Source organism: Faecalimonas hominis (assembly GCF_054660755.1).
The window spans coordinates 1-57,671 of record NZ_BAAHSH010000007.1 but is presented as its reverse complement, the minus strand read 5'-3'; the positions used below and the strand labels follow the sequence as shown (position 1 = coordinate 57,671).

General features: G+C 39.0%; 45 protein-coding genes, 2 tRNA genes and 1 pseudogene (1 of these 48 running past the window's edge). 13 read left to right on the top strand and 35 right to left on the bottom strand.

Annotation, left to right across the window (positions count from 1 at the left end; genetic code table 11):
- The 5 genes from pflB to ACYQ35_RS01130 all read left to right on the top strand — a co-directional run.
- Positions 1–1,020 carry the 3' portion of a formate C-acetyltransferase gene (pflB, locus tag ACYQ35_RS01150; protein WP_009462178.1) on the top strand. 1,092 nt of this gene lie to the left of the window's left edge, so only the last 1,020 of its 2,112 coding nucleotides appear in the window; its start codon lies beyond the left edge, outside the window; its stop codon occupies positions 1,018–1,020.
- A 29-nt stretch (positions 1,021–1,049) separates the two neighbouring features.
- A complete protein-coding gene (gene grcA3 / locus ACYQ35_RS01145; RefSeq protein ID WP_009462180.1) occupies positions 1,050–1,292 on the top strand; it encodes an autonomous glycyl radical cofactor GrcA3 in 243 nt (80 codons plus the stop codon).
- Between the two features lie 265 nt (positions 1,293–1,557).
- Positions 1,558–2,316 (top strand): pyruvate formate-lyase-activating protein, encoded by a 759-nt coding sequence (gene pflA / locus ACYQ35_RS01140; protein WP_009462182.1) that lies wholly within the window; start codon positions 1,558–1,560, stop codon positions 2,314–2,316.
- 100 nt (positions 2,317–2,416) lie between these two features.
- Positions 2,417–2,587: a DUF362 domain-containing protein gene (locus ACYQ35_RS01135; protein ID WP_009462184.1), complete on the top strand. Its 171-nt coding sequence runs from the start codon at positions 2,417–2,419 to the stop codon at positions 2,585–2,587.
- A 187-nt stretch (positions 2,588–2,774) separates the two neighbouring features.
- Entirely contained in the window at positions 2,775–3,350 is a 576-nt protein-coding gene (locus ACYQ35_RS01130) for a MerR family transcriptional regulator (protein ID WP_009462186.1), read from the top strand.
- A 50-nt stretch (positions 3,351–3,400) separates the two neighbouring features.
- Here the strand turns inward: ACYQ35_RS01130 and ACYQ35_RS01125 are convergent, their stop codons facing one another.
- From ACYQ35_RS01125 to ACYQ35_RS01070, 12 genes are all read right to left on the bottom strand, one after another.
- Positions 3,401–8,593, bottom strand: a complete 5,193-nt coding sequence (locus ACYQ35_RS01125; RefSeq protein ID WP_459829314.1) for a glycosyl hydrolase family 95 catalytic domain-containing protein — start codon at positions 8,591–8,593, stop codon at positions 3,401–3,403.
- Between the two features lie 292 nt (positions 8,594–8,885).
- Positions 8,886–10,226 (bottom strand): replicative DNA helicase, encoded by a 1,341-nt coding sequence (gene dnaB, locus ACYQ35_RS01120; protein WP_009462190.1) that lies wholly within the window; start codon positions 10,224–10,226, stop codon positions 8,886–8,888.
- 12 nt (positions 10,227–10,238) lie between these two features.
- Positions 10,239–10,685 (bottom strand): 50S ribosomal protein L9, encoded by a 447-nt coding sequence (gene rplI, locus ACYQ35_RS01115; RefSeq protein WP_009462192.1) that lies wholly within the window; start codon positions 10,683–10,685, stop codon positions 10,239–10,241.
- A gap of 1 nt (position 10,686) precedes the next feature.
- A complete protein-coding gene (locus ACYQ35_RS01110) occupies positions 10,687–12,729 on the bottom strand; it encodes a DHH family phosphoesterase (RefSeq protein ID WP_459829310.1) in 2,043 nt (680 codons plus the stop codon).
- 117 nt (positions 12,730–12,846) lie between these two features.
- On the bottom strand, positions 12,847–13,863 hold the full coding sequence (gene galE / locus ACYQ35_RS01105; RefSeq protein WP_009462196.1) for a UDP-glucose 4-epimerase GalE: 1,017 nt from the start codon (positions 13,861–13,863) through the stop codon (positions 12,847–12,849).
- 39 nt (positions 13,864–13,902) lie between these two features.
- Entirely contained in the window at positions 13,903–15,015 is a 1,113-nt protein-coding gene (locus ACYQ35_RS01100) for a phosphotransferase enzyme family protein (RefSeq protein ID WP_009462198.1), read from the bottom strand.
- Complete coding sequence (locus tag ACYQ35_RS01095; RefSeq protein WP_009462200.1) at positions 15,015–15,941, bottom strand: nucleotidyltransferase family protein; 927 nt, start codon at positions 15,939–15,941, stop codon at positions 15,015–15,017. The genes ACYQ35_RS01100 and ACYQ35_RS01095 overlap by 1 nt, the downstream gene beginning before the upstream one ends.
- Before the next feature lie 179 nt (positions 15,942–16,120).
- Positions 16,121–16,288: a DUF6903 family protein gene (locus ACYQ35_RS01090; RefSeq protein ID WP_009462204.1), complete on the bottom strand. Its 168-nt coding sequence runs from the start codon at positions 16,286–16,288 to the stop codon at positions 16,121–16,123.
- 13 nt (positions 16,289–16,301) lie between these two features.
- On the bottom strand, positions 16,302–17,177 hold the full coding sequence (locus tag ACYQ35_RS01085) for a carbohydrate ABC transporter permease (protein WP_459829304.1): 876 nt from the start codon (positions 17,175–17,177) through the stop codon (positions 16,302–16,304).
- Between the two features lie 15 nt (positions 17,178–17,192).
- Complete coding sequence (locus ACYQ35_RS01080; RefSeq protein ID WP_009462206.1) at positions 17,193–18,083, bottom strand: carbohydrate ABC transporter permease; 891 nt, start codon at positions 18,081–18,083, stop codon at positions 17,193–17,195.
- Between the two features lie 82 nt (positions 18,084–18,165).
- Entirely contained in the window at positions 18,166–19,533 is a 1,368-nt protein-coding gene (locus tag ACYQ35_RS01075; RefSeq protein WP_459829301.1) for a carbohydrate ABC transporter substrate-binding protein, read from the bottom strand.
- Between the two features lie 198 nt (positions 19,534–19,731).
- On the bottom strand, positions 19,732–25,416 hold the full coding sequence (locus tag ACYQ35_RS01070) for an NPCBM/NEW2 domain-containing protein (protein ID WP_459829298.1): 5,685 nt from the start codon (positions 25,414–25,416) through the stop codon (positions 19,732–19,734).
- A 186-nt stretch (positions 25,417–25,602) separates the two neighbouring features.
- On the opposite strand from ACYQ35_RS01070, the gene ACYQ35_RS01065 reads away from it, so the two are divergent.
- The 4 genes from ACYQ35_RS01065 to ACYQ35_RS01050 are packed head-to-tail and all read left to right on the top strand — an operon-like array spanning position 25,603 to position 28,524.
- The gene (locus ACYQ35_RS01065) at positions 25,603–26,178 is read left to right on the top strand and encodes a chromate transporter (protein WP_459829295.1); all 576 of its coding nucleotides are present in this window, start codon (positions 25,603–25,605) and stop codon (positions 26,176–26,178) included.
- Positions 26,178–26,723: a chromate transporter gene (locus ACYQ35_RS01060; protein ID WP_459829292.1), complete on the top strand. Its 546-nt coding sequence runs from the start codon at positions 26,178–26,180 to the stop codon at positions 26,721–26,723. The genes ACYQ35_RS01065 and ACYQ35_RS01060 overlap by 1 nt, the downstream gene beginning before the upstream one ends.
- Positions 26,724–26,772: 49 nt before the next feature.
- Positions 26,773–27,600 (top strand): helix-turn-helix domain-containing protein, encoded by an 828-nt coding sequence (locus tag ACYQ35_RS01055; protein WP_459829289.1) that lies wholly within the window; start codon positions 26,773–26,775, stop codon positions 27,598–27,600.
- A gap of 36 nt (positions 27,601–27,636) precedes the next feature.
- The gene (locus ACYQ35_RS01050; RefSeq protein ID WP_459829286.1) at positions 27,637–28,524 is read left to right on the top strand and encodes a helix-turn-helix domain-containing protein; all 888 of its coding nucleotides are present in this window, start codon (positions 27,637–27,639) and stop codon (positions 28,522–28,524) included.
- Positions 28,525–28,576: 52 nt separating this feature from the next.
- Here ACYQ35_RS01050 and ACYQ35_RS01045 read toward each other — a convergent pair whose 3' ends face one another.
- From ACYQ35_RS01045 to ACYQ35_RS01015, 7 genes and pseudogenes are all read right to left on the bottom strand, one after another.
- On the bottom strand, positions 28,577–29,125 hold the full coding sequence (locus tag ACYQ35_RS01045; RefSeq protein WP_459829283.1) for a helix-turn-helix domain-containing protein: 549 nt from the start codon (positions 29,123–29,125) through the stop codon (positions 28,577–28,579).
- 108 nt (positions 29,126–29,233) lie between these two features.
- The gene (gene gnpA / locus ACYQ35_RS01040) at positions 29,234–31,399 is read right to left on the bottom strand and encodes a 1,3-beta-galactosyl-N-acetylhexosamine phosphorylase (protein WP_009462214.1); all 2,166 of its coding nucleotides are present in this window, start codon (positions 31,397–31,399) and stop codon (positions 29,234–29,236) included.
- A 108-nt stretch (positions 31,400–31,507) separates the two neighbouring features.
- Positions 31,508–32,539: a M42 family metallopeptidase gene (locus ACYQ35_RS01035; RefSeq protein WP_459829279.1), complete on the bottom strand. Its 1,032-nt coding sequence runs from the start codon at positions 32,537–32,539 to the stop codon at positions 31,508–31,510.
- 135 nt (positions 32,540–32,674) lie between these two features.
- Positions 32,675–33,910 (bottom strand): threonine/serine exporter family protein, encoded by a 1,236-nt coding sequence (locus ACYQ35_RS01030; protein WP_009462218.1) that lies wholly within the window; start codon positions 33,908–33,910, stop codon positions 32,675–32,677.
- Between the two features lie 127 nt (positions 33,911–34,037).
- Complete coding sequence (locus tag ACYQ35_RS01025) at positions 34,038–36,353, bottom strand: Ig-like domain-containing protein (protein ID WP_459829276.1); 2,316 nt, start codon at positions 36,351–36,353, stop codon at positions 34,038–34,040.
- Positions 36,354–36,549: 196 nt separating this feature from the next.
- Positions 36,550–36,620 (bottom strand) — tRNA-Cys (locus ACYQ35_RS01020).
- 52 nt (positions 36,621–36,672) lie between these two features.
- Positions 36,673–36,899 (bottom strand): annotated as a pseudogene (locus tag ACYQ35_RS01015) (hypothetical protein); the annotation flags it as partial.
- 75 nt (positions 36,900–36,974) lie between these two features.
- On the opposite strand from ACYQ35_RS01015, the gene ACYQ35_RS01010 reads away from it, so the two are divergent.
- The 3 genes from ACYQ35_RS01010 to ACYQ35_RS01000 all read left to right on the top strand — a co-directional run bounded on the left by ACYQ35_RS01010 (position 36,975) and on the right by ACYQ35_RS01000 (position 38,630).
- A complete protein-coding gene (locus ACYQ35_RS01010) occupies positions 36,975–37,184 on the top strand; it encodes a transposase (protein ID WP_117466807.1) in 210 nt (69 codons plus the stop codon).
- A complete protein-coding gene (locus tag ACYQ35_RS01005) occupies positions 37,184–38,038 on the top strand; it encodes an IS3 family transposase (RefSeq protein WP_009462221.1) in 855 nt (284 codons plus the stop codon). Before ACYQ35_RS01010 ends, ACYQ35_RS01005 begins: the two co-directional genes overlap by 1 nt.
- Positions 38,039–38,456: 418 nt before the next feature.
- Positions 38,457–38,630, top strand: a complete 174-nt coding sequence (locus tag ACYQ35_RS01000) for a hypothetical protein (RefSeq protein ID WP_009462500.1) — start codon at positions 38,457–38,459, stop codon at positions 38,628–38,630.
- Between the two features lie 57 nt (positions 38,631–38,687).
- Here the strand turns inward: ACYQ35_RS01000 and ACYQ35_RS00995 are convergent, their stop codons facing one another.
- Positions 38,688–39,206, bottom strand: a complete 519-nt coding sequence (locus ACYQ35_RS00995) for a spore maturation protein (RefSeq protein ID WP_459829271.1) — start codon at positions 39,204–39,206, stop codon at positions 38,688–38,690.
- Positions 39,207–39,530: 324 nt separating this feature from the next.
- Between ACYQ35_RS00995 and ACYQ35_RS00990 the strand changes: the two genes are divergently transcribed.
- Positions 39,531–39,968, top strand: coding sequence for a GNAT family N-acetyltransferase (locus tag ACYQ35_RS00990; RefSeq protein ID WP_459829268.1), 438 nt, complete (start codon positions 39,531–39,533; stop codon positions 39,966–39,968).
- 236 nt (positions 39,969–40,204) lie between these two features.
- Here ACYQ35_RS00990 and ACYQ35_RS00985 read toward each other — a convergent pair whose 3' ends face one another.
- The 15 genes from ACYQ35_RS00985 to ACYQ35_RS00915 all read right to left on the bottom strand — a co-directional run.
- On the bottom strand, positions 40,205–41,542 hold the full coding sequence (locus tag ACYQ35_RS00985) for an MATE family efflux transporter (protein ID WP_459829265.1): 1,338 nt from the start codon (positions 41,540–41,542) through the stop codon (positions 40,205–40,207).
- A gap of 79 nt (positions 41,543–41,621) precedes the next feature.
- A complete protein-coding gene (locus ACYQ35_RS00980) occupies positions 41,622–42,212 on the bottom strand; it encodes a nucleoside recognition protein (protein WP_009462504.1) in 591 nt (196 codons plus the stop codon).
- Between the two features lie 98 nt (positions 42,213–42,310).
- Complete coding sequence (locus ACYQ35_RS00975) at positions 42,311–43,462, bottom strand: AI-2E family transporter (RefSeq protein ID WP_009462505.1); 1,152 nt, start codon at positions 43,460–43,462, stop codon at positions 42,311–42,313.
- 17 nt (positions 43,463–43,479) lie between these two features.
- The gene (locus tag ACYQ35_RS00970; protein WP_459829262.1) at positions 43,480–46,080 is read right to left on the bottom strand and encodes a cation-translocating P-type ATPase; all 2,601 of its coding nucleotides are present in this window, start codon (positions 46,078–46,080) and stop codon (positions 43,480–43,482) included.
- A gap of 225 nt (positions 46,081–46,305) precedes the next feature.
- Positions 46,306–47,418: an ABC transporter ATP-binding protein gene (locus ACYQ35_RS00965; RefSeq protein WP_009462507.1), complete on the bottom strand. Its 1,113-nt coding sequence runs from the start codon at positions 47,416–47,418 to the stop codon at positions 46,306–46,308.
- A gap of 117 nt (positions 47,419–47,535) precedes the next feature.
- Complete coding sequence (locus ACYQ35_RS00960) at positions 47,536–47,910, bottom strand: DUF5684 domain-containing protein (protein ID WP_009462508.1); 375 nt, start codon at positions 47,908–47,910, stop codon at positions 47,536–47,538.
- 60 nt (positions 47,911–47,970) lie between these two features.
- Complete coding sequence (rsmI, locus tag ACYQ35_RS00955; RefSeq protein ID WP_009462509.1) at positions 47,971–48,810, bottom strand: 16S rRNA (cytidine(1402)-2'-O)-methyltransferase; 840 nt, start codon at positions 48,808–48,810, stop codon at positions 47,971–47,973.
- Between the two features lie 11 nt (positions 48,811–48,821).
- Positions 48,822–49,562: a tRNA1(Val) (adenine(37)-N6)-methyltransferase gene (locus tag ACYQ35_RS00950; protein WP_009462510.1), complete on the bottom strand. Its 741-nt coding sequence runs from the start codon at positions 49,560–49,562 to the stop codon at positions 48,822–48,824.
- Positions 49,552–50,463 carry a PSP1 domain-containing protein gene (locus ACYQ35_RS00945; RefSeq protein WP_009462511.1) on the bottom strand — a complete coding sequence of 304 codons (912 nt, stop codon included), beginning with the start codon at positions 50,461–50,463 and terminating at the stop codon, positions 49,552–49,554. Before ACYQ35_RS00945 ends, ACYQ35_RS00950 begins: the two co-directional genes overlap by 11 nt.
- A gap of 2 nt (positions 50,464–50,465) precedes the next feature.
- On the bottom strand, positions 50,466–51,455 hold the full coding sequence (gene holB / locus ACYQ35_RS00940) for a DNA polymerase III subunit delta' (RefSeq protein WP_009462512.1): 990 nt from the start codon (positions 51,453–51,455) through the stop codon (positions 50,466–50,468).
- Positions 51,456–51,497: 42 nt separating this feature from the next.
- Positions 51,498–52,082, bottom strand: a complete 585-nt coding sequence (locus tag ACYQ35_RS00935; protein WP_009462513.1) for a nucleoside/nucleotide kinase family protein — start codon at positions 52,080–52,082, stop codon at positions 51,498–51,500.
- Positions 52,075–53,472, bottom strand: coding sequence for an aminotransferase class I/II-fold pyridoxal phosphate-dependent enzyme (locus ACYQ35_RS00930; RefSeq protein WP_459829254.1), 1,398 nt, complete (start codon positions 53,470–53,472; stop codon positions 52,075–52,077). Before ACYQ35_RS00930 ends, ACYQ35_RS00935 begins: the two co-directional genes overlap by 8 nt.
- A gap of 72 nt (positions 53,473–53,544) precedes the next feature.
- A tRNA-Leu gene (locus tag ACYQ35_RS00925) sits at positions 53,545–53,627 on the bottom strand.
- Between the two features lie 118 nt (positions 53,628–53,745).
- Positions 53,746–56,970: a carbamoyl-phosphate synthase large subunit gene (carB, locus tag ACYQ35_RS00920; protein ID WP_459829251.1), complete on the bottom strand. Its 3,225-nt coding sequence runs from the start codon at positions 56,968–56,970 to the stop codon at positions 53,746–53,748.
- Between the two features lie 122 nt (positions 56,971–57,092).
- The coding region (locus ACYQ35_RS00915) for a discoidin domain-containing protein (RefSeq protein WP_459829248.1) at positions 57,093–57,671 on the bottom strand (579 nt) is incomplete at its 5' end.

Below are 57,671 nucleotides of genomic sequence, written 5' to 3'. Positions count from 1 at the left end.
TTAACAGTTCTTTGGTCAACACGTTTACCACACGCATTCAAAGAATACTGTGCTAAGATGTCAATCAAGTCATCTTCTATCCAGTATGAAAATGATGATTTAATGCGTCAGACTCACGGAGATGACTACGCAATCGCTTGCTGTGTATCTTCAATGAGAGTTGGTAAAGAAATGCAGTTCTTCGGAGCACGTGCAAACCTTGCAAAATGTTTATTATACGCTATCAACGGTGGTATTGATGAAAAACTTAAAATTCAGGTTGGACCAAAATACCGCGCAGTAGAAGGCGATGTTCTTGATTACGATGATGTAATGCAGAAATTCGACGACATGATGGAATGGTTAGCAGGACTTTATGTAAATACATTAAATATCATTCATTATATGCATGATAAATATTCTTACGAAAAACTTCAGATGGCTCTTCATGACAGAGATGTAAAACGTTACTTTGCTACAGGTATCGCAGGACTTTCTGTAGTTGCCGACTCATTAAGCGCTATTAAATACGCTAAAGTAACACCTGTAAGAGATGAAGACGGATTAGTTGTAGATTACAAAGTAGAAGGAGATTTCCCTAAATACGGAAACAACGATGACCGTGTTGACGAAATCGCAGTTGACATCGTTCGTTCATTTATGGACAAAGTAAGAAAACACCACACATATCGTCACGGTGTTCCAACAACTTCTATCTTAACAATTACTTCTAACGTAGTATATGGTAAGAAAACAGGTAACACACCTGACGGAAGAAAAATGGGAGAACCATTAGCACCGGGAGCAAACCCAATGCACGGACGTGACTCTCACGGAGCATTAGCATCTCTTGCATCAGTTGCTAAGATCCCATTCAGACATGCTCAGGACGGTATTTCAAATACATTCTCAATCATTCCTGGAGCATTAGGAAAAGAAGACCAGATTTTTGCAGGAGATCTTGACTTAGACAGAATCGAAGAATGCGGAAATCAGGCTTGTAACATTCCAAACATTATGGAAAGCATTGACAACGAATAGTAGATAAAACAATATAGGAGGTAATTACTATGGCAGTAAATCAGCAGCAGATTGATAATTTAGTAAATATGTTAGACGGTTATGTAGAACAGGGCGGACACCACTTAAACGTAAATGTTTTCACAAGAGAAACATTATTAGACGCTCAGAAACACCCTGAAAACTACCCACAGTTAACAGTTCGTGTTTCAGGATACGCAGTAAACTTTATTAAATTAACAAAAGAACAGCAGGACGACGTTATTTCACGTACATTCCACGAAGGCATGTAAGCGATAAAATTCAGACGTTAATCAAACCGGGCAAATTCATGCTTGCATGAGGATTTGTCCGGTTTTGCATTAACGGAGTGGACGCACGTATACGAGCAAAATAGTCGTGTAGCGACGGAATAGCCCGACAGGGCGTTTTGCGAGTAAGCGCGGACACTTTTTATCGCGCATGAATATATACGAGCAAAATAGTCGTGTAGCGACGGAATAGCCCGACAGGGCGTTTTGCGAGTTATTAGCATACAAAATACGAGGAGGTTTTATCATGACAAAAGGTTATATCCACTCTATTGAGAGTTGTGGGACGGTTGACGGACCGGGAATCCGCTACGTTGTTTTCCTGCAGGGTTGCCCGATGAGATGTCAGTATTGTCACAACCCTGACACTTGGAAAGTAAATACAGGCGAACAGCACACTGTTGCGGAAGTATTGGAAGGCTTTTATACAAACCGTCCGTTTTACCGCAATGGCGGCGTGACCGTTACAGGCGGCGAACCGATGATGCAGATGGATTTCCTTATCGAATTATTCACTCAGTTAAAAAAAGACGGAATTCACACCTGTATAGATTCCTCAGGAGTTATGTTCCAGCCTGAAAATGAAGTCTTTATGAATAAATTAAATATTCTGCTTGGACTTACTGATTTAGTCATGCTCGACATCAAACACATTGATGACGAAAAACATAAAGAATTGACAGGACACTCAAATAAAAATATTCTTGCTTTCGCAAAATATCTTGACGGGAAGAACGTCCCTGTATGGATTCGTCACGTTGTCGTTCCGGGCATTACACTGTACCAGGAATATTTGGAACGCTTGGGTAAATTTATAAGTACCTTAAACAACGTAAAAGCGCTCGACGTTCTCCCATACCACTCCATGGGAAAAGTAAAGTACGATAATCTGGGTATGGACTACCCACTGAAAGACACCCGCGAGGCAACGAAAGAAGAGGCGGCTGCGGCCAAAAACATTATTCTTTCCGCCTATAAAAAAGGCAAAAAGGAAAACTTGTATTAAATTCAGAGCATAAATTCTCTTGTATCTTTCTTTGTTTTGTATTAAAATAGGAACTATAAACGGTGAAACTATTTACCAAACGAAAAGGAGGATACATACTATGGCACACGTAATTAGTGATGAATGTGTAAGTTGTGGTGCTTGCGAAGCTGAATGTCCAGTAGGAGCAATCTCACAGGGTGCTGACCACTACGAAATTTCTGCTGACGCTTGTGTAGACTGTGGTGCTTGTGCAGCGCAGTGTCCAACAGGAGCAATTTCTGCTGAATAATATAAAATCGTATAGTGAGCAACAGTCTAAAGAGGGTATTGCAAAGGCAATGCTCTCTTTTTTATGTTCTCTCAAATCTTCACGAATATTGTCAAAACTTGCGGTCAAAACTTCCCTATTTTCCCTATATTCTGTGGTATGATAAATATGTCTTAAAACGATATAGAACAACTTAGGAGGCGATTATATGGGCGAAGTCCATTATATGATTTCCGAGGCGTCAAAACGTGTCAACGTAGAGACTCACGTTCTGCGCTATTGGGAAGAAGAACTGGAACTCCCTATCGGGCGTACGGAAATGGGGCATCGGTACTATACAGAAGAGAACATACAATTATTCCGTTGTATCAAGGAACTGAAAGAACAGGGAATGTTTTTGAAGGACTTAAAAGCAATGATTCCCGACATTATTCGCCTGAAAGAACAGAAAATGTCACAGGCAAAAAACATGCACGAGGTAACGGTTTCCAAAGCCGAAGTTGTACAGGATCATAAACGTGAACAGGTACAGGCACTTCTTGGACAGGCTTTTCAAAATATTCTTGCGCAAAACAATAAAATATTAGAAGAATCTGTTACAAGAGCAGTGAGTGACAAGGTGACAAAAGAAGTCGGTTTTCTCCTGCAGGCAAAAGAACGGCAGGAAGAAGAGCGTTTCAAAAAACTGGATTCCCTTATTCGCCAACAGCAGACATTGCGAAAAGAAGCAGGAAAATCTCCCGCAAGAAAATTAAGACGACTGTTAGGCGCCGGAGAAGTCTAAAAAATGGGTACATAACACCATTTGTTATGTACCCGTTTTTGTATTAATTTTTATTTCACTCTTCTTTTTCTAACTACAAATCCAATGCCTGCAATAGCACATAATCCGATAAGTCCCCACAATGCAATAGGTGCTGTATCTCCTGTTTTTACAGGACTATTAGGGTTGTTGTTGCCTCCATTTGTATTTCCGCCATTATTTCCACTGTTACTTCCATTATTGTTATTGCCATTATTGTTATCTCCGCTTCCGTCCGGATTCGGCGGAGTAATTGTTTCTGATTTAACAGTTACTTTAATTGTTGCAGAAATATTATTTGGATTTGTAATATTGTCTTTTAATTCTAGTTTTCCTTTCAGTGTGTAAACACCGTCTTCTTTTTCGTTGTAATCGCCTTTCTGCCATTTAACTGAAAGTTCTTTGTTTAAACCTGATTCTAACTGTACCATAACTGTTTTTGGTAAATTTAACTTATCAAAAGCAGTTCCTTTTTCTACCGTTAATCCTGCAGGTTCTGATACACTTACGATTACCTGTTCTTCTTTTTCTTCGCTGAATACAAATGCAAACTGTGCCGGAAGTGACTGATGTCCCTCATTGTCGAATGCAATGATTTTTACTACATATGTCTTGTCTTTTTCAAGACCTGCCAAAGTGAACTCTTCTTTATCTGTTGTTCCTTTTTTCACACCGTCCACATATACTGTGTATCCTGCTGCTTCTGTGCCTGCCGGCGCTTTCCATGTTAATTTTACACTGTCTTTTCCGATAACCGTTTTTACAATATCTGTTACGGAAGGAAGTGTGTTGTCTGCATTTGGATCTGTTGTTGTCACATGATTTACTTCAATTGCTTTCGCTGATTTTCCGCCTTCATTTACTGCGTAAATCTTGAAGTTATATGTTGTTCCCGGTTTCAATCCGGTTACTTTTACAAATGTATCTGTTGCTTCTGCCTTCACGTTATGCTCTTCATCTACGATTTCGTAAGATGTTGCTCCGCGAACTGTATCCCACTCTAATGCAACCAACTTAGATTCAACAAGAATTGCTTTTCCTGTTTCATCTGTTACGACAGGAGCCTGCGCTTTTCCAAGCGCTTTAATTGCATCTGCCAAATCTTTCTGCGCCTTATCAACTTCTTCCTGTGTCGCAGCGTCTTTATTCATTACTTCAACGGCTTTATCGTAAACTTCTTTAAATGTTGCCCATTTATCTTTTGCGTATGCATCTTCAGAAAGTTTTGACGCCTCTGTAATTGTATCCTGTAATTTAGATTTGTCTACTTTAACACTCTCCACAGGTGAGAAGATTTTTAAATAATCAAGGTTTGCCTGATTTTTTCCGTCTCTCGCTTTTACAACGCACTTAATTGTATGCTCTGCATTTGTAAGATTTTTATTAGAGTATACCAATGACTGCGCCACATCATTTCCATCAAGGGAAACATTATCCTGTACTAAATTACCGTCAATATATACTGCAAAACTTGCCTGTGTTGTATTTTTATGGCTGTAAACTTCAATTCCCGTTCCTGTGAATTTGTATTCAAAGTAAGTGCCTACGGCATCTGCTCCGCTTCCGGTTTCTGTTTTCGTTCCGCCGTGATGCTTTGTTTCACCAGCCCATGTAGTCCACGTTCCATTCCATGTGATTTTATCGTTTCTGGTACCTGTGCTGCCATTTTTTGTTCCATCTTCCACAACTGTTTCCTGAACTTCATTATTTTTCTTAATGGCAACTTTTAATGTCATCTCTCCTTTTTTCGATGCATCTGCTTTTGATGTTGCTGTAATTTTCACATCACCGTTTTGCTCTTTTACAGTTACAACACCTTTTTCATCTACCGTTGCAATCGAATTGTCTGAAGATGACCATGTTACACTCTTATCTTTAGCGTCTTTTGGCAACACTTCTGCTTTCATCTGTACAGTGCTGTTTGCTTTTCCTACTGTTGTGATACCTGATACTGTAGCCACTTTTACAGAAGAAGGTTTTACAGTTGTACTGTCTAATACGTTGAAAGCATCTAATTCTACTTTTGTAGATTTTCCTTCACCCTGGCTGCTCTTATTTAATACTTTTAAAGTAATTGTATGTTTCTCAGGTTTTTCAGACAAATCTTTCTTTGTGAATATAGTCTGCTGACGTTTTGTCTGTGCACTGTATGTATCCACTTCTCCATAGGACTTGCCATCGATCAATACTTCTATTTTCCCTCTGTCATGGTTTGTACAGGTAATAACTTCAATGCCTGTTCCCACAAATGTAAGTGAAGCCGTTTCGCCTCCCTGTGGTGTGTTCAAATATTTGATTGTACCATTGTAGTTTACGTCTTCTTTCCAGTCTCCCCATGCTCCCTGATATACCACACGGCTGTCGGTATCATCAATCATGCCTGCCATATCACTCATATCGTTTACGGAAACGAACTCTGATTTCTTTGATTCCTGACCGGCAACTACCGCTGTAATCTGGTATTTCATTGCTCCCAGTCTTTTATCTGCAGTAATGTCTTTGTAAGAGTTTGTTTTTACATCACTTGCGATTAACTGTACGTCACCATTTTCTACTTTGCGGTATACGTTAAATGTTCTTCCTTCAGTTTTTGCTTCGTCCCAAGTTAAATCTACGCTGTTATCGTCCACTCTCTCTGCTGCAAGACCTGTCGGTGTTTCTACACCCTCAGGAATATTTTTAATTGTGTATGTCTGACCTTTTGTTGTCTCAAATGAAATTCTGTCTGCTGAAACCGGTTTTACATCTACTACTTTTCCGTTTTCATCTAAAACAGTAGCCAAAGAAGCATTTTTTACCTGTACAGTTGCCGTTCCGCCATTGTTAGATAAAATAGTTGCCTCTGTTACATTTTTGTCAGCCCATTTCATGCTTACTTCAAAGTTACCGCGTGCAACAAGACCTTTTACGCTTCCGTTTGCCCACACGTCAGGTAACGAAGGAAGCATGTTGATATATCCCATGTTGCTCTGCAATAACATTTCTGACACGCCTGATGTCATACCAAAGTTTCCGTCAATCTGGAATGGTGTGTGTGTATCCCAAAGGTTTGGATAGATACCGTCATTAAATAAATTCTGAATTAATTTGTGTGCCTGATTTCCGTCTCCGGTTCTTGCCCACGCATTAATTCTCTGTCCCATTCCCCAGCCTGTACTCTTTTCTCCTCTTTCTTTCAGAGAAACGATGGCTGCGTCCATAAATTCCGGATTGTCTACAGAAATCAAGTCTCCAGGGAAAAGTCCGAGTAAATGTGACATGTGTCTGTGTCCTTTTTGTCCCATACTTCCTAATGTTGTTTCTGTATACCATTCTTTAATCTGACCGCTGTCACCAATCTCGATTGGTTTTAATTTAGCCTGTCTTTCACGCCACTGTGCTGCCTTATCCTTGTCTACATTTAAAATTTCTGCAGCTGTAGCCGCATCTTCGTATAATTGCCAGATCAATGACTGCTCATATGTATTTCCCGCTGTAACCGGTCCGTGTTCAGGAGAATATGCCGGTGCGGAAACAAGTCTTCCTGTTTTCGTATCCTCAATCAAAATCTGATCATATAACAATGCCGCCTCTTTTAACATCGGATAAATATGTTCTTCCATATATTTTACATCGCCTGTATATTCATAGTATTCCCAACAGTTCTGTAAAATCCACGGAAGTGCAGCCGGTGACCAGCCCCAACTGAAATCCCAACCCGGACAAGTCCAGCCAAACGGTGTATTCTGTGTATGTGCGGTAAATCCGCCGTTTTCCACACCGAAATATGTTTTTGCGGTTACTTTTCCCGGTTCAACAAGGGAATTAATATAATCTACAAGCGGAGTCGCACACTCTGCCATATTTGTAGAATAAGTCGGCCAGTAATTCATCTGTAAGTTTACATTCATATGGTAGTCTGATGCCCACGGAACTCTGGTATGGTCACCTACACGGTTCTGCCATACTCCCTGTAAGTTGGAAGGTAAATCGCCTGCTCTTGAAGAAGCGATTGTCAAATATCTTCCGTACTGGAACAGCATAACTTCCAATGCACGGTCTTCTGCCGCCGTGTTTTTCTTTGCCTTGTAATCATTTAACAAAACATCTGTCGTTTTTGTTGGAACACTCTGGCCCAAATCCAAATCTACACGGTCAAAAATTTCCGTATAGTCAGCGATATGATCTTCTTTTACTTTCTCGTATCCCTTTTTGCTTGCTTTATCAATTGTCTTCTGTACACTGTCGTTTAACTGTTCTTTTGTCTCGCCTGTGCGGTATTTTGGATAATCGTTTTTGTAATCCGTATCCGCTGAAACATAGACAGTTACTTCTGAAGCGTTGGCAACATGAAGTTTATCTCCGTCTTTCGCCTCTACAGTACCATTCTCCGTCTCCACTTTCAGTTTTCCGTTCAGTTTTAACTGGTTATCCTGCATTTCTCCAGCAACTGTAATCGTATTATCCTTAACCGTTGTCTGTACATCTTTTCCCAGTTTTTTACCTGTAACACCTTCTGCGTTATCAATCGGGAATGAAATGTCTAAGTTTAATTTTTCATTGCCGTCTGCAGTAAATTTCATCGCCAATACGTTATCAGGATAACTGACAAAGTATTCTCTGTGCATCTTTGTATTTTTGTAATCAAAGTCAACTGATGCCACTGCATTTTCCATGTTTAAATCACGGACATAATTTTTCGCCTGACTTTCATCAAACTTAAAATCAACATAAATATCTCCCCATGACTGGTAAGCGCCGTAACCTGCAACTTCTCCCGTTAATTTCTTTGCAAGTTCATTTGCTTTGGCATCTTCGCCCTTCTTATACAACTCGATAATTTCCTTATATACGTCAGACATTTTCTTTCCATTGTCCGCTGTATCTTTATTACCGCCTTTGTAATTCGGTCTGCTTGTACTTGGACCACCGTTCCAAAGTGTCTTCTGGTTAAATGTCAGTCTTTCCTTACCGATTTCACCATAAACATTTGCTCCCATAAAACTGTTTCCAATCGGAAGTGTATGCTGCTGCCATGTGTTGTCTTCTGCCGTCGTGCCAAAACTTCCGCCATTTAAAATATTCTTCCCTTTTGACGCAGGCTCGTCGTACCGGAGACGCAGTCCGCTTTCTTTTTTCGGCGTCTCTTTTGTTGCCTCTGCCTGTGTCGAAAATGGAATAGAAGTCGCAGTTAATGTGAGCGCACATAACCCTGCCAAAACTTTTTTCAAATTCTTCCTTTTCATATTATTTCCTTCCTTTTTATATTGTTTGAGAATACTATTTTAAGTATATCTCTGCACAAAAATTTATGATTTGCATTTTTTACTTGTTTTTTTTCATTATTTTCTCTTATTTGTGATATTTTACCAGTTAATCACGATTATAATTATACAGATTTACTAATTTATAGTTTTATAGTTCTTATTTTTTATGAAAATATGCTTGTCATATTTCTTTTTAAAAACAGGCTGTATAAAAATCTTTAAGAATTTTAGACAAAAAGAAACTCCCGATGAATATCATCAGGAGTTCTTCCTATTCTTTCTTTAAATAATTTGCAAACTTCGTATAGTTTGGCAGCCATGTCAGATTGACTGTACCGATCGGACCGTTTCTCTGCTTTGCGATAATGATTTCCGCCACGTTTTTCATTTCCGTATCTTTATTATAATAGTCATCACGGTAAATAAACATAACAACGTCCGCGTCCTGCTCAATCGCACCGGATTCACGCAAATCCGACATCATCGGTCTGTGGTCGGGACGCTGTTCCACGGCACGGCTCAACTGTGATAAGGCAATAACCGGCACGTTCAATTCTCTTGCCAGCCCTTTCAGAGAACGTGAAATATCTGAGATTTCCTGTTGTCTCGACTCACTTCTCCCGCCGACACGTCCAGTCATCAACTGCAGGTAGTCGATGATGATAATGTCCAAGCCTTTTTCCAATTTATATTTTCTACATTTAGATCTCAATTCAGAAATGGAAATTCCGGGAGTATCATCAATAATCAGATTGGATTTCCCGATAATTCCAGCCCCCTCAATCAATTTTTCCCAGTCGGAATCTTTCAGATTACCTGTCCTAAGCAACTGGGCGTCCACTTGTGACTCAAGAGAGAACAGACGATTGACCAACTGTTCTTTTGACATCTCCAGACTGAAAATGGCAACGGACTTATTCTCCTTAAACGCAACATGCTGTGCAATGTTCAATACGAATGCGGTTTTTCCCATAGATGGTCTGGCGGCAACCAGAATTAAGTCTGAAGGCTGAAGCCCCGATGTCTTATAGTCCAAATCCAAAAATCCTGTAGGAATCCCCGTTACCGTTCCCTTGTTTTTGGAGGCTTTCTCAATTCTCTCCAACGCATTTAATACAACTTGTTTAATCGGAACAAAATCGCCTGAGTTTCGCTTCTGCACAAGTTCAAAAACCTTCTTCTCCGTCATCTCAAGGACTGCTTCCAGCGGCTCTTTCGCCAAATAACATGTATTCGCAATCTCTTCATTTAATTTAATCAGACGGCGCAGCATTGCTTTCTCAGACACAATCTCCGCATAATATTTTATATTTGCGGAAGTCGGAACGGCCGTCACCAAATCTCTTACAAATTCAAGGCTGCTAATCTCCGCAGGAACATCTTTTTCCTTCAATCTCTCCTGAAGAGTAATCAAATCCACCGGTTTCCCCTCATTAAACAATTCTACGATAGCATCAAAAATAACTCCGTAGGACGTCTGATAAAAGTCTTCCCCGCTGATAATCTCTGCCGCTGTCATGATTGCGTCTTTGTCCATCAGCATCGCGCCGACAACCGACTGCTCCGCCTCTATACTATGTGGCAAAACTCTTTTGATGAGTGCCTCGTCCATGCGGTTTTCCTCCTAGCCTTCCGTTACATTTACTTTCAGTTCTGCAACTACTTTCTGATGTAATTTAATTGGAACGTTATGTGTTCCCAAAGTTTTGATGGCATCTTTTAACTGAATTTTCTTTTTATCAATATCATAACCCATCTGATTTTTTACTTCTATCGCAATTTCCTTTGTGGAAATAGAGCCGAATGTTCTTCCCCCTTCTCCCACTTTAATTGGAACAACAATTTTACCTGCCTCAATCTTTTTCGCAAGTTCCTGCGCTGCCTCCAGCGCTTCCTGTGCAAGTTTTTCCTTATTTGCATTCTGTAATTTTAAATCATTTAAGTTTTTGCCTGTCGCTTCCAACCCTAATTTCTTCGGCAAAATAAAGTTTCTTGCATATCCGTCATTTACATTTACAATCTGTCCTTTTTTTCCAAGTGATTTTACGTCTTCCAATAATATTACTTTCATCTTAAATATCTCCTTCTTCAATCATCACGTCAATCGTCTGTTTCAATACGTCAATAGCCTTATCCATATCCGTGTGGGCAAACTGTGCTCCGGCAGTAGTCATATGCCCGCCTCCGCCGATTCTTTCCATAATAATTTGTACATTTACCTCGTCAATAGACCTTGCGCTGACATAAATTTTCCCATTATACTGAGTCAAAACAAAAGACGCCTTTACATTTCCAATATCAAGCAGTTCATTCGCCGCCTGAGCCCCCACGATCGTAGGGCTGTCAATCTTCAGGTTTTCACTGCGGGCAATCGCATAAATATCGCGATACACTTCCGCACTGCTTATAATTTGTGCTTTCGCACGGTACGTCTCCATATCTTCACGGAACATTTTTCTCACAAATGTAATGTCTGCCCCACACCGTCTCAAGAATGCCGCCGCTTCAAATGTACGAACTCCCGCACGGTTCATAAAGTTATTTGTATCAATCATAATTCCCGCATACATACTGCTCGCTTCCATAGACGGAAGTTTTACGTCGTCTACAATATACTGTAAAATCTCTGCAACCATCTCACATGTGGAAGAAGCATACGGTTCAATATAGGAAAGAACTGCTCCCTCTATCACGTCACTTCCCTGTCTGTGATGGTCTAAAACGACAATCATTTTCGCCCAGTCAAGCAAGTCCTCGCACTCTGTCAGTTCTCTCTTATTTGTATCCACGACAACTACCATTGTATTGTTATCTACATAATCTTCCACATTTTTAGATGTGAGGAACATATCGTCAGGGTACGCCGGATTTTTCGTAAACGATTCGTAAAGCGGGCGCACAGAACTTGTAATGTCATTGATGACAATATGTGCCTCTTTCTCCATCTCCGTCACCGCGCGGTAAATACCGATACCCGCACCGAATGAATCCACATCTCCGATTTTATGTCCCATAATGATAACACGGTCTTTCGCTGCGATAAACTCACGCAGCGCCTCCGCCTTAACACGAGCTTTTACTCTGGTGTTCTTAGAAGTCTGTTCTCTCTTTCCTCCGAAATACTCGATTCCCTCCGGAGATTTTACAACCGCCTGATCGCCGCCTCTTGCAAGAGCAAGGTCGATAGATACACGGGCATAGTTGTAACTCTGTGCATAGGTGTCGCTGCTCAGTCCAAAACCTATGCTGAGTGTAGCCGGAACATCATTTCCGATACTGACATTCTTCACGTCCTCCAAAACAGAAAAACGGTCTTCCTTCATCTGCTCAAAGAAATGCTTCTTGATGACAATAAAATATTTGTCCTTCTCCAGTTTCTTCGCAATTCCGTCTGCATTGGCAATATACTGGTTGATTTTACGGTCTATCAGTGCCACAAGAAGACTCTGTCTTACTTCCTCTACGCTGTCCATAATCTCGTCATAGTTATCAATGTAAATCAATCCCGAAACGAGACGCTGCTCATCGTTCTCTCTGATATATCTTTTCAATTCCGTAATATCACGAAAATATGCGGTGATAAAATAATCTTTTCCTTTTGGAATCTCCACAAGCGGTTCTGCCTCGTTGAAATCCTGAACGGATATTTTAGAAAATTCCACCTCATATTCCCTATCCCCGTAAGATATCTCCGTCTTTGTCTTCACACCCTCTTTTGACGGGAACAGTCCTCTGTTCAGTTCCGGAATATACTTGCTTAAATATTTCTCTTTTCTTCCTTCCATCATTTCAGAAAATTGCTCATTGCCCCAAATGACATTTCCGTCCTCCAAAAGGATAACATACGGTATTGACAATTCCTTTAATAATACATTCTGAACCGCTCCGTACTGTCCCGCAAATTCCACGAGTTCCGACAACAACAGTGATTTATTATAGAAATAAAGTATTCCTACAATCACTCCGTAAATCAAAACAAAGGCTGTCATTACAAATCCCGCTTTTTTGTCAATCTGGTAAATCCATATATTCATCGCTACAAGCAGAATCATCATGATTGCCGGCCACTGCATATACAGTCGGAGTTGTCCTTTAAACTGAATCTCTTTCTTCATATACCTACCCTCTATAAAACCTTAATATAATATTCTATTATACCACCCTTTCCTCCATTTTGAAAGGAATAAAAAATAGACTGTGTATTAAAACACAATCTATTTTTTATCTGCTTCCTATTCTGCGTATCCGTTTGGATTATTTGACTGCCATCTCCATGAGTCTTCGCACATTTCGTCGAGTCCTCTTTCTGCTTCCCAGCCTAATTCTGCCTTTGCTTTTGCAGGGTCTGCGTAGCATGCCGCAATGTCTCCCGCTCTGCGTGGTTTAATTTCGTATTTGATTTCTTTTCCGCATGCTTTGCTGAATGCTTTTACCATATCTAAAACAGAATATCCGTTTCCTGTTCCCAAGTTGTAAACACATACGCCCGCTTTTTCTTCAATTTTCTTCAGAGCTTTTACATGTCCTACCGCAAGGTCTACTACATGGATATAATCTCTTACGCCTGTTCCGTCATGTGTATCGTAATCATCGCCGAATACACCTAAACATTCCAATTTACCAACTGCCACCTGTGTAATGTACGGCATTAAGTTGTTTGGAATTCCCTTTGGATTTTCTCCGATTGTTCCGCTCTTATGCGCTCCAACCGGATTGAAGTAACGAAGTAATACAACGTTCCATTCAGGGTCTGCTGTGTGGAAATCCGTTAAAATCTGCTCTAACATTGATTTTGTCCAGCCGTATGGATTTGTACACTGTCCTTTTGGGCATTCCTCCGTAATCGGAACAAATGCAGGATCTCCGTATACAGTTGCAGATGAACTGAAGATAATGTTTTTCACTCCCGCTTTTCTCATTGCGTCACAAAGTACCAATGTACCTGCGATGTTATTGTCATAGTATTCCAATGGTTTCTGAACAGATTCCCCTACTGCTTTTAATCCTGCAAAGTGGATAACTGCATCGATATCTTCTTTAGCAAAGATATCTTCCATTGCTTTCGCATCGCGAATGTCTGCCTCATAAAATTTGATTGGTTTTCCTACAATCTTTTCCACACGGTTTAATGCCTCGGCACATGAGTTGCACAAATTATCCACTACAACTACATCGTATCCCGCCTGAATTAATTCGATACATGTGTGGCTTCCAATATATCCTGCTCCACCTGTTACTAAAATTCTCATATCCTTACCTCCTGTATAAAACTTTTAAATGTTACCTGATTATTTGCTGTACTTTTTTACGATTTCCTGCATCGTATCCCATTTTGCTTCCATGTCTTCCACAAGTTTAAACTGTGTGCGGCAACGGTCTAAGTTATGTCCCTCACGGTGAATTTTAAAGTAGTGGTCACCTTCCAAATAATCTGTCAAGAAACGCATTCCACATTCAAATGTCATTACTTTTGCACCCATTGGAAGCATTTCGATTTCTTTCTCTGTCAGGCGTCCGCCGCAGCCTTCGATATAACCTTTTGTATAAATTTCAAACAATCCCATATCACATGAAACTTTGCTTAAGTCCTGTTCATCTTCCGCTGCTGTGCTTGCACCAAAACGAATGGAATCACCGAAGTCATTCATCGCAAGTCCCGGCATAACTGTATCTAAGTCGATTACACAGATACCTTTTCTTGTCTCATCATCAATCATAATGTTGTTTAATTTTGTATCATTGTGTGTTACACGAAGAGGAAGTTCTCCTTTTGCGAGCATGTCGCCAAATACGTTTGCCACATCTTCATGAGCAAGAACAAAATCGATTTCTTTCTGCACAGACGCCGCGCGACCGCAGGCATCTTCTTCCACTGCTTTTTTGAAAACAGCAAAACGTGCTTTTGTATCGTGGAAACCTTCGATTGTTTCGTGAAGTGTCTCAGCAGGATATTCTGCTAAAAGACGCTGGAAATTTCCAAAAGATACTGCGCTCTGATAAAAGTCCTCCGGTGTCTCCACCGCATCATAACTTGTCGCGCCCGTAATAAATTTGTACGCTCTCCAGTATTCCCCTTCAGAATCCACAAAATATGGTTTTCCTTCCGATGTCGGAATCACATTCAATGTTTCTCTGTCCGGATTTCCACCGTTTTCAATAATACGCTCTCTCAAATAAGAAGTAACGCCCAAAACGTTTTCCATCAACTCAACCGGTTTTGTGAAAATGTTTTTGTTCATTCTCTGAAGGATAACTTTCTTCTCACTTCCGTCTTCTTTCAATGTCACTAAATATGTATCGTTAATATGACCGCTTCCGTATGGTCTTACATCAACTAATTCTCCCGCAAACTGATAACTCTCAATCGCTTCTCTTTGCCCTTTATTCATTTCTGCTGTCATTATTCTTCTCCCCACAATTTTTCCGGATATAATCCGTCTTCTTTCATTTTTCTGATTGCTTCCACTACAACCGGTTTGTCCTCTTTGTAAGTTACGCCAAACCATTTGTCTTTTGAAGACAGTACGCTTACTTCCGCACGTCCCGCTTTCTCCAAATTGTCTACAACTGTAGGAAGGAAATATTCACATTTCATTGGGTTTTCAGCAAGTCCTTTTTCCAAAAATGCAGGAAAGCCTTTTTGGATTTCTTCCAGAATACTTCTTGTAAATCCCCACATATTCATGGATACAAGTGTTTCACCCGGCACATATGTCCATGTCTCTCCGTCATCTTCCGTAAATGCAATTTTGCCTTCACGTTTCTCAATGCGTGTTCTCTCCTGGATTCCTTCCAGTTTGCCGTCAGCGCTTACCTGACAGATTCCACGTGCAACATGTCCGTTGTCCGTAACTGTATTCTGTAATTCATATCCTACCATAGTATAACGGTATTTGTCATCATCTTCATGTGTAGATAAATAATCATAAATTGTCTGGAAAGCATGTCTTCCATAATAGTCATCAGCATTAATAACTGCGAATGGCCCGTCAATCTCATCAATCGCACTCAACACTGCGTGCGCTGTTCCCCACGGTTTTACCCTGCCTTCCGGAACAGAAAATCCTTCTGGAAGATTGTGAAGATCTTGGAATACATATGCAACTTCCATGTGTTTCGCCATGCGTTTCCCGATTACTTCTCTGAAGTCTTTTTCATTTTCTTTCTTAATGATAAATACAACTTTCTCAAATCCTGCCCTCTTTGCATCAAAAATTGAGAAATCCATAATAATATGTCCCTGTTCATCTACCGGATCAATTTGTTTTAACCCGCCGTAACGGCTTCCCATACCTGCCGCCATAATTACTAATACTGGTTTTTTCATTTCTCTGCCTCCATCACATTTTTTCTAACTACATTTTATACTATCTATTATATTATATCAACTTTATTTGCAAATCTTTAGGGGATTTCTTTCTATCTTTGTACAATCGTCCTCACTTTACCGAATTTCTTTTCAAATACAAATCAGGGGTATCGCTCAATTGCGATACCCCCTTTTTCTTACTTAAATCTGTGATTGTAAACAAACAAAAGTGTTAAAAGTCCTATCAGACCTACTATTTCCATCATCAATCCTGAAACCGAAATATTTCTCTGTCCGATGATAATCAAGGCTAAGGAAATAACGAAAACAATGCACATAATAATATTTCTCACTGAATTTTTCATTACTGTCTACCTCCTAACCTTTCAATCCGCCGAGAGTCATACCCTCTGTTAAACGTTTCTGAACTGCGATATATAAAATCAATGTTGGCAGCATAACGATAACCAAACCAGCGTACATAATACCGTAGTTTGTCGCTGTTTTTTCAACTGCCATTAAGTTTTTCAATCCCATTGCTAATGTATCATTTCCGTCCATTAATGTGTAGGCAATGATGTATTCATTCCAGAATGACAGGAAGTTAAACAGAATAACTGTAATAATACTTGGTTTTGCCATTGGAATCATAATTTTAACCATTGTTTTAAAATATCCGCAACCGTCTATGTAAGCCGCTTCCTCGAATCCTTTTGGAAGTGTCTGGAAATATCCGCTTAACAGATATACTGTAAACGGCAACGCACTGGACGCATAAACTAACGCCAATACAAAACGGTTATTTAAAAGGAACTCCATTCCTAACGCCTTGTCCACTTCACTTAACATTAAGAAAATCGGAATTACAATATAACTGATATTTACAAATAAACCAGCCATAAATCCCAAGTTTAAGATTTTCTTTCCTCTGAAATTAAATCTTGAAAGAGCGTAAGATGCAGGCAATGCTAATACAAGAAGTAAAATCAATGCCAACGCCGTAACAATTACAGAGTTAAGGAAGAATGTTCCCATATTCGCATCTCTAAATGCAATTACAAAGTTTTGGAAGAAAAATTCCTTTGGCAATGCCCAAGGACTGACATTTGCTCCAATAAATTCCGAGTTCTGTTTCAAACTCGCCATAAACACCCATGCAACCGGTATAATAATCGAAATTGCTAACGTAAAGAGAGCCACATAGATGAATAATTTATAGATGAAACTGGTTGGTTTTCTATTCTTTTTTCCCATTTTTGCTCTCCTTTCCTAAAATTCGTATACTTCACGGTCAGTAATCTTATTTACAATTCCTGCTAAGATGAAGGAGAATAAGAAAATAACTACACCGATCGCCATACCATAACCGTATGCACCGTTACCGTATGCCTGTTTATACATATAGTTTAATCCAACTTCTGTCTTTCCATTTGGTCCACCGTTTGTCATGATCTGAACAAAAAGGAAACTTAAGTTAATTGTACTGATGATATAGAATGTTAATGTTGTACGGATATTGCTCCAGATTAATGGGAATGTAATCTTGAAGAACATCTGTAATTCCGTAGCACCGTCAAGTGATGCAGCCTCATAATAATCAGGTGGAATTGCAGCCATACTTGCCATATACATAACCATGTAATATCCGATTGCCTGCCATACAAGTGCAAAGATTACAGAGTAGATTACAATATTCGGCTCTGCCATCCATTTATGCGTCAATCCGTCTAAATGAATTGCCTCTAAAAATGTATTTAATAAACCTGTGCTTGGATTATAAATCGCTCCAAAAATACCTGCAATAACAACGATTGACAAAATATTTGGAATATAGAAGATAACACGGAAGAAATTCTTTCCTTTAAATGTTCCTCTGTTTAACAATGCTGCGAATAAAACAGCAAGTACGATTGTGCAAAGCATTACAAGTACGATAACTAAAATCGTATTCTGCATAGCCTGCAAGAAACTCTTATCTCCCATTAATGTTTTAAAGTTCTCAAATCCGATAAATGTTTTCTGATTAGTAATACCACCCATGCGGTATAAAGACATACGGAATACATCAATTGTCGGAATAAAGATAAAGAGAACTAATAAAATCGTAGCCGGAGCCAAACAAGCAAAGATAAATCGTCTTTCTGAGCGTTTTCTGTTCATAGGTCTTATCCTTCTCCTTTAAAAAACGGTGAGTCATAACAACTCACCGTTTGTAATAACTAACTTAAACTACTTTGATTAATTATTCTACGTTTTCTGCTAATTTTTTCCATGTATCAACTAATAACTTGTTGTAGTCTGCTGCTTTCATTTCACCTGAATTCAAAGCGTCAATTGAACCGTATACAGTTGCTTTCATATCAAAACCTTCAATTGGTTTTGTTGTAGCCCATGCACCGGATACTGTTTCGTATCCTTCTGAGTTTGCTAATGTATAAGTATCTTTGATTGTTCCTGCAGGTAATTTGTCAGATGCTCCAGCAACTGGTGCTACGATTGGCGCTGCTGATTTTTCACCTGTCTCTTTGTTTGTTGTTTCGTTTGCTAACATTAAGTCAACAACTTTATCAGAGTACATAAATTTAACAAATTTCTTTGCTAAATCCATTTCTTTTGCTTCTGCAGGTACCCACATTTGTTCTGTAAATGTGTAGATGAAGTGTTTTTCATCGTTTGCGCTGAATTTAGGTGGTGCCATCATACCCCAGTTAAATCCTTCAGGAGTAGAGTTAGCCATTTCACCGATTACCCAGTTACCGTTTGGCATGAATAATGCTTTTCCGTCGATTACGTTCTGCTGGTTAAGTTTGAATCCACCTTCTGCGTTTGCGTTAGCAACTGTGTCAGGGTGAACATATTTTGGCTGAGCAATTTTTGAAATTGTATCAGATACTTTCTTACCTGCTTCTGATGTCCATGTATCTTTATCGTAGTTTACTGCTTTGTTGTAGAAATCAATTCCGCCAGCCTGTGCTAACATCTGGTACATTGTTGTATCAAAGTAACTTGGAATTGGGTATGTGAGTAATGAAACTCCGTCTGCTTTTGCTTTGTCACCAAGTGCAAAGAACTCGTCCCAAGTTGTTGGAAGGTCATATTTTTTGTTTGGTCCTTCAAATAAGTCTTTGTTGTACCATAAACCTGTTGGTGTGTATGTGATTGGTGCTAAGTAGATTTTACCATCACCGTATGGCTGTGCTGCTGCATTGTCTGTAATACCAGGAACTAATTTTTCTTTTAATTCATCATCAAATACATCAGAAATGTCAGCGATTGCTTTTTCTTTTAACATTGTTTCTGTGAAACCGCTTGGCTGTCCTAAGTTGTAGTATACAACGTCAGGTACATTTCCGTTCTTGATGTCTTTTGTCAAGTCTTTGTCTAATTCAGATGAAAGATGTAATTCGATATCAACATCTTTGTTTTCTTCCTCAAAAGCCTTTTCAATATTTTTCCAAATCTGTGCTCCGTTACCACCTTCAAATGCTGCTACTTTAAGAACTGTTTTTCCGTCCTTTTTAGCATCTTTGTCTTTGCTACCGCAACCTGCTGCTAATGTAGCAATCATGGCAACTGAAAGTAAAAGTGCTGTCACTTTTCTCATTTTCATAATTAACTTCCTCCTTTTGTTAATTCTGTTCATTTTCTAATCATTATATTACACCACTTCCGTCACTTTTTCTATAGCAATCTTGTCTTTCTTTTTATATATCTTGCTATCGGATATTAAAAACACTAAATTTATAAAAAGTATGGATTATTGTAAAAATCGCCGCAGGTTCAAAACCTACGGCGATTTTTTACTGGTCTATCTTCTGTTTTTTCTTCTCAAGAAATATACAACGATAACACCGGCAGATGTAAGAATAGCCAAAAGGCTGATCCACATCATCATTCCAAAACTATCCCCTGTCTCTACTGCTCCCTGATGATTTTCTCCTTTATCCGCACTGCTTCCGTTACTATTACTATTGCTGTTGTTGTTACTATGGCTGCCATTATTCCCTGAGTTGTCTGGGTTTGTTGTATCATTCGGTTTTTCTTTAACCGTTACTTCTGTTTCCGCCATAAGTCCGTCCGGATTTTCTATTCCTTCCGGTACTGTGAGTGTTCCTGTAAATACATATTTTCCTGCTACTTCTGCATTATATTTTTCACATGACCATTCTACAGGAAGTTCTACCGTCGTACCGTTATCCAATTCAACTTTCACTTCTTTCGGAAGTGGAATGTCCTTCAACTTTGTTCCGTATGCTACTTCCACATCTTTTACTTTATCAACAGAAGTAATTTTATTTACCTTTGGTTTCTCAGGTTTTTCAGGAAGTGATTTTACGAATTTGGCATCTGCCCAGTCCGCATGGTCATTGTAATTGTTTTCTCCCATATCGGCAAATAACTGAATCGTAGATGCACCCGTAAGATCAATTTTGATTTTTTTCATCGGATCTTTTACTGTCATTTCTCCTGAATTATATTTTTCTTCACCGTCTACTAAGACACGGAATGTTACCGAACTCGGAACATTTCCCTGACTCACCTGATAATAATCAATTCCAATATAGGATTCAAATGCTGTATATCCCTGTCCTTCTATATTATACGCAACTTCAGATGATGCGTGTGCTCCCAATCCTTTTTTGAATTCCACACGCTGTCCCTTTTCATCGGCAAGGGCAATTGCTCCTCCGCTGCTCGAAATATCCAGACCGAGTTCTCCATAACCCACTTCGTCTTTTGTTGAAATATCCATTCTGTCAGACGCATAGTCAAATCCTTCTGCATCAATATCAAGTGTATAAACCCTTTTCACCTTTCCGTCCGGTGATGTCACTTCAATACCAATTGCATTTTTTCCTTCATAAATATTCATGTCAGTCACAATGCTGCCTGCACCACTCTTTTCCTCTGTATCTGAGAATACTCTTATCTTCGCATTATCCATAAGCGACTGTGCTTCAATATGAATACTGTCATTGTTCATTGTAACTGCATACTCTGTTACATCAGGTTTCAACGGATCAAATCCCGGAAGTAATGTCTCGTCTGTTTTAAGACTTAATAAATCTGCGTTGCTTCCACTTCTCACAACAACATTGACTGTATAATATGTAGTAGTCCACATATTTTCTGATGTATTTGCAACAACAATCTGATTTAATCCATCTTCCAGTTTGTAAGACGCAGACACACCGTCAGTTCTAACTGAATTTTTTGTAATGTTTGTTTGCTGTTCCTGTGCTCCCTGAACTGCTTCCACTTTTACTGACTGCGGATTGTCAACGTACATTGTATATTCCGTTTTATCCGGAGCAAAATCCGGAAGACTCTTGCCATTCACTTTCAAATCTTTTAGTGCAGAGTTATTGAAACCGTCCCGGAACAGATACAGGCATACTGTACGCTCTGTAATTCCATCAGCACCTTTTACCGTCAGATAAAAAGCATTAATTCCTGCTGTCAAATCTACATCAACTTCAAAAACACCTTTGTCTTTCGATGCATTTTCTACCGGAATATTGAAAAATGAACGTTTTACACTAAATGCTGTTCCTTTGTCTTCTGTTTCCATACGAATGGAAACATCATCTTTATCTGTATTGATAAAGTAACTGTTCGTACCGGATTTAATTTCATCTTCCGATAAATTCACATCTTTTCCGTCCACACTCAATTTCTGAATATTGACATTTCCTTCTTTCTGCGTGTGCAGTGCTACTTTATATACCTTGCTTCCTCTCTCTATTGTCAGACCGTCCTGCATATCTACAACTGCTGCACACTCATCTGTCAATGTGGCAAGCGTTACCTTTCCGTCTTTATCTTTAATTACCGTCTTCACGCCTGCATTTTCAGGATCATAAGAAACTCTGATTTTTGATGATGCTCCGTCCGGAAGAACGAATTTTGCATCTTTTTTATCAAAATCAGCCACTGCATTTCCGTTGATATAGAGGTTTCGTAAAGTTTCAGCGTCACTTTTATCCACTGTCACGGAAACTTCTTCTGATTTTGCAACTGCTGACGGTTTTCCGAGATTGTCAATGGCAAGAAGACGAACGCTCAGTTTTCCTGCTTCTTTTGGAATATATTTTCCTTCAGAAGTATATGTAACATCTTTCACTCCGCTTTCATTTTCCAAAGTCCACTCGTAAATTATTTTTTCAACAGTTCCATCGCTATCTGATGCTTTTGCCGTTACTTTCGCTTCAGTATTTACTTTATCCGCCTTCAGGTCTACCGATGAAACTGTTGGGCGTTCATTGGAAACTGCCGAGAAAATCTGTTTCGGAACAACCGTATTCATATTTTCTGTTGTTGTTTCACTCGCTTTTGCAATTTTCACATTACTAAATGTTGAACTGAACTCTTTTCCACTATTTTCCCATGCCGTAAATGCCAAATACAGTTTTCCGTCTGTAATTTTACTAATCGCATTCTGCGTATTTGCTGTTTTCCATTTACCGGAGGCATCTTTAAATCGTACTGTCACCGTGTCGTTTTGAATTTCAATTTCAAATGTCGTAGATGTCAGTTTATTATCTGCGGAATTACCACCTCTTTCAGACGGTGACGCCTTTTCCTCATAAACCGCTGTCACTCCTGACATATGCCCTTTCTTTCCAACAGAGTAATAGTTATCTCCATCTTTGTAGAGAACAATTCCTGCATTATTGTATCCGTCCCCATTAACTACAAGTCCGTCCACATCTACCTGAATTCGCAAATCATTTTTATATTCTTCCAGAATTGGAAGTTTTACAAGATTGGTCACATATGTATTTGCGCCATATAAATCACTCTTCGGATCCGATTCTGCTTCAATCGTAATTTCATTTTTCGCTCCGGAAAGCATCTTTTCATGCATGTTATCAACTGACACTTCTGAAGAATTCAGTTTTGATACATCTCCGTAACTCTTAGGGAAACGGTTAATCATAAGTACGGAAGCACTTTTTCCGTTTTTATCCGCTTTCAGAAGAACTGCCCCTTCTTTCAACGCCGTGTACACATTTCCTTTAACAGTTGCCGCATTACTTGCTTTCCCTGTCAGAGGATCAAGTACCTCAATCTCCGCACCATCAGTTATCGTAAGATGCGCTGTACCGCCTTCTTCCGTTATCTCTGTCTTATCCGCTTCAATTGAAACCGTTGTTCCTTTTCCTTCGCCAACCGGAATTTCAACCGAATTACTCTTAATCATTGTTCCATTCCACTCTACATAAGCAGTCAGTGTAACTGTTCCGTCTGCCACACCTACCAATTGTCCCTGTTCATTTACATATGCCACAGTCGGATCAGATGTGATGTAATGTACTTTTGATTCACTTGTAATCAGATTATTTCCCTCTTTATTTAAAGTCAGCACATCGTCTTTAATTTCCACGTCATCTTCCGTCATCTTATCGCCAGATGTAGTAACATTTAAGTTCAAGCCATCATCATATGTATTTCCATTAATTTCAACATTTTTACAGTTGGTAAACTTGAAAATGTCTTTTGGAAGTGTCTTTTCTTTCACTTCCTTTTTAATATCCTGTGTCTCTCCGATGCCAAGGCCTTCCATGTCATTTAGTGTAATTTCAATTCCCGGATTGTCACGAATGATTTTGTTGTTTTTAATCGTCATACCGTCAACGCCTTCCGCCGTCACAACATTATCATTCGCCATATGAAATTCATTTCCCTCTACAGAAATATTTCGATGTACAGGAATATTTCCCTTTGATGCTGGCGCATCTTGTACTGATGTCAGAACAACCGGATCTACAAAAATACCTGATACGTCTCCCCATTCTACCTGTCCTGTAGGACGGATATAGAATTTGTTATTACGAATCTTCATATTTCTGATAGGACCTGACTCATACCAGTAATTCGCATCGTTTGAAAGATATATGTTTGCCATTGTCATATTGTCAAATATATTATCTTCAATGACAACCGGTTTTCTTGTCGTACATAGAATTCCTCTTGTAGGAATGCTCTTCATATGGTTTCCGCTAATCGTTACTGCAGCAGTATAAGAAACGTTCTCTGCTACATACAGTCCTTCTTCTTCCTCTGAGTTATTTCTCCTTACTTTAATTTTCAAATCATTCAGTGTTTCCTCACTGAACGCTTCCTTAAATGTTACGACTTCCGTACGCATATCCAGTTTTTCTCCATTGTACTCCTCACCCGGTGCAACGGAAGATTCTACAATATACGGGTTTTCTTCCGTCGATCCGTCCGGCAGTTCAAGATATGTTCTGGAATAGAAAAGTACCTCGTCGCCCTTGTGGAACTGTCTGAAACCACCCTGCTGTGAATGAATATATTTTAATTTAAGTGTACGGTTATCAATTATCTCCTCCACTCTCATATAACTTCCATGCACATTGATTGGGTCATCATGGGACATGGAGAAGTTGCAGTCTGTTACTTTAAAATATCCTCCACAACCCGCAACATGAAGTTGATCCGCATTACTTGTTGTATATTTTCCCGTAGCATATCTTGGCAGAAAATCCACGCCCTTAAATTCTACGTTTTTACACATCTGTGTAAGCCAGCCGAAGCCGCTCAGATAGTGAACATCAATATTTTCGACAAGTACATCTTCGCTCTCCCAGAAAAATGCACCTGTAGTTTTTCTTGTCGCTGAGTCGCTTAAAAGAAAAATATTGCCGACTTCCTGATCTTTCGGACGCTCTCCATTGTAAGTAAATCGAAGAACATTTTCTCCTGCTTTCTCGATGGAAGCCACATTTGCAAACGGATTCGATGCCGCTTTATTGCTTGCTCTTGCTACAGTTTGGTCATACCCTTTATAAATAACCAGATAAGCACAGAAATCCGCATTGCTTTTCTCCCAATAAGGTCTTTTTGTTACCGGACTCATCTCTCCCTGCCATGTAATTCCGGTTTTATCTGCATTGATTTCATAGTTATAGTTTGCCGGAACATAAAAATCCGCATACTGTTTTCCCGATTCATCTACTCCATTTCCAACAACACTCAAGTCCACTGTATCCGGATCTTTATAGTCTAAAACAAAATCATGAAGTTTTATATTGTGACTGTCCACAGCCGCAATTGCCATCATATCTCCATGCATAATAAGAGAAGATCCGTTCCCCTCAAGCGTCAAATTATCTACGCCCTCCAACAGTATTGCTATAGATTTCTCCGGATAAGAGAGACTGCTCGTATTTGACGTGTGGTAATTTCTCTTTGTAGCGTAATCTTTCCAAAAATGATATTCCCCCTTTGGAAAGTTTAACGTCACTTTACCTTTTGTCTCTTTTACTTTCTCCAATGCTTTCTGAACAGCCTTTGTACTGTCCATTTTCCCTCCCGGATCCGCACCAAAATCCGTCACATCAATTACTGTTCCGGTCTTTTCTTTTGCCAACACGGATTTCCCCGTCGAAAAGAAACCAACCGGAAAACCTGCCACAAGCAGGCATACCGTGACCACTCCTGCGAGCAGCCGCTTTTTCATTCTCATAACTCATTTCTCCTTTCTCATGTCTTAAAACAGACTATATATTCAATAATAATCCTATATATATTTTGTGTCTTTACAATTTTCAATTCAATAGATTGAATTTTCTATCTTTTATTGCCATAAATATAAAAACATTGTGTCTCACTGTATTTACGATTATACTATACGGGTAAGGAGGCTAAACAGATGGATAAAAATCTAAGTAAAAAACAAATTTTAAAGAAACTATTTTTTTCTACATTATATTTAAGCACATTTACATTCGGAGGCGGATACGTTATTGTCTCCCTGATGAAAAATAAATTCGTGGACGAACTTCACTGGATTGACGAGACGGAAATGATGGACTTAATCTCCATTGCCCAGTCTTCGCCCGGCGCTGTAGCCGTCAACGGTGCAATCGTAGTCGGTTATAAACTTTGCGGCCTTGCAGGAGCAGGTCTAGCCATACTCGGCGCAATTATTCCCCCTTTTGTCATCATCTCAGTCATCTCAGGATTTTATACACTCTTCCAAAGTAATCCTGTTATCCAGTCACTTCTGACCGGCATGCGTGCCGGAGTCGGCGCGGTTATCGTCTCTGTTGTGTGGGATATGGGGTTCGGCGTTGTAAAGGGAAAACAATTTCTTCCTATTGTTATCATAATCAGCGCCTTTATCGCCAACTATTATTTTAAAATCAATATTATTTTCATTATTTTTATCTGTATTGTGTTTTCTGTATGCAAAACAGTTTTGGATTGCGGAAAGGAGAAACGATAATGATTTACATACAACTTTTTCTCAGTTATCTCCAAATCGGTGCGTTCAGTTTTGGCGGGGGATATGCCACCATGTCACTTATACAGGCGCAGGTTGTTGAAAAATATCATTGGCTTACTATGGGACAGTTTACCGACCTTGTAACCATTGCGGAAATGACGCCGGGGCCGATTGCCATTAACTCCGCAACCTTTGTCGGAACACAGGTAGGAGGAATCTTTGGTGCGTTCTGCGCCACGATAGGCTGCATTTTGCCTTCCTGCATCATTGTCACTCTGCTGGCAAAAGTATATGTAAAATATCGGAATGTAACCGTAATGCAAAATATTTTAAGTACACTCCGGCCTGTCGTTGTCTCCATGATTGCCATAGCAGGTATCTCCATTTTACTTTCCGTATTTTTTCCAAACGGAGCGGATTTCAGCATACGCGGGACAATTATTTTCCTTGTGGCGCTCGTCCTTCTGCGAAAAACAAAACTGCAGCCCGTTTCCGTTATGGTAGGTTGTGGAATCTTTGAACTTATATGGCAATTCATTTGTTGAACTTTTAACGCAAACCTTATATAATGGTTTTAACGAAGGAGGGTACTACATGAGCAATCAAAACTATCGTCTTGAAGAAAAAGCCTTAGAAAAAATTGACGCCCGTCTGTTATATATTACGGAGGCACGTTACGGAAATGACTGGCATAGCATCGTGCACACCCACCACTTTACAGAATTGTTTTTTGTTACACACGGCTCAGGAAATTTCATTATCGAGAATGAAAGTTTTCCGGTAAAAGAAAATGATTTAGTTATTGTGAACCCCAATGTTTCACATACTGAATCGGGCAAAGACGGCACGCCTTTAGAGTATATCGTACTTGGCATCAACGGTTTGCAGTTCAAAACAGAGGACAGGCAGATTGACTATAACATTCATAATTTTTTACACAACAGAGAAGAAGTTTATTTTTATTTAAAAGCTCTTCTGCACGAGGTACAGACAAAGGAAGAAAATTTTGAATCTATCTGTCAAAACCTCTTGGAGATTCTGATTTGGAATATTATGCGCAAAACAAAGACAACGCTTTCCGTTGCGCCGACAAAGAAAATCACAAAAGAGTGCCGGTTTATCGAACAATATTTAGATGAGCATTTTATGGAGGACATCACTCTGCAGACGCTGAGCGATTTGACTTATCTCAATAAATACTATCTTGTACACGCTTTCAAACACTATAAGGGTGTATCTCCTATCAATTATCTGATTGAAAAGAGAATTTCTGAAGCAAAACATTTATTGGATACGACAAATTACCCTATCTCAAAAGTTGCCTCCGTAGTCGGATTTTCATCACAATCCTATTTTTCTCAGGTATTCCGGAAGGAAACAGGATTCTCTCCGAACGAATACAGAAAATCTATGGAGAATTAATGTTCTATTTTGCCAAATAAATGGGAGGGCATACAAATGAGTTATAAGAGTGTTAATCTTGAAGATACCATTTCTATTGAAAATTTATTTACCATACACTATTTTGAGTATATGAGTGATTTCTCCTTTGCGGGAGAATCCCACGATTTCTGGGAATTTGTGTTTGTAGACAAAGGGGAGATTGATATTTATATGGATAATATCCACACCCGCCTGAAGAAAAGAGAAGTTGCTTTTCACAAACCAAATGAGTTTCACCGCCTGCAGGCAACCGGAAGTTCCGCACCAAACCTTGTCGTCATTTCTTTTTCATGCAACAGCCCTGCTATGAGTTTTTTCAGAGAAAAAATTCTGACAGTGGACGATTTGGGCAAGACTCTGTTAGGTAACATTATTAAGGAGGCAAAGAAATTATTCGACTGCCGTTTAGATGATCCTTATTTAACAGAAATGATAAAGAAAGAAGAGAAACCGCTTGGAGCAGAACAGTTAATCAAAATCCAACTGGAGCATTTTCTCTTACATTTACTCAGATGTTCGCAGAACAGAAATGCGTCCGCACTTCCCAAACCGGCAGCGTCAAAGGGAAGTTCTGAGATTTTCAACCGTGTCTTGGAATATATGGAAAATCATCTGGATTCCCGCCTGACAATCGACCTGTTATGCAAAGAAAATATGGTGGGGCGTTCCCAGTTACAGAAAATTTTTCAGCAGAAAACCGGTCTCGGCGTAATCGAATATTTTTCTCATATGAAAATTGATGCCGCCAAACAGATGATGCGAACGGATTTTATGAATTTCACACAGATTTCCGAATCTCTGGGATATTCTTCCATTCATTATTTTTCAAGACAGTTCAAGAAGATTACGGGAATGACCCCGTCAGAATACGTTTCTTCCGTCAAGGCGTTGGCGGAAAATTAAACAGTTTAAAATAAGGAGGACTCTGCACAGCAGTTCCTCCTTATTTTTCCCTCTATTCACTTTCCCTGCATCTCGCCCAAAAAGAAACTGATTCCTCTGTTCCTTTATTAAAATAACAATGACTTGTATGCGCTTTTACAAGAATCGTGTCCCCTTCTTTCAGATGAAACATCTGGTTCCCTAATCCTAATGTAAGTTCACCTTTTATCACTGTTCCCACCTCATCAAAATCATGCTCCCAGCGAAGCCCTTCGCCTGCTCCGCCCGGTTCAATGGACATATATGTAAATGTCGTTTTATCCAAGCCATAATCAATATTTTCTAACCTGATACTGTTTTGCTCATCAATGACAACTTCTCTCTCATCTTTTCTCACAATAATCGACTCTTCTCTATTGCGCTCCACCATATCTCCTAAAGAAATGTCCAACGCTTCACATATTTTCTGTATATTCACAAGGGTAGGGCTGTTCACATTTCTCTCCAGATTGCTCAAATATCCGGTAGATAATCCTGTCGCCTCCGCCAACTGCTGCAACGTTATTCCTCTTTCTTTCCGCAGACTTCTAACATTGTATCCTATTTTGCTAATATCACTCAACGTACTTTCCCTTTCCCTTCTTATCGCTTGTCTCATTGGGCCGTATGTATGAAAAAAGCATTATCGTGCATCTGTACTCTTGCCCGATAATGCTTTTTCTTATCTTATTTAGATTTCATACCAAATGATTTCATTTGCATCTAAGTCTAAATCGAAACTTGTTCCATCACCTTTATAAACAGTTGTACTCTGTGGCTCGTATGTATTATTTACTACACAATATTTACCATTTTTCACATATGCGTGAACTTCTACGTTGAAGTTTGAACTGAACCATTTATGTAAGTTATCTTCATCATGTGAAGACCAGATAATTGAACGGTATAAAAGTCTGCTGTTTTCAAAACTGTATGGAAGACCGCTGATGTATACACAACGTCCTTTACCAAATTCATTTACGGCTAACTGTACTTCTTTATCAACCTGTCTTAAAATAGTTGTTCCGTCTAATGCGAAAATGTTCTTTTCACCTTCACCGAAATCAATGTCTTTTGTACAGTCTTCTTTGATAAAGTGGTCATGTTCGTCCCAGTTATATTTATCTGTATTTAAGTTAAATCCGTTTTCTTTTTCTACACCAAGTGCATTTGCAAGCTGGAAGAAACGTCCTTCCCACTGATATGCCGTAGGCTCACCTACACCGATGAATCCACCGCCATTGTAAATGAATTTCTTAACGGCTGTTACGACTGTCTCATCAATCCAGTTTGCCCCACCGCTGTGTGCTGTATAAGCATCACCTACGTTAAGAACAACATCAATGTTATCCAAAATTGCAGGATTCTCTTTAATGTCATCAAAACTGATGAATTTTACATCGAATGGCGCACCTGAAAGCGCTTCGATGATTCCTGCATAAGAGTAGTTTTGCTTCTGATATAAAGCGTGGTGAACCATGTGATTTCCCCATGCTCTCATTTTACCCCAACTGTTTAATACGGCAACTGTTTTTACACAGTAAGGTGTTGTTCCTTTAATGTTTTCGTACAATGTGCGGAATTCATCACATACGCTCTCCACATAGTCGATAAACTCTGGGAACTGAAGCGCAAGTTTTAAGTATCCGCCGTATCCGATTCTGTCGATTGGTTTTCTTAAAATAGCACGACGTGCCGTTACCCAGTTTACTTTTGCTTCTTTTACCGGATCTCCGCCTTCGTGGAATGTATCCGGGAAGAAATATGGAAGGAAACGTCCTTCTGTATATTTTACATTTGGAATATCACTAATCAGACGTAATGTAGAACCGTTTCCTACACTTCCTACTACTGCGTCCAGTCCGATTGACTTAAATTCGTCCATAAACGGTTCCATACCAATCCAGTGGTCACCTAAGAACATCATTGCTTCTTTTCCAAGCTCATGTGTAAGGTCTACCATTTCTTTTGCCAATTTAGCAACTTCTCTTCTCTGGAATGCCTGGAAATCACGGAATTCTTTAGAAGGAATACGATACTGGTTGTTCATATATCCCTGGTCAATAATAAACTCAGGTCTGAATTTATATCCGACTTCTTTTTCAAACTGTTCTAAAATATATGGACTTACAGATGCTGAATATCCGTACCAGTCTACATATTTTTCTCTCGCCATCTCATCGAAAATCAATGTGAACTGGTGGAAGAATGTTGTGTAACGGATAACATCAATGTGTGGGTTGTCTTCAATATATTTGCGAAGACGTCTCATTGTAAATTCTTTTGTTTTTGGCTGACGAACGTCAAATGTAATCTGTTTTTCCACATCTTTCCAGTCATTTACAACCGCATTGTACATATGTACAGGATCCCACATAATATATGCAAGGAAACTTACTGTATAATCATGGAATGGTTTTGCTCCGTGGATTGTTACATCTCCTGTTTCTTCACTGTAATCCCATTCTGTCACAGGAACAACTTCTCCTGTTGTACGATCAATCACTTCCCACCATCTTGTAATGTCATCGTGAGAGTTTACTTTTAACATGTCAGGATATAAGTGATCCATTAAATGAATAGATAACTCTGAATCTACTGCTGTGTGGAAAGATGTCATAATATACATTTGCTGAATCTCGTCCGGATTTGCTTTCGCCCAAGCATTATCCTTTCTTGTTGTATAATATGTTGAATATACTTTCGCATCTACATCTCTTAATTCTTCCGGGTAATCTGTACCGTCACAGTCACGAATGGCGTCTGCTCCCCATCTCTTCACTAATTCCAGTGTTTCCGGTACTACGTCAACGTCTGTAGGTATAGTTACTCTTCCGGTTAATTTCTCTTTGCTCATAACGTTCTCCTCTCTAGTCTTTCTGTATTCAGTATATAAAAAGAAACTGTTTGCGTCTATGCGATTTTTGTTCACAATTTTATATATATTGCTTTTTTACAAAATTTTTTATATTACATAATGCAACGCTAATTCAAATGTATTTCGCACACCCTCTCTATGTGTTCTCTCGTATCCGTGAGAAGCATATACTCCTGAACCAATCAGCGCATGGCGCACATCTCTTCCCGCAATTAGGGCTGCTGCCGTATCCGAACCATAGAACGGATAAATGTCTACCGCATAATCCAGTTCATTCTTTTTAGCCGTATCAATCAGTTCATTTACCATTTCAAAATGATATGCGCCTCTTCCGTCCTTTGCGCAAATGGAAACCTGTCTCTCCGTACATGTGAGATTTTCTCCTACACAGCCCATATCAATCGCCAAAATATCTTTGATGTCATCTGTAACTCCGCTTGCTGCCCCGTGTCCCACTTCTTCATGTACGGTAAAGAAAATCTGTACATTTCTCTTCAGGCAGCCTTTATGTTCACTTACATATTTTGCCAAAGCAAGCAAAATTCCTGAAGACGCCTTATCGTCTAAGAAGCGGCTCTTAATGTATCCGCTTTCCGTAATACGGAATCTGGGTTCCACCATAATGAAATCTCCCGCACTGATTCCAAGTTTTTCTACATCTTCCTTGCTGCTTACATTTTCATCTAACACAACTTCCAGATTTGTAAACTTTCTTTCTTCATTTATGTCCGGATTTACATGGATAGAAGCATTTGCCAACTGAATTGTCCCCTCATACACTTTTCTGTCTCTTGTTAAAATGCGGACATTCTCTGTTTCAATATTATTCTGATTCAATGTTCCGTTGGAAATGGCAAGTCTTCCATCTCCTTTAATATAATGTACAAATGCCCCTAATGTATCTACATGTGCCATCATCATCAAAGGATTGCCCTCGCCTCCAAGGTTTGCAATCACTCCGCCTTTTCTGAGTGTGCGCACTTCAAATCCCATACGTTCCAGTTCTTCCTGCAAATATGCCGTCACATTGTAGTGATAGCCTGTCGGGCTGTCAATGGAAATCAATTTTTCAATCTGTTCTACTGCATAATCATGATACACTGCGTTATTCTCTGTCATTATAAATACCTCCTAATTCTTTCCACAGAATATTTCTACCAATCATTGTACCACATTGGAATATTTTTTTGTTAATTTTTAACTATTTTCATAAAAAAGGCTCCCCACGAACATTTCATGGAAAGCCTTTTCTCTCTAAGATTTCTTGCCGACATGATATTCTTTTTTCAGCGCTCTCATCGTTCCTCTCGCAATTACGTCCACGATATTAAACCCAAATGCAATCGCAAGACAGGTAGCCAGCAGAATAATCGCCTCACTGAAAGCCATACCAATATCACGACTTACACAGCCATACATCATATAATATAAGTTAGGTCCCGGAATAAGCGGGAATACTGACGCCGTCAAAAAGATAGTTGACGGAGCCTTATTCTTTCTTGACATAACAAAAGCGTATCCTGCCACAAATATCGCAGCTACCAATGTTGCAAAAAAGTTGCTCGGCTTCCATTCATAAACAATCAGATAAATACCCCATGTAATAAACGCACCTACACCTGAATAAAGGACTTGTTTTCCCCTGATTTTAAACCAAAACGCAAATCCCACACAGGCAACCGTACAGGCCATCAACTGTATTGGTATATTATAATTTAAAATAAACCCTTCTGCCGAAACACCGTCCAGCAATAACATTGCAAATGCGGTTCCAAAGGCGATTCCCGCTGCCCCAAGCATCGAGTTCATAATGTTAATCGCACCTGAAATATAGTCTTTCTGAAGCAACTCCCGAATTCCGTTCGTCGTACTCAATCCGCTGATCAGAAGCATGACAATCCCAATCATAATACGCTCCGGGTGACTTCCCAGCCCTGCACGGACACAGAGAAGAATAATCACTTCCGAAAGGAACGATAAAATGGCATTATAAATCAAAAGATTTTCCTCTCTTCTGCTCAGCCAACCGCCTACAACTACAATCATAAGCGAAACAATCACTGCCACAATGGCGTCCTGAAAATCACTTCCAAAGAATACCGCAAATCCTGTTCCTCCCATCACTGCCGCAAAATATTTAATAGCTGGGTGTTGCGCCGGCCTGTTTACCACTTCCAAATATTTTTCCCGCAGTTCTTTTGCATCGGGCGTATGCTGACAGACGTAGCGGGATAAATTGTTCAAATAATCTAACTGGTCGAAATCAATATCCGCATTCTCTATATGACGAATCTGCGTAATAATTTCTCCTTCCGGTGTTTCCACCGTTATCTGAATGTTACTTGGAATAACAAACACATCGTATCTTACAAATCCATAACTTTTGCACATGCGGTAAAGGCTGTCTTCCAATCGAAAGTTCTCCGCTCCATTGACGAGCATAGCCTCTCCAATATCCAAAATGCCCTGCACTATTTTCTTGTAATCCATAATCTCCCTACCTCTAAACAAAATATACTGTATGTAATCATATCTGTAGTGTCGAAAAAAGTCAACTATAAATACAAAAACAGATGCCTGTGAATTTTTACTTCACAGGCATCTGTCCTTTTATAAATTATTTAATCCAATTGCGTCTTCTTTTAGCATAAACAATAATGCCCGCTCCTGCTGCCAAAAGCATTATCATATAGAAGAATACATTGCTGTTATCTGCAGTCTTCGGACTCTCCGGTTTTTGTGGTTTGTCCGGCTGATTCGGTTTATCCGGTTTTGTTGAAGGATTTTCATCTTTCTTCTTTTCTACCGTCACTTTACATACTGCTGTCTTTCCGTCTTCAGTAGTAACGGTAATTTCCGCTGTGCCGAGACCTTTAGCCGTAACTAATCCGTTTTCATCTACAATGGCTACTTTTTCATCACTGCTGCTCCATGTAAGAGCCTTGTCCGTCGCATTGTCAGGAACAAATGCAGCAATCAACTTCTCACTTTCATTTACATGCAACTTCAATTCCGTTTTATTCAATATAATCTTATCCAACGGAACATAAGTGTTCAAATCTTTATCTGACATTCTCTCGTTGATATAATAAATAGAGTTCTCGACAGAAACGTTGTCATTATTATCCACTATCTGTTTGTCACTCGGTGCATTTCCTCCCCAATAGTTATAATTGAGGTCAAGTACACCTTCCGCTGCATCTTCTGTGGAAATATAAGTATTTCCTGTCACTTTGTTTTTCTTGAAAACAACGTCATTTGCATTTGCACCGTAGAACCAAATCTTTCCGGCATCTTTAAATGTATTTCCGGTAATGACATATGTCACGTTTGCATCTTTGTTCACAGCATCTGCTTTTGCGGCAAATGAAAGTTCCTCACTTCCCGTAACTGTGTTTCCTGTGAAAACTGTGTTTGCTGCATAACTGCATATTGTCATCTTACAGTCTGTAAACTGTGAATCTGTCACATCAATGTCTGATGTAGCCTTGTCATTTGCCGTAGGCTGACTGTAAACGGCAACTCCAAAGTTTTTAAATGAACTGTTATCAATCTCTACTTTTGAGCCCGTTCCGACAAATACCGCATAGTTGCTTTTCTGCTCAGGTGCTCCTGTCATATGAACATTTTCCAGTTTACCTGAATTCATGCAGAATCCGTTTCCGCTTTTCGTAAAGTTGATATTTACGTCAGAAACATTCAAACCGTCTGCATTATAGAAAAGATAATCTCCATTTTGTTTGGATTCTACCTCAGCAATATTGAGTGTATGGCCGTTTCCTTTTACGGTAATATTTTTGACATTATTAATCTGATTCCATACCTTCACGTCAACATCGCGCAAAATTTCGACCGTATCTCCGCTTTTTGCTGCTCGAAATGCTTCTGCTAATGTTTTGTATTCTGTATTGCCGATTTTTGCTACCGCATTTGTTATCGCAACGTGCGAACCATTGATAATCGCATCAATTGTTATGTCCTCAAGGCTGCCGCTTTCTGTCTTATTGTAGAAATCTCCGTGCGGTGTAATTGTGTCTGTGACATCTTTTCCGCCTGAAGTTGCTTGATTTACAGTCGCTTCACAGTCTTTAATTGTCGTACTGACTTTGTCCTTACCGTTGTAAATCGTTCCTACCAAAGCCCCAAATTCGCTTCCGTCTTCCGCATCTGGTTTCGTAATTGTAAGACTTCCCTCGTATGTACAGTTCTGTAAAGTATTTCCATAATGAAGAATACCTAAAATCCCACCTACATCACAAGTAGAGCCGATAACGTCAATCTTCACGTCACAGTCTTTTACCGTCTGGTTACCTTCACCCATAAATCCTACAAGACCGCCCACATATGTACGGTATTGTTCACTTTCTGCCTTGACATAACTTCCCGCTTCACCTGTAATATCCACATTTGTAATATCACCGTAAGCATTTTTTCCACAGGCGCCGCCCACATAAGCATAACCTTCCACGATTACTTTTCCGCTCACTGTTATGTTTGCATAGTCTGCTGTATGTGGAGTTCCTGCGATAACACCTACACACATTCTTCCCTTTACGGTTGCATCTTTGACTTGAAAATTCTTAATTGCTCCGCCGGAAGTATAGCCGAACAGACCAATGTCATTTTTCTTCGGTGTGTTGATGCTCAGGTTGCTGATAACATGATTTTTCCCATCAAATGTTCCCTGGAATGTCTTTCCCGATTTTCCAATAGGTGTCCATTCTTTATTATTCAAATCAATGTCATCTGTCAGAGAAACTGTTTTTCCCTTGAAACTTTTACCTTCATTTACCAATTGTGACAGTCCTGCCAACTGATCTGCACTGCTGATTTCATAAGAAGTTTTGTCTTCTGCATACCAAGACGTATCCACTGCTTTTCCGTCCCACGCTTCAGCCTTTGTCTCTTTAGCGAACGCCGTACTTGGAAGCATTGTCAGCATCATTGCAACAGAAAGTAAGACCGCTGTCCATTTTCTTTTTCTCGTTGTTCCTTCTCCTCCTTATCCTGCTTATTATAGTCATATTTTCTTACACACACTTTTAGATTTCAACCTTTTTGCCAAAAATATCCAGTGAATGTTTTGAATAGATGTATAAAAAAAGCCGGGATACTCTCCCGACTCTCTAAGGCGCCAACCAGATTTGAACTGGTGATAGAGGTGTTGCAGACCTTTGCCTTACCACTTGGCTATGGCGCCATTTTCATGCTGTTAGTATATTCTATACTGACAACACAAAAATTATACCAAATTATTTTTTCTCCGTCAACGTTTCCTTCGAATCTTGTAGGGCAATTCTCAAATAATCACTTTCCTCCTGCTTTCGCCTCGGAATAAATTTCTTCGCAAATTTTCCCTCTCCTCTCCTCTTCTCTTCACATAGAAATAGCCGATAATGGAGAAAACGACCGCACCGATAAAGTTTACGAACAAATCTTTCATCGTATCTTTCAAACCGATGTCCAAATATCCTCCAAGTGTAGTGGTAAACTAAATTTGTAACACCTTGTTCGGATAGTATATAATATTTATTATCCAAAGGAGGGACCAATCATGGCCACACGTTACAATGAAAATTTTAAAATTGAAGTAGTCAAAGCCTATATGGCAGGTGATCGCTCAATAAGTGAGATAGCAGCTGACTACAATGTTGCAAAAAGCACCCTCACCGGGTGGGTAAAAAAACATGGTGAAGAATGCCAATATAAAACTACCACTAAAACATCACAGGAAGAATTCGAATCTGCAAAGGAAATCGATTAGTGGTATATCGATTCATTGACAAAAATAAGGAGCAATTTGGCTTAAGATGGTTGTGCAGACATTTTAAGATTAGCCTTAATTGTTACTACAATTATCTGAAAGATACGAAAAGAGATTATTACGAGCAAAGATTTATGGTTTATGAAAGGATAAAGTATATCTATTACAACAATAATAGAACCATTGGATATCGGCCTATGAAAATCTTTCTACAAAGATATGGCATATATCTTAGTACAACAACTATCCATAAATATATGAATAAGGATCTTAATCTGTCTGCTATTGTTATGAGAAAAAAGCCAGGTTACAAAAGCTGTAAAAAACATAAAATCTTTGATAATCTCTTAAAGCAAAAGTTCAACGTTGATGAAAAAAATAAGATCTGGTGCACTGATTTTACATATATGCGCCAGCCTAATGGTAAGTTTCGATATAACTGTACCATTATGGATTTATTTGACAGATCTGCTATAGCATCAGTCAATAGCGATTACATAAATACAGAACTTGCAATAGAAACACTTACGGAAGCCCTAAAAAAAGAAAAACCCAACAATGGAATACTTCTGCACAACGATCAGGGAGTACAATATACATCTTGGGAGTTTGTCAATTTTTGCAAGGATAACGGCGTAATTCAAAGTATGAGCAAGGCTGGCTGTCCTTATGATAATGCGCCAATGGAAAGATTTTATAATACTTTCAAAAATTGTTTTTACTATAGATATACTTTTGAAAGTGTTGAGCAGTTAGATGAAATGACAAAGCAATACATTAACTGGTACAACTATGTGAGACCTCATTCAACGAATAACTATATGACACCAATGGAGTTTCGATATAGAGCATGATTTCCGAACAAAGTGTTACCAAAAAGCTTGACCAGTACAATTTGTTGAAACAGATTCATCATTCATCAGACGTTAAATTGTTTTACTATCCAAATTATCTGAACTAATCGAAGGAGAAAGAAGAATCTGGTTCGATATAGATAACGAATTAAGTTATAATAATCGAGTTCGGCAAATATATATTACCGAAAATGGCAAATTAGTTGAGTTTTATTATCCTAATAAGTCTTTTGATTTTGAAGATATTGCTAATTTCACCACCGAAAAAGAATTAAAAGACTTTTTTATACAAGAAGAAATTACTTCGGAAAAAATTACTGACAATAAAATTGAATTAGAATTAAGAAGAACTGACTCCGGAAATGATGTTGAAGAAGAAAGTTTAGTTTTTTCAACTGACAAAGGTGGCATATACCATTTGGAATCTCAGATAGAAGAAACAACCCTTTTAGAAAATAAATATATCGGTTTTAACTCAGGTTATCACGGCGGTTGCTGTTTCGTAACCCTTTCGGACTTTTCTAATGACGGTGTTATCCAATATGATACATTAAATGATGCAAAAGATAATCCTCTATTCGAGGTATATTAAATTACATCTTTTTACAAAACAGCCTGCTGACTTCCAATCTACAGGCTGTTTTTTCGTTCAGCCCACAAGCCAAACACTTGCCACGATTCCCGCCAACGTTGCAACAATTGCACCCGCCAGCGTATATCTCGTTTTCTTCACTTTTACCGCCATAAAATAAACACTCATCGTATAAAAAATCGTTTCCGTACAACTCATCATAATAGAGGCAATCAACCCAATCTGCGAATCTGTTCCATACTGTTTAAAAATATCGAGAATAAGACCCGTAGCTGCTGAGGAGGAAAACATTCTCACAATCGCCAGAGGTACTAATTCCCCCGGAAAACCTATGTAGGAAGTAAATTGTCCCAATAGTTTTCCCAAAAACTCTAAAAACCCGGACGCTCTTAAAATTCCAACTGCAACCATAAGCCCTATAAGAGTGGGCATAATTTTTATGACCGTGAGAAATCCGTTTTTCGCACCTTTTATAAACTCGTCATACACATTCACATTCTGCATAAGTCCGTACATGACAATTCCCAAAATCACTGCCGGAACAATAAAATCAGATACATATAATAATAATTTCACAACTTTCTCTGTCTTTCACTATCATTATTCTATTTTATGTTCCGCAAAAAATAAAATGCAGCTTTTTGCCATATACAATATGCAGGAAATGTTTTGAATTGCATTTTGAGAAAAAGGGATATCTAATTTTTGATTATACGCATAAATACTATACTTTCAATTATTTTGAAGCATGGGAAAATATTTATTCTACCACAATTGAGATAGCACAAAGAACGGTTACTTTTTCAAATTGACCTCTATCACCATTATCTGACAATTTGTGTATCACAAGAAAAAATGCTATAATGGTGATGATATACAGATAAAGGAGTGGTATTCTATATGATAAGTTTAGAGCGCGTGAACGAGCAGAATTATCAACATGTGTTCGCTTTGGAACTGGCGGACAATCAGAAATGTTTTGTATCTTCCAATATGAAATCTCTTGCACAGGCTTGGATCTATTATGACAGGGCCAGACCGTATGCAATACGAAATGATAATGATATTATCGGATTTATCATGTTCGACTACAAGCCCAGCGAGAAGAAAGCAGAAATTTGGCGTTTCATGATTGGAAAGGATTTTCAGGGCAAAGGATATGGAACAGAAGCACTATCCTCTGCAATTCGCCTTCTGGCAAATGAAAATCTGTTCTCTACCATACAAATCAACTATGTCAAAGGTAATTTCCCGGCAAAACATCTTTATGAAAAATTGGGATTTCAGGAAACAGGCGAAATGGAAGAAAATGAAATCGTAATGAAACTGTATCTATAAGCGGCCTTTAGAAATAAATTGAATTAGAGAAACATTTATATGAATAGTACACTCAAAGAGTTATTTAAAAGAAGATCTGCTCATTTCTATACAGAGGAAGTCAAAACATTCTCGTAATATTAAGGAAATTTTCAAAAGTTGCTGCCACTCTAAATGCAGAATTTTCTCAAATCACATAATACAGATGGGGAGTATCATGAAAATATGACACTCCCCATCTACATTATATCAGATAACTATTTTTCAAAAGATTTTGCTCTCCTCATAATAAAATAATACATTACAAGGAGCAGTCCTCCGGCGAGAATCCATGCAACCGGGCTTGCCATACATACCCCCACATAACTTCGTTTCTGTGAGGCAATAATTGCAACAACGCCTCTCCCAATCAATTCAGCCACACCTGCCATCATTGGAAGCAGTCCATATCCCATACCCTGTATGCCGTTTCTGAAAATATTCACAATCGCAAGTGGAATGAAAAACATTCCTACACATTTCAGATAAATATCTACATATCCCATAATCTCACCCAAATTTTCGGATAAGAACAGCGGAGTTAAATATTTTCCTGCAGTCATCACAAATATACTCGTCACAATAGAATAAATCGTCCCGATTATCATCGCATTTTTAAATCCCTTGCGAATTCTGTCAATCTTTCCCGCTCCCATATTCTGCGCGGAATAGGTCGCCATCGTCGTTCCAAGCGCCACATATGCCTGCGTTACCAGCTGCTCTATTTTGCTTCCCGCCGTAAACCCTGCAATTACGACAGAGCCTAAAATATTTAATGCAGACTGCATCATCATCGAACCGATCGCTGTAATGGAATATTGAAGCGCCATCGGAAACCCTACACCAAACTGGATTTTTACCAAATGCCCATTCATTTTCCAGTCATCTTTTTTCATCTTAAGCACAGGAACTTTTTTCACAATATAAATCAGACAAAGCGCACCGGATACTCCCTGAGAAATAACGGTTGCATACGCCGCTCCTACCGCTCCCATATGGAAAACAATAATAAAAAGTAAATCCAAAACAACATTTAATCCTGCTGCCAGAATAAGAAAATATAGAGGAATTTTACTGTTTCCGAGAGCTCTCAGAATGCTCGCCAGCAGATTATATAATACCTGTGCAAAAATCCCTGCGCAAATCACCATAATATATGAATATGCGTCCTGAAAAATATCGCTCGGAGTATTTAACAAATGCAGTAGAGATTTCATTCCAAGCATACTGACTACCGTCATAATTACAGAGACAATCGCTGATAAAATGGCCGCTGAACCGACTGTTTTTCGCATTGCTTTTAAATCGCCCGCTCCAAATTTCTGTGCTGTCGGAACGGTAAATCCTGCCGTAAGTCCCTGCAAAAAGCCAATGATTAAAAACATGATTGTTCCTGTTGAGCCGACTGCCGCCAACGCATTCGCACCAACAAATTTTCCTACAATAATCGTGTCCGCCATGTTATACAACTGCTGAAATACATTTCCGATAAACAAAGGAAATGTAAACTGCAGTATCATTTTCCCCGGACTGCCGACCGTCATATCCCTTTCCATTTTCTCCCACCACTCCTTCTTTTTTTACATATGGGAGTTATTATACTCTATGAAATGACGGTTTGCAATTCCTTTTTCACTACTGCTGAGCAGATTTTTTTGCCATAATAACAGCAAACAAAATACCCGCAACGGTACTGATTGTCGTCGCCACAATGCCTGCTCCGATAATTCCTGCGGGATTTACACTCCCGTACTGACTTCGATAGGCAATGACATTTATCGGTATAAGTTGCAGGGAAGAAATATTCACAATAAGAAATGTACACATATCGCAGCTTGCCACTCTTTTGTCCCGATTCGGATTAATTTCCTGCAAATGTTTCATCGCCATAATTCCCGCAGGCGTCGCCGCCCAGCCGAGTCCGAGAAAGTTGGCAATCATATTTGTTGTAATATATTTTTCCGCCAAATGTCCTTTTGGAACACCGGGAAATAAAAGATGAATGAGCGGTCGGATTTTTCTGGAAATTGTATCTATCAGACCTGATTTCGTTGCGATTTCCATAATGCCAACCCACATGGACATAATCCCTATCATCATCACACATAAATCCACCGCTTCTTTTGCGGAGTCCAATGCCCCGTTTGTAACGTCAGGCATTTTACCGCTGAAAACACCAAAAATAATCCCCACGATAATCATACCGCCCCAAAGATAATTCAACATATGTATTCCCACTTTTTGTTTTTAACATCTTATGCTTGCGAGGTAAAAAAATAGAAGAATTATCTTCCCCTTTTGGTCTGATAATTCTTCTATCCCTTCTATTCCACTTTTATTTTCATTCTCTCTAATCGGCGATTCACAATTCCTTTCAACAGTGTGTATACAACAGAACTGATTGGAATAAATACTAACATTCCCACAATTCCCATAAGGCTTCCGCCGACACTCACTGCAACCAGCACCCAAATGGACGGAAGTCCCACCGAATTTCCCACCACATGCGGATAGATAAGATTTCCTTCAATCTGCTGCAGAACAAAAAACAGAACAAGAAAACCGAGCGCCTGCACAGGATTTACCATGAGAATAAGAATCGCTCCTATGGCACAGCCGATAAACGCTCCAAAAATAGGAATCAACGCTGTAAATGCAATCAAAACACCTACTAAGAGCGCATACGGCATATTAAATATCGTCATCGCCACAAAAAACATACTTCCCAAAATAATCGCTTCCACGCATTGCCCTGTCAAAAAGTTAGAAAATGTTTTGTACGCCATAGAAGAAATGGCAATCAAAATCTCCACCCAGTCTCTTGGAATAAATGCGTATCCGAGTTTTTTTACCTGCACATTCAGTTTTTCTTTCTGCAGAAGAATATAGCAGGCAAAGATAAATGCAATGGCAAATGTTGTCATTCCGCTTACGATTGATTTAGCAACCGCAAATGTAGAATCCAAAACACTTCCCGCGCCGGACTTGAAGAAGTCAATTCCCCCGGCAATCATTTTATCCCAATTAAATTCCAAGTTCTGAATCCAACTTAAAATTTCCTTATTATTGTGAAAAATATCTTCTGCCCATTTTTGCACTTCAGGAATAAATGTCTGAATGGTTTTTCCAAGTCCGGCAATCGTGTTTGCCAATTCCGGCGCCACAATAAATACAACGAGACAAACAATGCCGAATACAAACAAAAGTGTCATCACAAGACTGATTGGTCTTGCTATTTTCTGCAAAAATTTACTGCTTTTTGCCGTTTTATTCCCGAAAACTTTCTCTTCGATAAAGTGCATCGGAACATTTAATACAAATGCGATTGCCGCTCCAATTAAGAACGGAAGAATAATGTTCAACACATATCCTAAAAGTTCGAAAAACACCTTATAGTTCCATATGATCATCAGAACAATAATCGTAAATACGATAAGCCCTCTGATTTTCCGAATGGTTTCTTTGTCTAAATTCATGTATTCACCTTCCCAATCTATTTTTTGCGAATAAATTTCAGGAATTGAATAATTGGAAGATTTACAAGCGCCAGTCCGTATACTGTCATCAATTGAGAAATACTCAACGTCTGTACTTTAAAGATGCTGTCAAGTGCAGGTATCATCAATACAGATGTAATCAAAACAATACCTAATAAAAATGCACCGATTAAATATATGTTGTTAAAAAATCTTTTTGTAAAAATCAGCGGTCTGTCCGATTTGCAGTTAAATCCATGAACTAATCTCGCCGTACAAAGCGTACCGAATGCCATCGTACTTGCCAGCACTGCATTTCCACTTCTATACCCAATCATAAACGCAATCATCGTTGTTACACCAATGGACAATCCTTCAATTCCTATTTTTGTAATGAAATCTTTGGTTAAAATAGACTCGTTCATCGGACGTGGTTTCTCGTCCATAACCGCTTTCGTATGTGGCTCCAATCCTAATGCAATTGCAGGTAAACTGTCTGTCAGCAGGTTGATAAATAACAGATGAACCGGTGCAAACGGTACCGGAAGTCCTGCGATTGCGGCATAAAGAACCGCTAAAATTCCTCCAAAGTTTCCTGATAAGAGAAATTGTATAGAACCTTTAATGTTTTTATACACATTTCGTCCATTTTCTACTGCTTTTATAATAGTTGCAAAATTATCATCAGTCAAGACCATAGATGCCGCATCTTTTGATACTTCACTTCCAGTAATACCCATTGCGACACCAATATCCGCCTGTTTCAACGCAGGAGCATCATTTACACCGTCACCTGTCATGGATACGATATTGCCTTTTTCCTGCCATGCGCGGACAATTCGGATTTTATGTTCCGGTGAAACTCTGGCATATACGGAAATGCCTTCCACAAAATTTTTCAACTCTTCATCTGAAAGATTATCTATCTCAGAACCTTCACAGGCTTCTGACTCCTCTTTTAAAATACCGATTCTTTTTGCAATTGCTGCCGCTGTAATCTTGTGATCCCCGGTAATCATAATCGGTTTAATTCCCGCACGGATACATTCTGCAACCGCCTGTGCAGATTCTTCTCTCGGCGGATCCATCATGGAGATTAGTCCCACAAAGATTAAATCCTGTTCATCTTCCAGTGTCAACTGATGTCCCTCTTCTATATCCTTATAGGCAAATGCAAGTACGCGAAGTCCGCCTCTTGAAAATTCCTGATTCTGCTTTTCAATAGCATTTTTCTCTTCGTCTGTAAGTTCATGCACTTCTCCGTTTTTCCAAATACGGTTCATTCTTGTTAGCAGAACATCAACCGCACCTTTTGTAATCATAACCGGACCGTTCTCTAAAACATGTGCGGTGGACATTAATTTTCTGTCACTGTCAAATGGAATTTCACTCATACGCGGGAATTTTTCTCTCACATATCCCGCCTCGGCGCCCAGTTTACTTCCCAAATTAATTAACGCTGTCTCTGTCGGATCGCCAATTTCCACTCCGTCCACATTTGTGGAGTCATTACATAAAATACTGTATCTTAATAACTGTTTCTGCCCCTGCGCCTGTCTGTCAATATCTTTTGCAAAAATGCGCTGTCCGTTTACATAGTAATCTTCTACCGTCATCTTGTTCTGTGTCAATGTTCCTGTTTTATCCGAACAGATGATTGACACACTTCCAAGTCCTTCCACTGCCTGCAGTTTACGGATAATGGCGTGTTCTTTTGCCATCTTCTGTGTTCCAAAGGAAAGAACGATTGTAACGATTGAACTAAGTGCCTCAGGAATTGCCGCAACCGCAAGCGCAACCGCAAATAAGAAGGCATCTCCCACTGAATCTCCTCTGAACACGCTGATTCCGAATAAAATAGCGCAGAAAATTAAAATAATAATGGATAATTTCTGTCCGAACTGATCTAAGTTCATCTGTAACGGTGTCTTTTTCTCCGATGTTGTCTTCAACAAAGTTGCAATTTTTCCGACTTCCGTTTCCATTCCGATAGAAGTTACGATAAACGAACCTCTTCCGTATGTGACGAAACTTCCTGAGAATACCATATTTGTCTGATCTCCCAAAGGCACTTCCTTTGATATAATCTCTTCAGATTTTTCTACTCCAAGACTTTCGCCTGTCAATGCGCTCTCGTCAATTTTCAAACTGGCATTCTGTAAAATACGTCCGTCTGCCGGAACATAATCTCCCGCCTCCAACATAACTTCATCACCGATTGTCAGTTCAGAAGAAGGGATTTGTATAACTGTTCCATTTCTTAATACTTTTGCCGTAGGACCGGATAATTTTTTCAAACTATTTAAAGACTGCTCCGCCTTTACCGTCTGAACCGTTCCCAAAATTGCATTCATTGTGATAACAATTAAGATAACTGCGGTACTTTCCACATCTCCCAAAAATCCGGACACAATAGCCGCCACAATCAGAATAATAACAAGAAAATCTTTAAACTGCTCTAAGAAAATCTGAAAAGTACTTTTCTTCTTTCCTTCTACCAATTCATTTTTCCCGTATTGCTCCTGATGTTTCAATACTTCCTCATCGGTCAATGGCTCAAGTTTGCCATTTACCTTCATTCTCACCTCTTCTGGTGATAACTGATAATATTTTTCCATATGCTTTCCTCCAATTTCCCGTGCTATGTTTAGTATACCCTTTTTTTACAATAAAAAAAGAGACCTTCATTGCACGTTAATAATGCAATAAAAGTCTCACTATTTCATTACGATACGGATGATTACTCATCGTACTGACGACATCGTACACGTTTAAAACGTTAGTTACTCCCTTTTACTAGAGTCTAATATAAACTTTTTTCCGATTTCTGTCAACCCTAAACTTTAGTTTGTAATTGTTCTCTCTGTCTCTTTATCAAATACATGAATTTTCTCTGCATCAAGAGCAAATTTAACTGTATCGCCTGTTCTTGCCGTTGTTCTAGGATTTACTCTCGCTGTCATGGAAGCATTTTCATAATCGAAATGTAAGTAAACTTCTGCACCTAACATCTCGTATACACGGATTGTTGCTTCAATTACTGTGTTTGGTGAAGATTCGATAAACATCTGCTCATCGTGAATATCTTCAGGACGGATACCAAGTACAACTGTTTTTCCGTCATATCCGCCTTCAATAAGTTTTTTCGCTTTTGCCGGTGGTAATTCAATGGAAGCAGGACCTGCCTGAAGGGCAACTTTATTTCCATTTACTTTACATACTGCATCTACAAAGTTCATCTGTGGTGAACCGATAAATCCTGCAACGAATAAGTTACAAGGTGTATCGTATAATACCTGTGGTGTATCTACCTGCTGTACAACACCTGCATTCATAACAACGATTCTTGTTCCCAATGTCATCGCTTCTGTCTGGTCATGAGTAACGTAAATAATTGTTGTACCTAATCTCTGATGTAATTTAGAAATCTCGATACGCATCTGTCCTCTAAGTTTTGCATCAAGGTTTGATAAAGGTTCGTCCATAAGGAATACTTTTGGATTACGAACGATGGCACGTCCCATGGCAACACGCTGTCTCTGTCCACCTGATAATGCTTTTGGTTTACGCTCTAATAACGCTTCCAAATCAAGAATTTTGGCTGCTTCGCGAACCATTTTGTCAATTTCTTCTTTTGGCACTTTTCTTAATTTCAAACCAAATGCCATGTTATCATATACTGTCATATGCGGATATAACGCATAGTTCTGGAATACCATCGCAATATCTCTGTCTTTTGGTTCTACATCGTTTACTAATTTATCTCCGATTCTTAATTCACCTGAAGAAATATCTTCAAGACCTGCAATCATACGAAGTGTTGTAGATTTTCCACAACCTGAAGGTCCTACGAAAATAATAAATTCTTTATCTTCAATTTCAAGATTGAAATCTTTTACTGCTACAAATCCGTTAGGATATACTTTATTAATGTTCTTGAGTGATAAACTTGCCATTGTATCCTTCCTCCTAAATAACTAATCATTTTCTCTCTAAAGTATATAAAAAAAGCTCAACTTGGTCTACTTCCAAGTTGAACAATTTTTTTTTGAGAAAATATACAAATTGACGAATTACCTCAACCTCTCTCCCACATACTGTGCATCACCAAATGCCAATATCATCATAAAGATTGTATTTAAAAAGATTAAACCAAGTGCATATCCTGTCCCTTTGTTAAATGACTTTGCCAAATTTACACAGTATACAATAGACAAAATCACATTTACACATGGAACAAGAAGACAGATGATATACCAGCCTTTTCCCTTTCCAAACGCCATCTGGTAAAGGCAGTATGTACTATAGATAGGAATGATTGCTTTCCACCCCTGAAGTCCCGCCTTTTCAAACAACTTCCAAGAGGCAACTATCGTTAAAACAAGTACCCCTAAAGATATTACTAAGCCGACTCCCGTTGTAACTATTCCCAATGCTTCCAATAACATATCGTTTTCTCCTTCCGAATGATTTATATATGGTACAATATCACATTTTTATCTGACAGTCTACCGTAATAAAGCCTGATAAATTTCCCTCTTTCCTACACCTCTGTCTTTCGCTACCCGCTTCATTGCTTCTTTCTTTTCTATACCCTGTGACAGATAATATTCCATATGTTCTTCCACACTCATCTCTTCCCAGCGTGAAATTTCTTCCTCCCGTATCTCTGTACGGCTCTTTCCCTCCAAAACGAGAACACATTCCCCTTTGGGCTCATTGCTTTCATAATAAGAAATCGCTTCCTCCAGCGTAGTGGCAAATGCAGTTTCATGTTTCTTTGTCAATTCACGACAAATCGTAATTTTTCGATTGCCTACCGTATCCCGCAATTCTTTTAATGTTTTTATAAGACGGTGAGGAGCCTCATATAAAATCATCGTCCTCGTCTCATTTGTCAGTTCCTTTAAGATTTCCTGTTTTTCTTTTTTGTCAGTAGGAAGAAACGCTTCAAACGCAAATCTTCTCGTAGATAATCCCGACAGCGTAAGGGCGGTGATACATGCTGCTGCCCCCGGAAGAGACGTTACTTCAATTCCGGATTCATAACACATTTTCACCAGTTCCTCCCCCGGATCGGATATGCCGGGCGTTCCTGCATCTGTGATTAACGCAATATTCATTCCCGACTGAAGTTTCTCCACCAGTTTTTTTCCTTTTTCAATCTTGTTATACTCGTGATAACTCGTCATCGGCGTTTTGATTTCAAAATGATTCAACAGTTTAATACTGTTTCTTGTATCTTCAGCAGCAATTAAATCGGCTTCCTGCAATGTCCGTACAACCCTGTATGTCATATCTTCCAAATTTCCAATCGGCGTTGCACACAGATATAGTTTTCCTGCCATGTCCTACTCCTTTACTTTAACCCATATTCTCCCAGTAACTCTTCTGAGTACACATTTTTCTCCCGGTACACAATCAAAGGTGGCTCTACCGTCATTCTCGAATTACCGCCTCTGCTTCCCTCTATCAAAACCATATTCGGTTCTTTGTCAATATAAGGGTGTACTAAACGCATACGTTTTGGTTCTATCTTATAAGCACACATTTTTGATAAAATTTCTGCAAGTCTGAAAGGACGGTGTACCATGTAAAATCTTCCTCCGGGGCGAAGTACTTTTGCACTTTCACGCAAAATATCGTCCAAATCACACAAAACTTCGTGTCTCGCTATCGCTTTCGCACTGTCTTTGTTCTGCAAACCGTGAGCCCCAATCATATACGGCGGATTCGTTGTAACTACGTCAAAAAAGACAGAACCAAACAGGTTTACTGCCTCTTTCACATCTCCCGTCACAATGTCAATTTTGTCCTCCAAATGATTGTACGCAACACTCCGTCTCGCCATGTCAGCGCTTTCTTCCTGAATTTCAAGTCCCGTAAAATGTTCTCCTTCCGTTTTCGCCTCAAGTAAAATTGGGATAATTCCCGTACCTGTTCCTATGTCAAGCACTTTTTCCCCTTTTTTTACTCTGGCAAAATTAGATAACAGAACAGCGTCCATTCCAAAACAAAATTTACTTGGGTTTTGAATAATATGATACCCTTTGACCTGCAAATCATCTAGTCTTTCTTCCGGCTTCAAATTATTCTCCATCTAACTTCGACTCTCCCTCTCCCTTTTCCAATGCAGCAAGTTCCCGCATTTCTTCTTTTGAAAGTTTTACGTCCGCTTTCTTCCGTCTTGGTTTAAATTTTAACTCGCTCACCTTATATTCACGAATTTCTTTCTCATCATTGTCTAAAGTAACAATTACTTTTACTAACTGGCGAAGCACACTCAAATTCTGTACTTCCCCCCGAAGCCCGTCCACTGTCGTAACCGTATCTCCAATCGCCGGCAGACGGCTGTTTAAATATTCATATGTCTCCTCTTCATTTGTAAGGCAACACATTAATCTTCCACATACACCGGAAATCTTTGTCGGATTCAAGGACAAGTTCTGTTCTTTAGCCATCTTAATAGATACCGGAGCAAACTCTGATAAATAAGTATGACAGCAAAGCGGTCTTCCGCAAACGCCGATTCCACCGCGGATTTTCGTCTCATCACGAACCCCAATCTGGCGCAGTTCAATTCTTGTGCGGAAAACTGCTGCCAAATCTTTTACCAGTTCCCTGAAGTCAATTCTTCCGTCTGCAGTAAAATAAAACAGCACTTTATTATTATCAAATGTATATTCCGCATCAATCAGTTTCATTTCCAAACCGTGTTTACGGATTTTCTCCAGACAGATTTCAAAGGCTTCTTTTTCCTTTTCCTTATTTCTCTCCTCTATCCTCTTATCTTCCTCCGTGGCAACTCTGATTACCGATTTTAACGGCTGTGTAATCTCATCATCTTCCACATCTTTCGGATTCATGACTACGCTTCCAAATTCAACGCCTCTTGCCGTCTCCACAATTACTTTATCACCTTTTTTAATATTCAGTTTTGCCGGTGAAAAAAAGTATATTTTACCTGCCGTGCGAAATCTCACACCAATTACTTTCGTCATTCCTAGTTCTCCTTTATTGTCAGCAATAACAGTTCCATAACCAAATCGAAATTAACATTTGCTTTTAATCGTGCTTTCGCCTTTTCAAGACTTTCTAAAATCGTTTCAATTCCTTCATAAGAACTCTTATTCGCCCTGTCTTTTATATATCTTAACTGGTCGGCAAATACGATGCCATTCACATCTTTTGTCGCCTTATAAATAAGCACATCTCTGTACCAAATCATAATAATATCTAAATAATCGTTAATGCTTAACTTGTAAGTTCCTATCTTCTTAATGGCGCTTACAATCTCGGAAATCTCCATCTCATTAATGTGTTTTAATAACTGCAGAGCTTCTTCCTTAATCTCATTGAAATGCTCAGAAGATGCAAGCATAATGGCACGTCCCATATTTCCCTGCGCAAACTCCGCGCAAATATCTGCCTGATAATCAGGAATCTGCATCTGTTCCATAAGATACTTTTTAATCAGCGTCGTCTTAATGTTTCTCAATTTAAGCATAACACATCTGGACATGATTGTCGGAAGCAAACTTTCCGCATTCTCTGTCAACAGGAAGATAACTGCATATGCAGGCGGTTCCTCTATCGTCTTTAACAGTGCATTCTGTGCCTGTACCGACAGTAAATCCGCTTCCGGAATAATGTAGATTTTGTACGGACTGCTGTACGGCTTAATGACAATATCATTATTAACCTGTGTACGAATATCATCAACGCTGATTGTGTTCGGTTTCTCATGTGTTACATGGATAATGTCCGGGTGATTTCCACTCTTAGCCTGTTTGCAGGAATGGCACTCACCACATGGATTCGGTGTATGTTCTTCACACTGTAGTGTCATGGCAAATAAATCCGCCAGCATCTTTTTTCCTGAACCTCTTTCTCCATTCAAAATATATGCGTGTGACACTTTATCCTGAGATACTGCATTCTGTATATATTGAATAATGTCGTTGTGTCCGATTACATCTTTGAATCCTTTCATGTTATCACCATTCCTTTCCTAAAACTATATACTTTTAGTATATCATAGTTTTTCCTTAATACATAGCACAATTTCATCTACACATTTTTCCACGTTTTCATTGTAAAATCTTCTCTTTATCCCCTGTTTTTTCAGGTTTTCCTCAGAAAAGTCTTCCGTATCCGCTAAAAATCTTCTGCAAAGTTCCGCATACTTAGGAGATTCCTGTTTTCTCTCCCTCTCTACCGCCCTTGCCAGACGTTCTCCGTCCTCCACTTCTATGTAAACCGGCACAAGATTTTCTCCGCCAAAATATTCTTTCATCTTTTCATAAGATACCAATGTACCGATAACAAGATAACTGCTTTCTTCCAGTTGAATCTGATTGTCCGCCACCGTAAAATAATTCCATTTTCCGTGTACCGTATTGTATGAGCGCAATTCGATAATTTTTCCTTCCCTCTGAAACATTTCCAGTTCTTTATCCCCAACAAAATAATATTCTACGCCGTCCTTCTCTCCCTCACGAATCGGTCTTGTTGTATATAAAACAATTGTTTTCAATTCCGGTAAGCGCTCCTGTATCTTTTTAAAAATCGTATCTTTTCCCGAAGAACTTTTCCCCATAACATAAAATATTTTACCCATTTTTCCACACTCCAATATGTTTTTCCACTGCAATTCCCTCTATTGTAAACTGCAGTTCCTCGTATCTTTTCAGACATCTTACTGCCTCTTTTGTAATCTTCTCTCCCGGAACAAGAAACGGTATTCCCGGAGGGTATACATAGGCATATTCCCCCGCAACTTTTCCTTCCGCCTCTTCCCATTTTACATAAGAAAGATTGCTTTTTTGCGCCTTTTTTAATACTTCTGCACTCTTATAAATAAGAGGCAAATGAGGAAGTTCCAAATCTTCTCCGACTTTTTTCTCCGATTTTAACTCCTCGTCTATTTCAAACAGCGCCTTTTTCAGCCGTTGCAGTCCTTCCTTTGTATCTCCCACGGTTGTCATAGCCAAAACATATGTCCCCGCAGTCATCTCCATCTGCAAATGATATTTTTCCAAAAGAATTCTGCTCAGTTCACCGCTCGTCATATTTGTATCTTTTACAGAAATAATAAACTTAGAAATATCAAAATTTTCCGTTCTAATTATATGTAAATGTTTTAACTCTTCCAGTTCCTGTCGTAACTGCTCTATCTCCTCCACATACTCATCAAAAAGTGACTCTCCGCTTTTCTCCAAAATGTCCATACAGTAATCAATGCTCGCCATAAGTACATATGAAGGGCTGCTTGACTGCAGCATATGAAGGTAATTTCCAATACTTTCCCTGTTGACTCTATTTCCATTTAGATGAATCAATGCAGTCTGTGTCATCGCCGGCAATGTTTTGTGTACACTGTGAATAACAATGTCTGCTCCTTTTTCGTTAGCGTTTTTCGGAAACTTCTTATGAAAACCAAAGTGTGCTCCGTGTGCCTCATCTACAATTAACGGAATATCATGCTTATGTACTGTTTTTGCTATATTTTCCACATCGGAAACAACTCCGTCATATGTGGGAGAAACAATTACAACAGCCTTAATATCTTTTTCCTTATCTAAAATTTGTTCTATTTCTTTACAACTGATTTCTCCGTTTATCTGTAAGTCTTTCTCATATTTCGGGTAAATATATATCGGTTCTAATTCATTCATATATATAGCATGGTATACAGATTTATGGCAGTTTCTTGCCACGAGGATTTTGTCTCCCCGCTCAGTCACACCTAGTATGGCGCTTAAAATCCCCACCGTACTTCCATTCACAAGAAAATGACTTTCCTCCGCCTTATAAAGCGTCGACGCCCTCTCCTCTGCCGATTTTAATATTCCTGCCGCATGATGTAAATCATCAAAACCTTCTATCTCTGTAATATCTATTCCATACGGAAGTCCGATAGGAAATTTATTCTCATTTCTTTTATGTCCCGGCATATGAAATCCGTAATAATCAGATTCCCGATATGCCTTTAATCTATCATAAAGCATTATGATTTCTCCTTCTCCCATGTATAAAAAAAAGCAGAATGCCTTTCACTAAGGTATTTCTGCTCTTCTCTATGCGGAAGATGGGACTTGAACCCACACGTAGTAACCCACACTAGAACCTGAATCTAGCTCGTCTGCCATTCCGACACTTCCGCAAGTCACTTTTTATTATACTGCTTTTTTGACATTTAGTCAAATGGTAATTGGGGAATTTTTTATAAATAGAGAGGATATGCCCCTTGCAGAAGTCATATCCTCCCCAATTACCGATTCTTATAAATCTCTAATCTGTGCATGCAATTCCTGAAGTGATTTCACTTCGCCGCAGCCCGGTTTTCTCATTGATTTTATACCGCTTACCGTTGCTTTTGCTGCTGCCATTGTTGTCATATATGGAACTTTTGCTTTAATTGCTGCTTTGCGAAGATAACTGTCATCTTCCTGTCTGTCCTGTCCAATCGGAGTATTGATAATCAAATCAACTTTACCGTTTGTAATTAAATCTAACATATCCGGTCTTCCTTCATTGAGTTTATATACTCTCTCCGCTTCCATTCCGGCGTCCTGAATTAATTTACATGTATTTTTAGATGCTAAAATTTTAAATCCACATTCAATGAATTCTTTAGCAACTTCTACTACTTCCGGTTTATCTTTATCATTAATAGACATCAATACAGTTCCCTCTAACGGAATCTTCTTCTGTGTTGCTTCCTGTGCTTTGTAGAATGCTTCACCGTAGAATGAAGATAAACCTAACACTTCACCTGTAGAACGCATTTCAGGTCCTAAAACAGGGTCTACTTCCTGGAACATATTGAATGGGAATACCGCTTCTTTTACTCCATAGTGTGGAATGTACTGTTCTTTTAACTGTGGAACAGGTGATGGTTTTCCTGTCAGTTCAGAAGTAACGATTTCTGTTGCAAGAGGTACCATTTTAATGTTACATACTTTAGAAACTAACGGCACTGTTCTTGATGCTCTTGGGTTTGCTTCCAACACATATACTTTACCGTTTTCAATTGCGTACTGCATATTCATAAGACCTTTAACATGCATTTCCTCTGCAATTTTTCTTGTATATTCTTTAATTGTTTTAATATTCTCTTCTGAAATATGTTTTGAAGGAATAATACAAGCAGAGTCACCTGAATGTACACCTGCCAACTCAATGTGTTCCATTACTGCAGGAACAAATGCGTGTGTTCCGTCGCTGATTGCATCTGCTTCGCACTCTAAAGCGTGGTTTAAGAAACGGTCAATCAGGATTGGTCTGTCCGGTGTAACCCCTACTGCTGCTTTCATGTAGCCTGCCATGCTTTCTGAGTCGTAAACAACTTCCATTCCACGTCCGCCAAGAACGTAAGAAGGTCTAACCATAACAGGATAACCTATTCTTTCTGCAATTTCTACTGCTTCTTCAACATTTACTGCCATTCCTGATTCCGGCATAGGGATTTCAAGTTTTTCCATCATGGCACGGAATAAATCTCTATCTTCTGCAAGATCAATTACAGACGGTGCTGTTCCAAGAATTTTTACTCCGTTTTTCTCTAAGTCTGCTGCAAGGTTAAGTGGTGTCTGTCCGCCAAACTGTGCAATAACCCCTACAGGTTTTTCTTTCTTGTAAATGCTGAGTACATCTTCCAATGTAAGAGGTTCAAAATACAATTTATCTGATGTATCGTAATCTGTTGAAACTGTTTCCGGATTACAGTTTACGATGATTGTTTCAAATCCTAATTTTCTCAATGCGAGAGATGCATGTACACAACAGTAGTCAAATTCAATACCCTGTCCGATTCTGTTAGGACCGCCACCCAAAATCATTACTTTTGGTTTTTCTTCGCGAATTGGATTTTTGTCTTCTGAATTGTATGTTGAATAATAGTATGCATTGTCTTTTGTTCCGCTTACGTGAACTCCTTCCCATGCTTCTTCAACCCCAAGTGCAATTCTCTTCTCTCTGATTTCTGTCTCTGTTACATCTAAAATCTGGCTCAGGTATTTATCAGAGAATCCGTCTTTCTTCGCTGTGATTAACGCTTCATCAGAAGGCAAGTTTCCTTTTGATTTAAGAAGTTCTTCCTCTTCCTCAACCAATTCTTTCATCTGTTCGATGAAATATGCTTTTACTTTTGTTCTTTCATGAATTTCATCTATTGTAGCGCCTTTTCTCAATGCTTCATACATAATGAAATGACGTTCACTTGTAGGTGTCACTAACATTTTAAGAAGTTCGTCTTTTGATTTTTTATCAAAATCTTTTGCATGTCCAAGTCCGTAACGTCCTGTTTCCAAACTTCTGATTGCTTTCTGTAACGCTTCTTTATATGTTTTACCGATACTCATTACCTCACCTACGGCGCGCATCTGAGTACCTAATTTATCTTCTACACCTTTGAATTTTTCAAATGCCCAGCGAGCAAATTTCAATACGATATAATCTCCACCCGGAACATATTTATCAAGTGTTCCGTATTTTCCACATGGAATATCTTTCAAAGTAAGCCCTGTTGCCAACATTGCCGATACAAGAGCGATTGGAAAACCTGTCGCTTTTGATGCAAGTGCTGATGAACGAGACGTTCTCGGATTAATTTCGATAATGATATCTCTGTCTGTCTTTGGATCATGTGCCCACTGTACATTACAGCCACCGATTACCTGAACTGAATCCACAACTTTATGAGATTTTTCCTGTAAACGTTTCTGCACTTCCTCCGAAATTGTAAGCATTGGTGCTGAACAGAACGAATCACCTGTATGTACTCCAAGAGGATCAATATTTTCAATGAAACATACCGTAATCATATTACCTTCTGAATCACGAACTACTTCAAGTTCTAATTCTTCCCAGCCTAAAATAGACTCCTCAACAAGTACCTGACCTACCAAACTGGCCTGGAGACCTCTTGCACAAACTGTTTTTAATTCTTCCTTATTATAAACAAGTCCGCCGCCGGCTCCACCCATTGTGTAGGCTGGACGAAGAACTACCGGATAACCTAATTTATCTGCGATTGCGAGCGCTTCATCTACTGAATATGCCACTTCACTTCTTGCCATTTCAATGCCAAGACTATCCATTGTCTTTTTAAACTCAATACGGTCTTCACCACGTTCGATTGCATCTACCTGAACACCGATTACTTCAACATTATATTTTTCTAAAACGCCTGCCTGTGCTAATTCTGCGCATAAATTAAGACCGGATTGTCCACCTAAATTTGGTAATAGTGCATCTGGTCTTTCTTTGGCAATAATTTGCTCCATTCTCTCAACATTGAGAGGTTCAATATAAGTAACGTCAGCAGTTTCCGGGTCTGTCATAATTGTCGCCGGATTAGAATTAACTAATACAATTTCGTATCCTAAACTCTTAAGAGCTTTACACGCCTGTGTCCCTGAATAGTCAAATTCACACGCCTGTCCAATAATAATAGGGCCAGAACCAATAATAAGTACTTTGTGAATATCTTTTCTCTGTGACATTGTAATTCCTCCTGTTTTCTCGTTGTTTTTTCCATTGCCAACTATTATACAAAAAAAAAGATGGAATAGCAATGCTATTTTCCATCTTTTTTTATTTTTTATAAATTATGTAGAAAATCTATCTATTTTGTCGTGTCTTCAAAGAAGTTAAGCATACTTCCGGAAAAATATTTATCCTTATTTCCATCATGCGAATATGAATGTAATCCTTTTACTTTTATATACTGCCATGCCTTAGAAGAATCCACTTTAATTTCTTTAGCGTTTACATCATTCGCCAATTGTCCGGACTTACCAATCTTTGTCCATGTTTTTCCATCGTTGCTTCCGTAAATTTCAACTTCTTCCCAGCGTCCATTACTTCCACCCACACTTGGAACATATTCAAGTTTTGATATTCTGCGCGCTTTATCAAACTTCACCGAATACTCTTTTTTATCTTGGACGTCCCATTTAGAATGCCAATTTGTATTTCTCTGTCCGTCAATCAGATTTTTTGCCGCCTGATTTCCTTCATTCTGCTGACTTGAAAATTCATGCATAGATACATACTGAAGTTGTAAATATTTTTCTTCATTTTTATCATCTGCATTTTTAAACTGATATTCCGCTGTTTTACTTGCAACATACTGACCGTGTGAACCTCTTCTTACAGTCACTTTTTTCTCTCCGGTAAAGCGATCCTCAATTGTAAACCGAAT

What these genes read in the sequence shown, in the direction of transcription:
- grcA3 (WP_009462180.1), top strand. Translation starts at nt 1,050, where the DNA reads ATGGCAGTAAATCAGCAGCAGATTGATAATTTAGTAAATATGTTAGAC.
- pflA (WP_009462182.1), top strand. Translation starts at nt 1,558, where the DNA reads ATGACAAAAGGTTATATCCACTCTATTGAGAGTTGTGGGACGGTTGAC.
- ACYQ35_RS01135 (WP_009462184.1), top strand. Translation starts at nt 2,417, where the DNA reads ATGGCACACGTAATTAGTGATGAATGTGTAAGTTGTGGTGCTTGCGAA.
- ACYQ35_RS01130 (WP_009462186.1), top strand. Translation starts at nt 2,775, where the DNA reads ATGGGCGAAGTCCATTATATGATTTCCGAGGCGTCAAAACGTGTCAAC.
- ACYQ35_RS01125 (WP_459829314.1), bottom strand. Translation starts at nt 8,593, where the DNA reads ATGAAAAGGAAGAATTTGAAAAAAGTTTTGGCAGGGTTATGTGCGCTC.
- dnaB (WP_009462190.1), bottom strand. Translation starts at nt 10,226, where the DNA reads ATGGACGAGGCACTCATCAAAAGAGTTTTGCCACATAGTATAGAGGCG.
- rplI (WP_009462192.1), bottom strand. Translation starts at nt 10,685, where the DNA reads ATGAAAGTAATATTATTGGAAGACGTAAAATCACTTGGAAAAAAAGGA.
- ACYQ35_RS01110 (WP_459829310.1), bottom strand. Translation starts at nt 12,729, where the DNA reads ATGAAGAAAGAGATTCAGTTTAAAGGACAACTCCGACTGTATATGCAG.
- galE (WP_009462196.1), bottom strand. Translation starts at nt 13,863, where the DNA reads ATGAGAATTTTAGTAACAGGTGGAGCAGGATATATTGGAAGCCACACA.
- ACYQ35_RS01100 (WP_009462198.1), bottom strand. Translation starts at nt 15,015, where the DNA reads ATGACAGCAGAAATGAATAAAGGGCAAAGAGAAGCGATTGAGAGTTAT.
- ACYQ35_RS01095 (WP_009462200.1), bottom strand. Translation starts at nt 15,941, where the DNA reads ATGAAAAAACCAGTATTAGTAATTATGGCGGCAGGTATGGGAAGCCGT.
- ACYQ35_RS01090 (WP_009462204.1), bottom strand. Translation starts at nt 16,288, where the DNA reads ATGAAAAATTCAGTGAGAAATATTATTATGTGCATTGTTTTCGTTATT.
- ACYQ35_RS01085 (WP_459829304.1), bottom strand. Translation starts at nt 17,177, where the DNA reads ATGGGAAAAAAGAATAGAAAACCAACCAGTTTCATCTATAAATTATTC.
- ACYQ35_RS01080 (WP_009462206.1), bottom strand. Translation starts at nt 18,083, where the DNA reads ATGAACAGAAAACGCTCAGAAAGACGATTTATCTTTGCTTGTTTGGCT.
- ACYQ35_RS01075 (WP_459829301.1), bottom strand. Translation starts at nt 19,533, where the DNA reads ATGAAAATGAGAAAAGTGACAGCACTTTTACTTTCAGTTGCCATGATT.
- ACYQ35_RS01070 (WP_459829298.1), bottom strand. Translation starts at nt 25,416, where the DNA reads ATGAGAATGAAAAAGCGGCTGCTCGCAGGAGTGGTCACGGTATGCCTG.
- ACYQ35_RS01065 (WP_459829295.1), top strand. Translation starts at nt 25,603, where the DNA reads ATGGATAAAAATCTAAGTAAAAAACAAATTTTAAAGAAACTATTTTTT.
- ACYQ35_RS01060 (WP_459829292.1), top strand. Translation starts at nt 26,178, where the DNA reads ATGATTTACATACAACTTTTTCTCAGTTATCTCCAAATCGGTGCGTTC.
- ACYQ35_RS01055 (WP_459829289.1), top strand. Translation starts at nt 26,773, where the DNA reads ATGAGCAATCAAAACTATCGTCTTGAAGAAAAAGCCTTAGAAAAAATT.
- ACYQ35_RS01050 (WP_459829286.1), top strand. Translation starts at nt 27,637, where the DNA reads ATGAGTTATAAGAGTGTTAATCTTGAAGATACCATTTCTATTGAAAAT.
- gnpA (WP_009462214.1), bottom strand. Translation starts at nt 31,399, where the DNA reads ATGAGCAAAGAGAAATTAACCGGAAGAGTAACTATACCTACAGACGTT.
- ACYQ35_RS01035 (WP_459829279.1), bottom strand. Translation starts at nt 32,539, where the DNA reads ATGACAGAGAATAACGCAGTGTATCATGATTATGCAGTAGAACAGATT.
- ACYQ35_RS01030 (WP_009462218.1), bottom strand. Translation starts at nt 33,910, where the DNA reads ATGGATTACAAGAAAATAGTGCAGGGCATTTTGGATATTGGAGAGGCT.
- ACYQ35_RS01025 (WP_459829276.1), bottom strand. Translation starts at nt 36,353, where the DNA reads ATGCTTCCAAGTACGGCGTTCGCTAAAGAGACAAAGGCTGAAGCGTGG.
- ACYQ35_RS01010 (WP_117466807.1), top strand. Translation starts at nt 36,975, where the DNA reads ATGGCCACACGTTACAATGAAAATTTTAAAATTGAAGTAGTCAAAGCC.
- ACYQ35_RS00990 (WP_459829268.1), top strand. Translation starts at nt 39,531, where the DNA reads ATGATAAGTTTAGAGCGCGTGAACGAGCAGAATTATCAACATGTGTTC.
- ACYQ35_RS00985 (WP_459829265.1), bottom strand. Translation starts at nt 41,542, where the DNA reads ATGGAAAGGGATATGACGGTCGGCAGTCCGGGGAAAATGATACTGCAG.
- ACYQ35_RS00980 (WP_009462504.1), bottom strand. Translation starts at nt 42,212, where the DNA reads ATGTTGAATTATCTTTGGGGCGGTATGATTATCGTGGGGATTATTTTT.
- ACYQ35_RS00975 (WP_009462505.1), bottom strand. Translation starts at nt 43,462, where the DNA reads ATGAATTTAGACAAAGAAACCATTCGGAAAATCAGAGGGCTTATCGTA.
- ACYQ35_RS00970 (WP_459829262.1), bottom strand. Translation starts at nt 46,080, where the DNA reads ATGGAAAAATATTATCAGTTATCACCAGAAGAGGTGAGAATGAAGGTA.
- ACYQ35_RS00965 (WP_009462507.1), bottom strand. Translation starts at nt 47,418, where the DNA reads ATGGCAAGTTTATCACTCAAGAACATTAATAAAGTATATCCTAACGGA.
- ACYQ35_RS00960 (WP_009462508.1), bottom strand. Translation starts at nt 47,910, where the DNA reads ATGTTATTGGAAGCATTGGGAATAGTTACAACGGGAGTCGGCTTAGTA.
- rsmI (WP_009462509.1), bottom strand. Translation starts at nt 48,810, where the DNA reads ATGGCAGGAAAACTATATCTGTGTGCAACGCCGATTGGAAATTTGGAA.
- ACYQ35_RS00950 (WP_009462510.1), bottom strand. Translation starts at nt 49,562, where the DNA reads ATGGAGAATAATTTGAAGCCGGAAGAAAGACTAGATGATTTGCAGGTC.
- ACYQ35_RS00945 (WP_009462511.1), bottom strand. Translation starts at nt 50,463, where the DNA reads ATGACGAAAGTAATTGGTGTGAGATTTCGCACGGCAGGTAAAATATAC.
- holB (WP_009462512.1), bottom strand. Translation starts at nt 51,455, where the DNA reads ATGAAAGGATTCAAAGATGTAATCGGACACAACGACATTATTCAATAT.
- ACYQ35_RS00935 (WP_009462513.1), bottom strand. Translation starts at nt 52,082, where the DNA reads ATGGGTAAAATATTTTATGTTATGGGGAAAAGTTCTTCGGGAAAAGAT.
- ACYQ35_RS00930 (WP_459829254.1), bottom strand. Translation starts at nt 53,472, where the DNA reads ATGCTTTATGATAGATTAAAGGCATATCGGGAATCTGATTATTACGGA.
- carB (WP_459829251.1), bottom strand. Translation starts at nt 56,970, where the DNA reads ATGTCACAGAGAAAAGATATTCACAAAGTACTTATTATTGGTTCTGGC.